Source organism: Streptosporangium sp. NPDC002607 (genome assembly GCF_053592655.1).
Genome location: NZ_JBSFWD010000020.1, coordinates 111,278 through 160,359, shown reverse-complemented (window position 1 = coordinate 160,359; position 49,082 = coordinate 111,278). Strand labels below are relative to the sequence as shown.

Sequence of the window (49,082 nt, the reverse complement as noted above, 5' to 3'; positions counted from 1 at the left end):
GGGACCCAGAGCACCGGGGTGTTGCCGACCACGTGCTCGGGGGCGTGGCAGGTGGCTCCGGTGATCAACTGGCTGAGCGAGGTGCTGGCGATCTGTGGCGAACTCGCAGTGATCTGCGGTGAACTAAGTGTATATATCATGATCCGTTTCCCCTGAATGCGATGTGATCGGCTCGCTTTTGGGCGTGCGCGAACGACGGCTCATACCGCTCAGCGGGAGCGTGGAGTCGTTGGCGGCCCGAGGGGCGGGCTATATCCGGGAAACGGATTTGAGTAGAAGTAGCGCGACCCCGGGCGGCGGACGGACCGGTTGCGCGCGCCGCCGCGCGGGCGGCGGTGGAGGTGTGGCGGACTCCTCGGCCACCACCGGGTCACCGACGACAGGCCCGGCCGGCACCAGGACGCGCGTGCCGGTGATCTGCGCTCCGGCCGCCGCGCCGCAGAGGTGGTGATCTTCATCGACGGGCGGCGCCGGGCACGGTAGGTGCTCCGCCGGCGTCCCCGCGCCGATCAGGGTGAGAAGCCCGGTGGTGGCGCCGGTATCCTCGGCGGCGCTCACCCCGACGGTCGCCGTGGCCGGCGGCCACGGGCCGGGGGCACGATGATGGCCCCGGTGGGCGGGGGCCACCACGCACAGCGTCAGGTGCATCAACACGACGGCACCGAGCACGGCCAGCCCTAGCGCGAAGGCGACGCCTCCGTGCCGTACGACCCGCCGCATCGATGCGATCATGACCACAAACGTACATTACCGTCTGCTGTCAGTTGACTTCGGGGGGTTACTTTATGCTCTTAAAGGCTCCTATGAGCGCTGGAAACCATGCCGGCATTGGCCGCTCCGACGTTGAGTACTCCACGCTGCGACCGGCCATGAGAGCCGCGCCGTGCGGGCCGTATCCAGCGCTACGTCGGTGCGAGGCCGGCACGCACGCCGGCCGGACGTGCGAAGGTGCGCCCGCGGAGCGGCGTGTCTAGTGCCTGAGGCCACAGGGGCAGGGCGGACCGGCCGGTTCGGGGGGATCGGCCCAGTGCAGGGCGATGAACGGCTCGGCACGGCAGGGATGGTGCACCCGTTCGCGGGTGATGCGGTAGCGGGCGACGCCCTCGGGCTCTTCGGGTGAGCGGCGCGGGACGGGCACGGTGAGGGTGCCGATGTCCTGGTCGATGTGGGTGAGCATGCCGTGGCAGGGGCCGCCCAGGCAGATGGCGTTACGGGGCTGGTCGCCGCTCATGCCGTACCCCCTGCCGTACCTCCTGACGGGCGGCCGGACGGGCGGCCGGACGGGCCGGGGCGGCGCTGTGCGCCGTTCCGGCCCGCCGGGGTCGCGGATCGCGTCATCGCGGGTCAGGGGGCTTGGAAGCCGGCCTTGGTCAGCACGTCCTTGCCCTGCTGCGACAGCACCAGATCGACGAACTGCTTGGCCGCCTCGGGGGCGGGCGCCTTGGACAGGGTGGCGATCGGGTAGTCGTTGATCGCCTTCTCCGCCTCGGGGAAGTCGATGCCCTGGACCTTGCCGCCGGAGGAGATGACGTCCGTCTTGTAGACCAGGGCGGCGTCGACCTCGCCGAGCTCGACCTTGGTGAGGGTGGCCTTGACGTCCTGTTCCAGGGTGACCGGTGTGACCTTCAGACCGGCCGCGTCCAGCGCCTTGACCGCTGCCGCGCCGCACGGCACCTGCTCGGCGCAGAGGGCGACCTTGACCTTCGGATCGGTCAGGTCGCTCAGGTCGTCGACCTTGGCGGGATTGTCGGCGGGTACGGCGATCTGGAGGGTGTTGCGCACGAAGGTGGCCGGGGTGCCGGCCAGGGAGGCGTCGGTGACGGTCTTCATCGTGGCCGGGCTGGCGGCGGCGAAGACGTCGGCCGGGGCGCCCTCGACGATCTGCTGGGCCAGGGTGGCGCTGGAACCGAAGTTGAACCGCACGGTCGTGCCCGGGTGTGCGGCCTCGAAGGTCTTGCCCAGCTCGGTGAACGTGCCGGTCAGCGACGCGGCGGCGAACACGGTCAACGTCGTGGCCCCGTCTCCGGACGACCCGCCGGAGGAGGCGGAGGTGGCCGGATCGCTGGAACCGCAGCCGGCCAGGCCGGCGGCCAATGTGAGGGCGATGGGGATCGTGGCCCACCGGGAAAGACGCCTGAACAACGAGGGCTCCTTACTGGCTCACGTGCCGACCCAGAACGTCGCCACGGACAATCACGATACCTTCGCATATTCGGGCTTCAAGAGGCAGTACCCATGGCAACCAAGAAAGAAGCTGCCCTTATGTCATCGCACCTGCGATAAATGGACCAGGCGTGGTCGCAGCCCACCCGTCTCTCGTGGGTCCGCCCCCGTCTCCGGCCACCCCAATGTTCGCCTGGGACGGGGCGCGAGGCGACGTCCAGTGCCGAGCCGGGGCGGGATCTGGGCGGGGGTGTCGGGGAAGGCGGCAGAGGGCTCGCTTGGGCGGCGGTGTCGGTATCGCGGGCTCGGCGGCCAGGGTCTGTTCAGGAAGCCGTGGGGTAGGTGGTGTCGGGATCACCTCGGCCGGGTCCTGCTCGACAGACCGCTGAGCAGGTATGAACGCGATCACCTCAGCCGGGGTCGCGAAGGCGAGTGAGATGCCCGGCTCACCGCCCACGGGCGCTATGCGTAATCCCACCCTTGCCACGCCAACTGAGAGAGAAAGTCACTCAGTAACGCAGAAAGCCGTTCCTGATTTCTCAAGAACGGCCTTCTACCTCGGGACATTCAACGTCGGGGTGACAGGATTTGAACCTGCGGCCTCTTCGTCCCGAACGAAGCGCGCTACCAAGCTGCGCCACACCCCGGTCACACGTCCGGTCTTGCTCGTGCTTGGGAAAGTCTAGCGGACTTCGTGGGTGCTTGCGTCGCCGCGCCGACGGGGCACCAGGGTCAGCAGGCTGGCCTCGGGGTAGCAGGCGAAGCGGGCCGGAGCGTAGGGGCTGGTGCCGAGGCCGGCGGAGACGTGGAGGTAGGCGGAGTCGTGGCGGCTCATGCCCTTGACCCGGGGCCGGTCGATGCCGCAGTTGGTGACCAGGGCGCCGTAGAAGGGGACGCAGAGCTGGCCGCCATGGGTGTGACCGGCGAGCAGCAGCTGGTAGCCGTCGGCAGCGAAGCGGGTCATGTTACGGGGCTCCGGCGAGTGCATCACCCCCAGCCGCAGGTCGGCCTCGGCAGGGGCGGGGCCGGCGATCAGGTCGTAGCGGTCGCGGTTGATGTGGGAGTCGTGGATGCCGCCCACCGCCATGTCAAGATCGCCGACCTTGACCCGGGCGGTGGTGTTGTTCATGTCGAGCCAGCCCTCGGCGGCCATGGCGGTGCCCAGTTCCTCCCAGGGAAGCGTGGGGATCTTCTGGCCGTAGTCGGCCTTGGAGGTGCGCCAGAGATAGCGCAGCGGGTTCTTCGGCTTCGGCTCGTACATGTCGTTGGAGCCGTAGACGAACAGTCCCGGACGCGACAGCAGGGGCTCCAGGGCATGCATCAGGGGCGTGATCGCGTCGGGGTGCGCGATGGAGTCGCCGGTGTTGACCACCAGGTCGGGGTGGAGGGCTCCGAGCGAGCGGACCCAGTCGATGAGCATCCGCCTGCCGGGGGTGAGGTGCAGGTCGGACAGATGCAGGACGCGCACCGGACGCTGCCCCGGCTCCAGCACGGGCACGTCGAAGCGGCGCAGCCGGAACGCGTTGCGCTCGATGACCGAGGCGTACGCGAGGCCGGCCAGGCCGACGCCGAACAGGGACAGGGGCACCGCGGCTGCTTTCCTCACCCTCTCATCATGCCCGAGATCGGCCCTCCGGACGGAAACTCTGGATACAGCGGGGCTGGTGAGGCGGCAAGATGGACCGCATGAGCGCATTGAAGGACAAGCTGAAGGCCGATCTCACGGCCTCCATGAAGAGCAGGGACGAGATCCGCACCCGCACGATTCGCATGGCCCTCGCGGCCGTGAACGTCGAGGAGGTCTCGGGTAAGGCGGCGCGCGAGCTCACCGACGACGAGATCGTCAAGGTGCTGGCCAAGGAGGCCAAGAAGCGCCGCGAGGCGGCCGAGGCGTTCAGCGGTGCCGGCCGGGCGGAGCAGGCGCAGGCGGAGGTCGACGAGCAGGCCGTGCTGGAGGCGTACCTGCCCGCCCAGCTCTCCGACGAGGAGCTCGCCGCCCTCGTGGACGAGGCCGTCGCCGAGAGCGGTGCCTCCGGGCCGCAGGCCATGGGCCAGGTCATGAAGATCGTGAACCCGAAGGTCGCCGGGCGCGCCGAGGGCGGTCGCGTCGCACAGGCCGTACGGGCGCGCCTCGCGTCCTCCTGACCCGAGGCCGTGGCGGCACGCACGATACCTCTCCGGGTAAGGCCGGAGCCCTCCGCGCCGGACCTTCGAAGGGTCGGGCGAGGAGGGCTCCGATGTCCTGAGGGACGGGCCTAGGGGATGACCGGGGGGATCGTGATGCCGCCGTTGATCTCCCGGTCGCCGCCGCCCGAGGGCGGACCGTCACCGCCGCCGCGACCGCGACCGTCACCGCGACCGCCACGGTCGCCACGGTCACCGCCGTCACCCCGGTCGGACTTCGGCGGCGGCTTGGGCGCGCACCGGTTGCCGGTGCAGCCGCCGAAGCGCTCCATGTTCACCGGGGTGAACGAGGTCGCCTCGACGTCCCTGAGCGCGCTGAGCATCGAGTTCTTCCAGATCGGGCCGGCGATCGAGGCGCCGTACACGTAGCTGTAGTAGCGTCCGCCGATGGTCACGCCGATCAGGTCGTGCCCGAAGGCGCCGCGCGGGTCACCGACGCTCACCGCGGAGGCGAGGTCGGGAGTGAACCCGGCGAACCAGGCGGCGGTGTAGGCGTCGGTGGTGCCGGTCTTGCCCGCCGCGTCGCGGCCGATGCCGCCGACCTGGCTCATCGTGCCCTTGGTGAAGACCCCGGACATGATGTGGGTGGCCGCGTCGGCGACCTCCTCGTCCAGGACCTGCTTGCACTTGGGCTTGTACGACGTCTTCTTGCCCTCGCGGTCGGTGCTCTCAGTGATCACCATCGGCCTGCAGTAGGTGCCGCGGGCGGCGATCGTCGCGTAGGCGGCGGAGACGGTCACCGGGTCCATCTCGTTGATGCCGAGCGTGAAGGTCTCGAACTCCTTCAGCGGGGCACCGTCGGCGCGCTGGATGCCCAGGCTCTTGGCCATCTTCACCGTCTCGCAGAGGCCGACCTCCTGCTCCAGGCGCATGAAGAAGGTGTTCACCGAGCCCAGGGTGCCGGTGGTCAGGGTGTTGAAACCGCCGGGGCCCTCACTGGAGTTGGTGACGGTGTGGCTGGGCTCGCCGACCGCGTTGCCCTTGCAGTCGCGGAACGCGCTGTGGCTGGGGGCCTGGTAGCCGGTGCCGGTGTTGAAACCGTCGTTCAGCTTCATGCCCTTGTCGAGGGCCGTCAGCAGGGTGAAGGGCTTGAACGTGGAGCCGGCCTGGAAGCCCGCTCCGCCACCGTGCAGCCGGTCGCCGACGAGGTTGTAGCTGATCTCGTTCTTCTTCGGGTTCCCGCCGAACTTCCGGCTGGCGGCCATCGCCTTGATGGCGCCGGTGCCGGGGACGACCATCGCCTGCGAGGCGACAGGCTTGTCGCTGGCGTGGACGAACTGCCGGATCGCCTTCTCCGAGGCCTTCTGCGCCTTCGGGTCGAGCGTCGTCTTGATCGTCAGGCCGCCTCGCTGGAGCAGCCTCTCACGCTGCTTGCGGGTCTTGCCGAAGTCCTCGTTGGAGGCGATCTCCTGCTGTACGTAGAGGCAGAAGTAGGGGTAGTCGCTCACCTCGCAGCCGCCGGGAGCCGAGATGTTCTTGAAACCGAGCTTCTTCTTCTTGGCCTCTTCGGCTTCCTGCGTTGTGATCTTGCCGAGCTCGGCCATCCGGCTCAGCACGATGTTGCGCCGCTCAAGCAGCCGCGCGCGGGCGGCCTTTCCCGCCCCCGGGTCGGTCCGGCTCGGGTTCTGCACGGCTCCGGCCAGGGTGGCCGCCTCCCACAGGGTCAGCTTGGAGGCGGGCTTGTCGAAGAAGCGCCTGGACGCGGCCTGGATGCCGTAGGCTCCCGCGCCGTAGTAGGAGATGTTCAGGTAGCGCTCAAGGATCTCCGACTTGGTGTACTTCTCCTCGACCGCCAGCGCGTAGCGCAGCTCGTTGAGCTTGCGGGAGAACGTCGCCTCGATGGCGGCGTCCTGCTCCTCCTTGGTCTCCGCCGCGTTGAGCAGCACGAGCTTGACGTACTGCTGCGTGATGGAGGAGCCACCCTGGACGACCCCGCCGCCTGAGACGTTCCGCACCGCCGCGCGGAAGGTGCCTTCCAGGTCGATCGCCCCGTGCTCGTAGAACCTGGTGTCCTCGATCGCCACGATCGCCGTCTTCATGACGTCGGCGACCTGGTCGAGCTTCACCGACTCGCGGTTCTCGAAGTAGAACTGGGCGAACTGCTTGCCGTCCGCATCGAGCAGGGTGGTCTTCTCCGCGAGGGGAGGTTCCTTGAGCTCCTCGGGGAGAAGACGCAGCTCGTTCGTCGCCGCGTTCACGGTCATCCCCGCGCCACCCACCGCCGGAAGCGCCACCGCGGCGACGAGCACACCTGTGACAGCCGCCGCGCCGAGCAGCTTCAGCACATTGCCGACCGCCGACCCCTGATCTTTGCCTTGAGCTTGCACGAGTCCCAGGGTACGTCGGACGGATAACCCAAACGGTAACGGAACCCTGTTTTGCCATGACTTCGTGCCGTATCGCAGGTGGGTGACTAGTCATTCCCGGCCAGATGGCCGTGGATGACCATGTGAGAATTTGGTCCCGCCGGGGTCTGTCGGCCTGAACGTCTGGTTGCGTACGGTCTCTTTCTGCAGCAATTGAATACCGAGGCCCGACGCCCGCGCCCGTCGGCCCAAGTCACGACTGACCACCTAAGGGGAGTGGGGTCGAATGTGGATCACGGATTGGACCTCCCGTGCGGCCTGTAAGGGTGCGGATCCTGACGCTTTGTTCGTTCAGGGTGCTGCCCAGAACCGAGCAAAGCTGATCTGCCGAGGATGCCCGGTCCGGACCGAGTGCCTCGCCGATGCGCTGGACAATCGCATCGAGTTCGGGGTGTGGGGCGGGATGACCGAGCGCGAACGCCGAGCGCTGTTGCGTCGGCGACCGGATGTCGACTCCTGGCGGGACCTGCTGGAGTTGGCCAAAGAAGAATATGAGCGGACGAATGAGCTGATCGCCGGCTGAGTTCGCGCCGATCCCGTACGGCTGGCGCCGGGCGCCAGCCGTACACGCATGTCACGGGTCGGCGAACGCGCGCTGCACGGCTCGCCAGGCCGCCGTGGCGGCTACTGGGCGGCCAGCAGGTCGCCCACCTCGCGCAGCCCTTCCAGGTCGTGCACGTCCTGCGACATGGCGGGGACCCGCGCGACGGGCACCGTGGGATGGGCGGAGATGAAGTGCTCCTGCTCACGTTGCTCGCGGGCGGCCAGCTGCATCCGGTCCGCGTGCAGCCGCAGTACGGCGGAGGTGAGCTCGTGCTCGCCGCGCGCCTCCAGGTCTTCGGCGGCGGCGGTGCTCCGCGCCCCGGACAGCACGGCCGCGGGCGAGCGGTGCACCCGGTTGACCACGAGACCCGCCAGGGGCATGCGCTCCTCGGCCAGCCTCTCCACGAAGTAGGACGCCTCGCGTATCGCGTCGCGCTCGGGCGAGGCCACGACGAGGAACGCCGTTCCGGGGGCCTGCAGGAGCCGGTAGGTCTGGTCGGCCCGCGCCCTGAAACCGCCGAAGACGGCGTCCAGTGCGGACACGAACGTCTGCAGGTCCTTGAGTACCTGCGCGCCCAGCAGCTTGGTCAGCGCTCCGGCGACGATGCCGAAACCCGCGTTGAGCAGCTTGAACGCGCTCCGCCCGCCGGCCTTGGCGGGGGCCATGAGCAGCCGGATGAGCCGGCCGTCAAGGAAGCGGCCGAGCCGCTCGGGGGCGTCCAGGAAGTCGAGCGCGGAGCGGGACGGAGGGGTGTCGACGATGATCAGATCCCAGTCGTCCGACCGCCGGAGCTGGCCCAGCTTCTCCATGGCCATGTATTCCTGCGTGCCGGCGAAGCTGGACGAGAGGGACTGGTAGAAGGGGTTCGTCAGGATCTGGCGAGCTCGCTCGGGGTCGGCGTGCGCCTCGATGATCTCGTCGAAGGTCCGCTTCATGTCGAGCATCATGGCGTGCAGCCGCCCCTCGCCCTCGACGCCCACGACGAGCCTGGGGGTGTTGTCGAGTTCGGTGAGTCCCATCGACTGCGCCAGCCGCCGCGCGGGGTCGACCGTGAGCACCACGGCGGAACGGCCGCGCTCGGCCGCGCGCAGTCCCAGGGCCGCGGCGGTGGTGGTCTTCCCGACGCCGCCGGAACCGCAGCAGACGATGATCCGCGTGTGCGGGTCGTCGATGATCGCGTCAAGGTCGAGGACCGGAGGGGTCTTCACGCTGCTCCTTGGGTGCGGATCGATTCCGCCAGCTCGTACAGTCCGGACAGATCCACCCCGTCGGCCAGCAACGGCAGCTCGTAGCGGGGGCGTGCGGCCTCCTCCAGCGCCAGCCTCTCGTCCCGCTCCAGCTCGGTGCGGCGGGCATGCTCGGCGATCTCCTCGGCCAGGGCATCGGCCACCGTGACCGCGGCGGAGCCGCCGTCGGTGAGTCCCGCGGCCTTGAGGCCGAGCACCAGCTCCGCCGGGTCGAACCGGTTCTCGGCGGCGGCCTCCAGGACGGAGTCGGGCAGCAGCGACTCGCGGACCATGTTGATGAAGATCCCCCCGGGCGGGAGCCCGGCGGTGCGGAGCTCGCTCAGGCCGTCCAGGGTCTCCTGGACCGGCATCTCCTCCAGGAGCGTGACGAAGTGCACGGCGGTCTCCGGAGAGGAGACGACGCCGTTCACCAGGTCGGCATGGTTCTTGATCGGGCCGACCCTGGCCAGCCCCGCGACCTCGTTGGTGACGTTGAGGAAGCGCACGATCCTGCCGGTCGGCGGCGCGTCCAGCACGACCGCGTCGTAGACCCTCTTGCCGTCCTTGCCCTTGCGTCGGACGGCCTCGCTCGTCTTGCCGGTGACCAGGACGTCGCGGAAGCCGGGGGCGATGGTGGTGGCGAAGTCGACGATGCCGATCTTGCTGAGTGCCCTGCCGGCCCTGCGCATGCCGTAGAACATCTCAAGGTACTCGAGCATCGCCTCTTCGGGGTCGATGGCCAGCGCGTAGACGTCCCCGCCGTCGGGTGCGACGGCGATCTTGCGCTCCTCGTAGGGCAGCGGCGGCAGGTCGAAGACCTGGGAGATCCCCTGGCGGCCCTCGACCTCGACCAGCAGGACCTTGTCGCCGCCCGCCGCGAGGGCGAGCGCGAGTGCGGCGGCCACCGTCGTCTTACCGGTGCCACCCTTGCCGGTGACGACGTGAAGGCGTACGCCGTCCCAATCGGTGTCGCGAGCTCTCACCTTTCGAAGGCTACCCAACGGTTACTTGACAACTCTCCGGTGCCTTCCCCGGTAGCCCTCAAACGGCATCGTTGCCCGGCGGGCCCGAGCCGGGAGCGGGCGCCTGCCCTGAGGGCGGCCGGGGAGCCTCTTTCGCCGATCACGCTGGTCAGTAAGGCGGTGTGGGCCGGACGGCCCGAAGCCGAACCCGTCCGAAGCCGGAGGCGCGGCCCGGGGAGCCGTGCGTGGCCCTCTCGCTAATCGATCGGATGCGGAAAGTAAATATGTAGATTCTCACAGCGGACCGCCCTGATCATCTGCCTGCCTCCGGCGGTACCGGGTGGCGGGCATGAGCCATGCCGGGCGCTCGCGGACCCGTAGTGGGCCGCTCACCGGGAGCCGTCTCGCTAATGTGTCCCGCATGACGAAATGGGAGTACTCGACAGTGCCGCTGCTGGTACATGCGACGAAGCAGATTCTCGACAACTGGGGCCAGGACGGCTGGGAGCTCGTCCAGGTCGTGCCGGGGCCCAACCCCGAGCAGCTGGTCGCCTACCTGAAGCGGCCCAAGCAGTGACGGCCGAGGAGAGGCTGGCGGAGCTGGGCCTGACCCTGCCGGAGGTGGTGCCGCCGCTGGCGGCGTACGTCCCGGCGGTGCGTTCCGGTGACCACGTCTACACCTCGGGGCAGCTTCCGGTGGTGGACGGCAAGCTGAAGGCCAGCGGGAAGGTCGGCGCCGAGGTGGGCGTCGAGGACGCCTACGAGCTCGCGAGGATCTGCGCGCTCAACGCCCTCGCCGCGGTCGCGTCGGAGGCCGGAGGACTGTCGAACATCGTGCGGATCGTCAAGGTGGTCGGGTTCGTGGCCAGCGCCCCGGGCTTCACCGGCCAGCCGCAGGTCGTCAACGGCGCCAGCGAGCTGCTCACCGCGGTGCTCGGTGACGCGGGCAGGCACGCCAGGAGCGCGGTCGGTGTCGCCGTTCTCCCGCTGGACGCGCCGGTCGAGGTCGAGGTGATCGCCGAGGTCCGCTGAGGTCGGGTGGACACCCCGGCGTCAGCGAGGCCCTGACGGCCGCGAGGGCACACCGACGGTCGAAGGGCGGCGAGAGCTCGCCGAGGGCCGTGGAGGTGCCGTGGGGCCCGCCGGGGGCCGGCCTCCCGGCGCCCCACCCGCCGGGGCGGCGTGCCGGGAGGCGGGCGCCGGGAGGGACCCCGCGATTGTCCGGGGCGGTGCCGTGCCACATGATGGACCCGGCAACCGAGTGATGTTCTGGCGGAGGGTCTCAAATGGGCGGTATCCCGCTTCCCGGCGAGTTCGGTGAGCGTGCACGCGACATTCTGGCCGGGCGGATCGCGCCGGTCCCCGCGCGAGATGCCGCCACCGTGGTCATCCTCCGCGAGGACGCCGGTCAGGTGGAGGTCTACCTGCTGAGGCGCAAGGCGAGCATGGCCTTCGCCGCCGGGGCCTACGTCTTCCCCGGCGGGTCGGTCGACCCGCGCGACACCGACCAGGAGATCACCTGGGCCGGTCCTTCGCCCGCGGCCTGGGGTGAGATCTTCCGCGCGGACGAGCAGACCGCGCGGGGCCTGGTGTGCGCCGCCGTGCGGGAGACGTTCGAGGAGTCGGGGGTACTGCTGGCCGGGCCGTCCGCGGAGTCCGTCGTGGCCGACACCACCGGTGACGACTGGGAGGCCGACCGGCTCGCCCTGATCGACAGGACCCTGTCCTTCGCCGACTTCCTCGGCAGGCGCGGCCTGGTCCTCCGCTCCGACCTGCTCCGCCCCTGGGCCCACTGGATCACTCCCGAGGTGGAGAACAAGCGCTTCGACACCCGCTTCTTCGTCGCGGCGCTCCCGCCGGGCCAGCTCACCCGCGACGTCGGCGGTGAGGCCGACCAGGTGGTCTGGGTCCGGCCCGCCGACGCGCTCGGCCAGGGGAGGGCGGGCCAGATCTTCCTGATGCCCCCGACCCATCGCACGCTCACCGAGCTGTGCGCCTACGACAAGGTCTCCGAGACGCTCGCGGCCGAGCGTGAGATCGTGACCTTCATGCCCAAGATCGCCGAAGTGGACGGTGAGATGCGCATCGTGCTCGACGACGACTACGAGTTCGGCGGTTCGCGGTGAGCGGGCTGCGGATCCCCCTGGAGGGGCCCGACGGTGCGGGGACGGAGCACGCGCTCAACCTGCTCGCCCCCAACCCCTCCGAGATGACCCTGGACGGTACCAACACGTGGGTGATCGGCCTCGGTGAGGAGGTGCTGGTCGTCGACCCCGGCCCCGATGACGAGGAGCACCTGGCGCGGGTCGCCGGCCATCTGAAGGGCCGTCGGGTCGCCACGATCCTGCTGACCCACGGGCACCACGACCACAGCGGCGGTGCCGCGAGGTTCGCCGGGCTGGTCGGCGCGCCCGTCAGGGCGCTGGACCCCGCGCACCGGCTGGGTGAGGAGGGGCTGGGCGACGGCGACGTGCTCACCGTCGGGGACCTGGAACTGCACGTGGTGGGCACGCCGGGCCACTCGTTCGACTCGCTCTGCTTCTGGTTGCCGCGGGACAGGGCGATCCTCACCGGCGACACCGTGCTCGGCCGCGGCACCACCGTGATCGCCTCGGACGGTGACCTGGCCGACTACCTGCGCTCCCTCGACCTGCTCAGAGCGAAGGCCGAGCAGGTCGGGGCGGAGGCGCTGCTGCCCGGTCACGGTCCGGTGCTCCCCGACCCGATCGGCACGCTCGACGGCTACGTCGCGCACCGGCGGCGGCGGTTGGACCAGATCCGGGAGGCCAGGGAACGGGGGGCGAGGACGCCCCGCGAGATCGTCGAGATCGTCTACGCGGAGGTGGACAGGTCCCTCTGGTTCGCCGCCGAGATGTCGGTTCGCGCGCAGCTCGCCTATCTGGACGGCTAGGCCCGCCTCTGGCGGACCCCGCCGTGCTGAGGGCCGGCCGGACAGGGCGTCGTGAACTGGAGGGGGTGGCCGCGGCGAGGTCCCGCCGGGCAGCGGGGGACGGGGCCCGTCAGCGCGAGCGGTTGTGCAGCCGCTCCAGGTCCATGATGACCACGGCCTTGGCCTCGATGCGCAGCCAGCCGCGCTGGGCGAAGTCGGCCAGCGCCTTGTTCACGGTCTCACGGGAGGCGCCGACCAGCTGGGCCAGCTCCTCCTGGGTGAGGTCGTGGTGGACCCGCACGCCGTCGTCGACCCGCTGGCCGAAGCGGTCGGCCAGGTCCAGCAGGGCCTTGGCCACCCGTCCTGGAACGTCGGTGAAGACCAGGTCGGCCAGCACGTCGTTGGTACGGCGGAGGCGCTGGGCCAGGGCGCGCAGCAGGTGCAGGGCGACCTCGGGACGACCGGTCAGCCAGGGGCGCAGGTCGTCGTGTCCGAGCCCGGCCAGCAGGACGTCGGTCAGCGCTGTGGCGGACGCCGTACGGGGACGGGGGTCGAACAGGGAAAGCTCGCCGAACATCTCACTCGGACCGAGCACGCTGAGCAGGTTCTCCCGGCCGTCGGGTGCGGTGCGGGAGAGCTTGATCTTGCCTTCGAGCACCACGTAGAGGCGATCCCCGGTCTCGTTCTCGCTGAAAAGGGTCTGCCCTTTGGCGAGGCGTACCTCGGAGATGCTCGTACGCAGCGCGGCGGCGCTCTCACGGTCGAGCGCGGCGAACAGCGGGGCCTTGCCCAGCACGTCGTCGGAGTTCACAGTGCCTCCCGTTTCACGGCTCACGCAGTCATTGTGACCCATCCCACCGAGCGACTCTGCGGGGGGCCTTGAGCGTAGGCTGTCGGAGTGCTCCGCAAAGTCAGCCCCGGTGGTGAATCCCGGCTCGCTCTGGTCCGTCGAGCTCGGCGAATGGACCGAATCCTGGCGGAGGCCTATCCCGACGCCCATTGCGAGCTCGACTTTCGCGACCCTCTCGAGCTGTTGGTCGCGACCATCCTGTCCGCGCAGTGCACGGACAAAAGGGTCAATACGGTCACTCCTGCTCTTTTTGTGAAATATCCCACAGCAGAAGACTACGCCGGTGCGGACCGGGCCGAGTTGGAGGGGATCATCCGGCCCACCGGGTTCTTCCGGGCCAAGGCCAACAGCATCATCGGCATGGCCCAGGCCCTGTGCGAGCGTTTCGGCGGCGAGGTCCCCGGGAGGCTCAATGACCTGGTGACCCTGCCGGGGGTCGGCCGCAAGACCGCCAACGTGGTGCTCGGCAACGCCTTCGGGGTGCCCGGCATCACCGTGGACACCCACTTCCAGCGGCTCGTCCACCGCTTCCACTGGACCTCGGAGACCGACCCGGTGAAGATCGAGCGGGTCGTCGCCGAGCTCATCCCGAAGCGCGACTGGACGATGATGTCCCACCGCCTGATCTGGCACGGTCGCCGCGTCTGCCACGCCCGCACGCCGGCCTGCGGAGTCTGCCCGCTCGCCGCGCTCTGCCCCTCGTACGGCATCGGCCCCACGGATCCCGTCGAGGCCGCCAAGCTGGTGCGCCCCGGCCCCTTCTCGTGATCTTTTCCGCACCGCTGTGGTAAGACCGCCTCGGGGTCCTGGCGGATCCGCTGACATCCCGCCGGTACCGGGAAGCGCGGGGCGGGACGCCGTGTTGCAGAGGACCGGAGGTGTGCCCGTGGAAGAGGTTCCCGGATGGTTGGAAACGCTGGCGGAGCGGGTCGCGGGAACGCCGGTGCCCCCGATGCTGCGCCCGCCGGCGTCCGGCGGGCGGTCGGCTGCGGTGCTGCTGCTCTTTGGTGAGGGGCCACTCGGTCCGGACGTGCTGCTCATCCAGCGGAGCTCGAACGGGCGCACACACGCCGGTCAGCCCGCGTTCCCGGGCGGCGGGGTGGACCCGGAGGACGACGGCCCGATCGCCGCGGCGCTGCGCGAGGCCGCTGAGGAGACCGGTCTCGATCCGACGGGCGTCCGGGTGATCGGGACCATGCCCGAGCTGTACGTGAGCCGCAGTGACAACCGGGTGACCCCGGTGCTGGCCTGGTGGCACACGCCCTGCGTGGTCCACGCGGCCTCGCCGGACGAGGTGGAGTCGGTGGAGCGGATCCCGATCCGCGAGCTCGTCGATCCGGCCAACCGGATCAGGCTGCGCCATCCGAGCGGTTACTCGGGGCCGGCGTTCCGGGTGCGCGGGCTGCTGGTGTGGGGGTTCACCGCGGGAGTGCTCGACACCGTGCTCGGCCGTTCGGGTTTCGAGCTTCCCTGGGATCATTCACGGATCGAGGACATCCCGCCCGACGTCCTCAACCTCGCGTCCCGTTGACAGGGCCAGGCCGAGGCGAGCCCAGTCGGCCACGTCCCCGTCGGGATCGAGGGTCAGCCGTCTCAGCGCGGCCAGGCCCGTCGGGTCGGGTGGGCTGCCCATGATGTTCGGCAGCGCGTAGGCGGCCCCGTACCTGATCCGGGGGTCGGCGTGTTCGGAGAGGGCGATCACCGACGGCAGCGCGCGGCGGTCCCTGAGGTGGCCGAAGGCGATCAACACCGAGTAGAGCACCAGGCAGTCGTCCTCGCCGACGGACAGGGCGCGGAGCACCGGCAGCGTCCGGTCGACGAAGCCGAGTCGTCCCAGGATGTCGACCCCGAGCATCCGCTCGGCCGCGGTCTTTCCCGAGCAGAGTCTCCGTGCCGCGGTGAAGGTCTCCAGATCGCCCCGTTCCTGCAACCGGGTGATCGCGCGCCAGCGGGCCGCGCCCTCCTGATCTCGCTCCCGTAGCGCGGTCTCGATGAGAGACGCCACGGTCGCCGCTCCTTCGATCATCGCCATCCGGCCACGATAACCGCAGAGACCTCGCAGAAGGTGTGCACGCGCGGGGCAGGGGCTGGATACCGTAAGGGAGTGAGCGGTGATCTCCTCGACCTCATCCTGATCGCCCTGATGGTGGCCTTCGCGGTGTCGGGATACCGCCAGGGGTTCATCATCGGGGCCCTGAGCTTTGTCGGTTTTGTCGGTGGTGGCCTGCTGGGCATGTTCATCGCCCCGCCCATCGCCGGAGCGGTGGTCGACGGTGAGACCGAGCGGGCGCTGCTGGCGATCGTCATCGTCTTCCTCGCCGCCACGATCGGTCAGTTCGCGTCGTCGACGATCGGCGCGGTGGTCCGCAGCCATGTCACCTGGGAGCCCGCCAAGGTCGTCGACGCGGTCGGCGGCACCTTCGCGAGCGCCTTCTCGGTGCTGATCATCGCGTGGCTGATCGGCTCGCTGATCACCTCCTCGCAGTTCACGCTGCTCGGGGAGCAGGTCAGCAAGTCCCTGTTGATCAAAACGGTCGACCAGACGATGCCGAAGCTGGCCAGGGACCTGCAGAAGCCCTTCAGGGACTTCATCGACACCTCCGGCTTTCCCAGGGTGTTCGACGGCATAGCGGGTGGCCAGTTCGTCGAGGTCGCGCCACCCGACCGGAGCGTGACGAAGAGCGCGGCGCTCACCCGGGCCCGCCGGGGCATCGTCAAGGTCCAGGGCGTGGCCTCCAGCTGCCGCAAGCACATCGAGGGCACCGGGTTCGTCTACGCCCAGGACAGGATCATGACGAACGCGCACGTGGTCGCCGGGGTCGACCAGGACCTTCAGGTCATCGACCATCTCAACAACGTCCACTCGGCCCAGGTCGTGCTCTACAACCCCGACAGGGACATCGCGATCCTGCGCGTCCCCGATCTGGACCTGCCGATCCTGCGCTTCGACGGCACGGCCAAGAAGGACGACGACGCCATCGTCGCGGGCTTCCCGCACGGCCAGGGTTACACCATGGAGTCGGCCCGGATCAGGGACCGGCAGAAGGCTCAGGGCCCCAACATCTACGAGCACAAGACCGTCAACCGGGATGTCTACTGGATCCGCGGCCTGGTCCGGCAGGGCAACTCCGGCGGGCCGCTGCTCACCCCCGACGGCAGGGTCTACGGCGTCGTCTTCGCGGCGGCCACCGACAGGGCGGAGACCGGCTTCGTGCTGACCGCCGCCGAAGTGGCGCCGGACGCCGAAGACGGCTCCAAGCTGTCCAACCGGGTGAACACCCAGGAGTGCACCCGGAGCTGATCAGGCCGCGGACGTCCCATCCGGTGCGGCCCCCGGATCCGCCCCCTTGGGGGGAACCCGGTGCCGGATCAGGTCTCTGATCACCGCGATGGCCGCTTCGGCGTCCAGGTCGTCCAGCTTTCCGACCGCCACGGCCATCTCCTCGTACGGCGTGCCGTACCGGCTGATCCGGTCGGCGCCCCGGGCGAACAGCGTCGCGGCTCCGCCGCGGTTGCCCCGCTGCAGGTGGGTGAGGCCCACGCAGATCTGCGCCAGCCCCTGCCACAGCTCGCGCTCCTGGGCGGGGGAGTTCTTCCAGCGGCCTTCCAGCACCTCGTGGGCGTGGAACGGGCGTCCCTCGCCGAGCAGCCTGTGAGCCTCGGAGACGGCCTCCTCCGCGCTTGGCGCGTAGTCGTCCGGGATGCGTTCCACGCCCTCCGCGCCGTACGGAAGCGGCCTCCCGAACGCGTCGCGAGGACGCCGGTTGCGCGGTCTCCCGTCGGCGTCCCGGTCCCGCCCGTTCACCGGTCGGGCTCCGGATCGGACAGCCAGGCGACGAGCTCGGCGTCGAACTCCTCCGGGCACTCCTCGTGCGGGAAGTGCCCGGCGCCCTCGATCAGCCGCCACCGGTAGGGGGCGGCCACGTAGCGGCCCGAGCCCTGGGCGGTGCGGGGCAGGACGTGCCGGTCGAACGCGCCGTGCACCTGCAGAGTCGGTACGTTGATCTGGGCGCGCATGGCCCTGGCGTAGCGCCACCCGTCCGGGCGGAGCTGGGAGCGGCCGAACCAGCGGTGGTACTCCAGCGCGCAGTGCGAGACGTTGGGGATGCGGAACGCGTCGCGGTAGGTCTTCGCCACCTCCTCCTGCGGCCAGCCGGGAGCCGACCACTTCTCCAGCAACTGCCCCACCATGGCGCCGGAGTCGGCGGTCAGGCGTCGCTCGGGAAGCAGCGGCAGCTGGAATCCCAGCGCGTAGCGAGCCGCCCTGAACTGGCCGAACGGCTCGGTGAACAGCGCGGCGCGGAGCCGGCGGGGGTGCGGCGCGGAGACGGTGACCAGCCGCAGGACCGCCTTCGGGTCCTTCACGGCCATGGTCCAGGCGAGCAGCCCGCCCCAGTCGTGGCCGACGACGATCGCGGAGCTCTCGCCCAGCGCCCTGACCAGCCCGGCCGCGTCGGCGGCCAGGGTGTACAGGTCATAGCCACGGGGCGGCTTGTCACTGGCGCCGTAGCCACGCAGATCGACGGCGACGGCGCGGTAGCCCGCTGCCGGAAGCGAGACAAGTTGGTTGCGCCAGCTCCACCAGAACTGCGGGAATCCGTGGAGCAGTAGTACGAGGGGGCCCGTACCGGCCTCCACGACGTGGAAGCGGGTGCCTCCGGCATGGACCGAGTGGTGGGTCCACGGACCCTCCAGCCTGACCATGGACTCGTCGGGTCTGCTCACTGGCCCGGTCTCACCGGATCGCGATGGCCGCCCACCTGACCGGCCGTGACCGGAGCGGCGGGAACGGCGTCGACCTCGGCTCCGCTCTTGATGGTCTTGAGTGAGTGCAGGGTCCGCCGCATTCCGGTCAGGCCCTTGAGCCGCCGGATGCCGACGAAGACCAGCAGCCCGGCCACGATCAGATAGAACACGGTGACGATCAGGAAGGCGAGCCAGGTCCACAGGCCCGCGGCGACCAGGCCGTAGGCGATCGCGAACGAGGCGAGGATCAGGCACAGGTGGGCCATGAACGCCGCGGCGCCGAAGAGACCCGCCGCCACGCCGACCCGCTTGGCATCGAACCTGAGCTCTGCCTTGGCCAACTCGATCTCGGCGCGGACCAGTGTGGATATGTGGTCACTGGCCGCGGCGACCAGTGCGCCCAGCGACTCCTCCTGTGGCTCCGCGGGCGGAATATGTGTCATGGACGGTCTCCTATCGAGGGCCTCTGTCAAACATCATGCTGCGCCCTGAGGCGGTCGTGCACGCACACCCGCGGCGGGATCGTCACCGGAGCCGGTGTCGCGAGCACCACTGTGGTTATCGCGCATGTGTCATCGAATATCTGCGTCGTCAAGACATCAGACTTTAGTCCGGCCGTACCGGGTTGGTGAGGTCCCGGCCGTCCGGTGGCGGGAATCCGCACCACCGGGCGTGCCTTCGGGCCGGCCGGACGTGGAGGCCGGGTAGGATCGCCGGCTGGTTCTCCGCCCGCCGTCCTTGATCAGGGCGGCGGCGGGCTGTTTCGGTTCCGGCGCCGGACGACGACACCGGTGGGGAGGTTGTCACGGCCGGGGGCTACCCCGGCGGTGGGTCGGCGAACATCGCGGCGGCGATGGGGGAGCCGGCCCCGGGTGGGCCAGGGGTCCTGGTCCACCCGGGGCCTCCGGTTCGCTCAGTCCTCGCCCTTGGCGCTGGGCAGCTTCTCCGAGATGAGGTTCATCACCGTGCTGTCGGCCAGGGTGGTGACGTCGCCGATGCTGCGGTTCTCCGCCACGTCGCGCAGTAGACGCCGCATGATCTTGCCGGAGCGGGTCTTGGGCAACTCGGGCACCACCAGGATCTGGCGGGGCTTCGCGATCGGGCCCAGTGTCTTGGACACGTGGGCGCGGAGTTCGGCGGCGATGTCCGCACCTTCCACGGCATCGCCGCGCAGGATCACGAACGACACGATGGCCTGCCCGGTCACCGGGTCGGTCGCCCCGACCACGGCCGCCTCCGCGACCTTCGGGTGGGAGACCAGCGCCGACTCGACCTCGGTGGTGGAGATGTTGTGCCCGGAGACGAGCATGACGTCGTCCACCCGGCCGAGCAGCCAGATGTCGCCGTCCTGGTCCCTCTTGGCGCCGTCGCCCGCGAAGTACATGCCCTCGAAGCGGGACCAGTAGGTGTCGATGTAGCGCTGGTCGTCGCCCCAGATCGTGCGGAGCATCGACGGCCACGGGTCGCGGATCGCGAGGTAGCCGCCACCGCCGTTGCCGACGCTTCGGCCCTGGTCGTCGACCACGTCGGCGGTGATGCCCGGCAGCGGGCGCATGGCCGCGCCGGGCTTGCCCTCGGTGACGCCGGGCAGCGGGCTGATCATGATGGCGCCGGTCTCGGTCTGCCACCAGGTGTCGACGACCGGGGTACGGTTGCCGCCGATGTGCTCGCGGTACCAGACGTACGCCTCGGGGTTGATCGGCTCGCCGACGCTGCCCAGGATCCGCAGAGACGACATGTCGTACTTGGCGGGGATGTCGTCGCCCCACTTCATGAACGTGCGGATGGCGGTCGGGGCGGTGTAGAGCAGCGTGACCCCGTACTTCTGCACGATCTCCCAGAACCGGCCGCGGTGCGGGGTGTCCGGAGTGCCCTCGTAGATGACGCTGGTCGCGCCGTTGGCCAGCGGGCCGTACACGATGTAGGAGTGGCCGGTCACCCAGCCGATGTCGGCGGTGCACCAGTAGACGTCGGTGTCGGGCTTGAGGTCGAAGACCGCGTCGTGGGTGTACGCGGCCTGGGTGAGGTAGCCGCCGGTGGTGTGCAGGATGCCCTTGGGCTTACCGGTCGTGCCGCTGGTGTAGAGGATGTAGAGCGGATCCTCGGCATCGTTCGGCAGCGCCTCGTGGACGTCGGACTGCCGGTCCACCACGTCGTGCCACCAGACGTCCTTGTCGGTCTGGCCGACCTCCTGGCCGGTCCGCCTCACGACCAGGACGTGCTCGATGCCGGGGCACTCCGCGACCGCCTCGTCCACGGTCGGCTTGAGCGCGCTGGGCGCGCCGCGACGGTAGCCGCCGTCGGCGGTGACCACGATCTTGGCGTCCGCGTCCTTGATCCGGCCGCTGAGCGCGCTGGAGGAGAACCCGCCGAACACGACCGAGTGGATCGCTCCGATCCGGGCGCAGGCCAGCATCGTGATCGGCAGTTCGGGGATCATCGGCATGTAGATCGCGACCCGGTCACCCTTGCCGACGCCCAGCTCCTGGAGCGCGTTGGCGGCCTTGGAGACCTCGCGCCGCAGGTCGGCGTAGGTGAGTGTGCGGCTGTCGCCCTCGGGCTCACCCTCCCAGTAGTAGGCGACCTTGTCGCCGTGACCGGCCTCCACATGGCGGTCGACGCAGTTGTAGGCGATGTTGAGCTCGCCGCCGACGAACCACTTGGCGAAAGGCGGGTTCCACTCAAGGACACTGTCCCAGCGCTTTGACCAGGTCAGGCGGTCGGCCTGCTTCTCCCAGAAGGCGAGGCGATCCTGCTCGGCCTCCGCATAGGCGTCGGCGGTCACGTTCGCGGCCGCGGCCAGGCCTGCGGGAGGTGCGAACCGCCGGGTCTCGTTCAGCAGGTTCGACAGCGTCTCCTGGGTCTCACGAGACTCGGAACCAGGGGTCTCCGGGGCCACTACGCACTCCTCACGTACTGCTATCGACTGGTCGTGTCCCACTTCACCAGGCCACCGGTGCTCGCCACAAGAGGTCTAGACAGGTCTGTACCAATCGGTGACAAGGCCTCATAGGCCTTCAAAACGCTTGATTTTGCGGAAACGGCCACTCTGGAAATGTTGTGTTTTCGACACCGTAGGAATGTAGACGGCGTTATTCAATGCGTATTGACACGGTGATGCGCCGGACGGTGTCATGCGCTCGGCGAACGGTTCCGCAGCGGTTTTCCCGAGCCGCCGGGGGTGACCCCGCGGCCTGGTCGAGGTCTCGCCGAGCGGCCCCGATAGGGTCGGGCAGCGTGAGCGACCCATTGGCTGTCATCGCAGGAATGCCCGGAGTGTCCGAGGCGGTCACCGACGCGCGCAAGGCCGTCGACCGGCTTTACGGGCACCGCGTACTGCGGCGTAAGAGCCCGGAGGTGTCGGCCAGGTCCGCCCTGCGCGGTGCTCGTGCGTCAGCCGCACTGGAGGGCGTGGACATCCCGCTCGATGTCATCCCCGAGGCCACCGACCCGGTGGTGCAGGGCGCGCTGCGCGTCTCGGCCGAGCTGGGGCGGCTCGGCTCGACCTGGCGCACGGCGCCCCGCCAGGTGCTGGCCAGGCTGCACACGCTCGCCGCCTCCGGGCTCACCAAGGACCTCGGCCGCCCCAGGGCCACGGCCGAGGCGCCCGATCCGCTCGGTCTTGGTGCCGCGCCCGAACCACAGGAGGCGGTGGCGCGGGTGGACGGTCTCGTCCAGCTGGTGACGGCCTCCTCGAAGGCGCCGGCGCTGGTGCTCGCCGCCGTCGTGCACGCGGAGCTGGCGGTGCTGCGCCCGTTCGGGTCGGCGGACGGGCTGGTCGCGCGGGCGGCGGAGCGGCTGACGCTGGTGGAGTTCGGCCTGGACCCGAAATCGCTGGTGGCCGTCGAGGTGGGTCATCTCGAACTCGGCCCGGCCTACGGGGAGGGACTGCGGTCGTACCTGAGCGGTACCCCCGAGGGCGTCGCGGCCTGGGTGCGACACTGCGCGGCGGCGGTCACCCTGGGCGTGCGCGAGGCCACGGCGATCTGCGAGGCCATGCAGCGGGGCTAATCCCGATCCCGGCGGGGACGGCCGGGTGGCTTGGGACGCCGCCCGCGCATACTCGATCACCCGCGGTCATCGATTACGGACACCTGTCCACACGAGCCGACGGCGCCCCTGATAGGGGGCGCCGTCGTCGGCACGTTCCTACCGGGTTACCAAGCGTGCACCTGATAATCGTTGAAACGGGACAAGCCCGCTTCAACGCGCCTCCCGCGGCTGACGGCGCGTGGGTACCCAGCGGTCGTGCCCGGACACATGGTCCGTGCAACCTTTGTACGTCCGATTCGCGCTGATGGGAACCCCTAGGGGCAAAACCTTTGCGGATCGAGGAACATTAATCAGCAGACCCACCCGTGTGCCGTCTTGCGTCGCGCGAGGCCGACCGACGCCGTCCGTGCGGGCGGGGTCGTGCTCCGATGGTGATCACTTAACGTAGTCGCGGTTCGCCCGTGCCGTGAGTGTGCCCGGGTCGGGTGGTATCCGGAGACTGGATCGTTACATTAAAAAAACTACTGGAAAATGAGGATTACTCCTCGACGAAACTTGAGTTGATCGGGCAGCATGAGTTTGTATCTCCCCAAACCGGAGTAACTGCGTACAGGTTGCCACCGCAATCCTTTGCCATGCTCTGGTTGGCCGTTGAAGCTTTCTTCTGAAACGGGACCGGCTCTACCCCCCCAGAGCCGGACCGGTCGGCGACCCCCGTCCTCCCCCCGGCGGGGGTCGCCTCTTTTCCCGGCCGCCACTCCCGCCTCGGCGGCACCGTCCTTCCGGCCCTCTCCGCGGTGGAGGGCTCCTGCCCGGTACGAGGTCCTCTTCGGTGCGGGCTCTCGGTGTGGCGCGTCGGCGCGTGAACGTGTGAGCAGGCCCGTTGAGGTGTTCGTCTTTGCCCGCCTGTCCGAGGTCTTCCGTGCTCGTACGGCTCCTTTCGGGGGCGACCTCCTGGCCGCTGGTTTTCCACAGGCAGGGCCACCCTGGAGCCGGCTGTCCACAGTATGGCGTTCGGTACCTCGGGGATGGGGAGCCTTCGCGGAGGGTGGGGTCCCCGCATCCCAGGAGGCATCAGTGGACCGCCCGCTGGTCATCACCGAAGACCATGATCTGCTCGACGACCTGCTCCGCATCGCCGCCGCGGCCGGAGCCGAGCTTGACGTCGCCCACGCGCCCGCGCACGCCCGACCCTACTGGAACCGTGCTCCGCTGGTCGTCGTCGGTGACGACATGGCAGGCGCGCTGGCCTCGACCGGACCGCCACCTCGTCACCGTGTTCTCCTGGTCACCCGCACCTGCGACGACCCCGACACATGGCGCAGGTGCGTCGCGGTCGGTGCCCAGGCCGTGCTGGAGCTGCCCGCCGCGGAGCGCCGGCTGGTCGACGAGTTCGCAGACGTCGTCGAGCCACCCGCCAAGCCGGGGTTCGTGGTCTGCGTCGCGGGCGGGCGCGGCGGAGCCGGGGCCAGCGTGCTGGCGGGCTCGCTGGCGCTGGCCGCGTCCCGCCGGCGCATCCGCACCCTCCTGATCGACGCCGACCCGCTTGGCGGAGGTCTGGATCTCCTCCTTGGCCAGGAGGAGTCCGACGGAGCGCGCTGGTCGGACCTGGTCGCTCGCGAGGGCAGGGTCAGTTGCACAGCGCTCCAGGCGGCCCTGCCGACCTTCGCGGGGCTGACGCTGCTCTCCTTCAGCCGGGGCGAGGTCGAGCCGATCCCGGCCGAGGCGATGCGCTCGGTCCTCGAAGCGGGGCGCAGGGGCTTCGAGCTGGTGGTCGTCGACCTGCCGCGCCACCTCGACCAGGCCGCGGTGGAGGCGCTCGGCCGTGCCGGTACCACCCTCCTGGTCGTCACCGCCGACGTGCGCGGCGTGCTCGCCGCGGCACAGGTGCTGGCCTCCTTGCGCGAGCACACCGGTGAGGTGCGGGCCGTTGTGCGCAGCGGGGTCCTGAACGACGACGTGGTGACGGGCTCGCTCGGCGTCCCGCACGGCGGTAGCCTCCCCGACCAGCCTCGCCTCGCCGCCGCGCTTGATCGGGGGGACGTTCCCCCACTCGGCCGTCGCACCTCTCTCGGGCGGTTCTGCGCCGCTTTCCTGCACGAGCAGCTCGGGGCGGACAGGTGAAACGGGCCGAGAGCGCGGTGACGGTCTCGCCGGAGCTGGTGGAGGCGGTCCGGGTACGGCTGGCCAGGACGGGAGTCGAGCCCAGTGCCGCGCACGTCGCGGTAGCGCTGCGGGCCGAGCGGGCGATGCTCGGCGACGCGGAGATTCTGGCGGTGGCCCGGGTCCTGTGCGCCGATCTCATCGGAGCGGGTCCACTGGAGCCGTTGCTGGCCGAGGCCCAGGTCACCGACGTGCTGGTGAACGGCCCGCGCGAGGTGTGGGTCGACGACGGGCACGGGCTGCGCCTGACCTCGGTCGTCTTCCCCGGCGAAGACGCGCTCCGGCGGCTCGCGCAGCGGCTCGCCTCCGCCGCGGGCAGACGCCTCGACGACGCCTGCCCCTATGTCGACGCCCGCCTGGCGGGAGGTGTCCGGCTGCACGCCGTCCTGCCGCCCGTGGCGCCCAACGGCACCTGCCTGTCCTTACGACTCCCGCCCCGGCGCACCCTCACCCTTCACGATCTGGTCGAGGCGGGCGCGATCGGGGCGGAAAGCGTCGCCGTTCTCACCGCGGTGATCGAGTCGAGGCTCGCCTTCCTGATCACCGGTGGTACCGGGACCGGCAAGACGACCATGCTGTCGGCCCTGCTCTCCCTGGCGGATCCCGGTGAAAGGCTGCTGCTGGTCGAGGACTCCGCCGAGCTGAGACCACTACATCCCCATGTCGTCCGCCTGGAGGCGCGTCCGGCCAACCTTGAGGGCGCCGGTGGCGTCGGTCTGCGTGACCTCGTCCGTCAGGCCCTGCGAATGCGCCCCGACCGTCTCGTCGTCGGTGAGGTGAGGGGTTCCGAGGTCGTGGACCTCCTGAGTGCGCTGAACACCGGTCATGAGGGAGGCTGCGGCACCCTGCACGCCAACACCGCGACCGATGTGCCACCCCGCCTGGAGGCGCTGGCATGCGCGGCGGGTCTCAGCAGGGAGGCGGTCCACAGCCAGCTCGCCGCGGCCCTGGACGTCGTCATCCACCTCGCCCGCGACCATGCCGACGGGCGCCGCCGGGTCGCCGAGATCTGCATGATGGTCCGCCGCCCCTCGGGACTTGTGGAGGCCGAACCGGCCCTCACCTTCGCCCCGGACGGCCGGATGACTCCCGGCCCCGGCCTGCCCGCCCTCGCGGCCCGAGCACCCGGCATCCCCGCCTCGCCGGCTCCCCGCCGCAGGCCCTACCTGTCACCCCGCCCGCCGCAGTCGTACGGGCCGTCTGAGGCCCCCCAGAGCATGAGCCCTGCACCGGTCACCTCCTACCGGGACACCGCGGCCTCCGAGGCTCTCGGCGGCTCGGGTCCGGACATCCGGGTTCCCGCGCTTCCACGAGAGGCCTCTCCCGACGCCTCGGGTTCCCCAAGCCTTTCGAGCCCGTGTTCCGGTGTCCCCACATCCCCGTCTCGCCGGAAGACGCACCTGGACGTCGCCGGCCGCCCGAGTCCCGGTGAGCCGACGTCCCGAACGGCCCCAAGAACGATGTCACGGCCGGCGTCATGACGGCAGCCGCCCTGGTTCTCGTCACCCTGGCGGCATGGCTGTGGACGGGTGCGGATGCCGGCACCGCCCGCCTGGGCCGCCTGCGCCGTCGCGGCCCGGTCGCCTCGCCCTCTTTGCGGGAGAGGTTCGCCGCTCACTCGCGGCCCTCCCGGCGCGCGGCGGCCTGGCGGATCGCGTCGATCGAGCTCTGTCAGGGCCTCGCCGCCGAACTGGCGGCGGGACGGGCCGCCGGTGACGCGCTGGCGCGGGCCGTGCGGGCGGCGGGGTTTCCCGACCCCGAGGCGCTGCGCCCGCTGGTCGCGGCCGCGAGGGACGGTGGTGACGTACCCGCCGCTTTACTGGCCGTGGCGCCGGAACAGGGAGGCGAGGCCTTCCGAGCCCTGGCCGCCTGCTGGAAGGTGAGCGTGACGGCGGGGGCGGGCCTGGCCGCCCTTGTCGATCGTGTCGCCGCCTCCCTGCGAGAGGCCCAGAGCCATCGCCAGGACGTCGCCGCCCAACTCGCGGGCCCCCGCGCCACGGCCCGCCTGCTGGCAGGTCTGCCCATCCTCGGCCTGCTGATGGCGGCCGGCCTCGGCATGCGCCCGCTGCACTTCCTGTTCGGCGGTCCGGCGGGCGTCGGCTGTCTGGTCGCCGGCCTCGCACTCGACGCCTGTGGCCTGTGGTGGACCCGTTGCCTGGTCGCCCGGGCCCAGCGGGGCTGACGTCCCCGCGGTCCGGTTCGCGAGAAGGAGAGAAAGTGATCGCTCTGCTTGCCGTGGTGCTCGCCGGAATCGCCGTCCGGCTGTGGATCGCCCGGCGTGAACCCGCCGACCGGCTCCGCCGCGCACGGCGCTCAGCACACCTGGCCGGGTTTCCGAAGGTACGGCCAGAGGCCGAAGCACCCACGGTTCTTCCGGCCACGGGGACGGTTCGAGACCCGTTCGCGGGAGCGGCTCGGGACTCGTTTGCGTGGACAGGCCGGGGTCTGTCCACGGGGACGGCTCGGGGTCCGGCCGCGGGAGCGGCCCGTGGCCCGTTCGCCGGGATGGTTCATGATCCGGAGGGAAAGCGGCGGCCGAGCCGGGGTGAGATCACGGCGGCCCTCGCCGTGGGGCTGGCGGCGTTCCTGGCCGTGGGAGGTCTGCCGGGAGCGGTCGTCGGGGCGACAGGTTCCGGGATCGCGCTGGCGGTGCTGCGGCGGCGAGAGTCACCCGAACTGCGCGAGGAACGCAGACGGTTGACGGCGGATCTGCCGCTGGCGGCCGATCTCATGGTCGCCTGCCTGCGCGCGGGCCAGCCGATCACCGGAGCCGTCGACGTCACGGCGGAGGCGATCGCGGGACCACTGGGCGAGAGACTGGCCTGGGTGAGCGGCCAGCTGAGACTGGGAGCCGCACCGGAGAGCGCCTGGCAGGCCCTGGCCTCCGAGCGCTCGCTCGCCCCGCTGGCCCGTGCCATGAGCCGGGCCGCGTCGAGTGGCGCACCGGTGGCCGATGTCCTCACCAGGCTCTCCGACGACTTCCGCCGTGCCGTCCGCGTCGCATCGTCGGCGGCCGCCCAACGGGTCGGCGTCCAGGCAGTCGCTCCCCTGGGGCTCTGTTTCCTGCCCGCGTTCGTCTTCCTGGGCATCATCCCCGTCGTGGCCGGCCTCGCCGGCGAGGTGCTCCTTCCCTGACGACCGTCACCAAGGTCACGGCCATCACGGCGTTATGGTTCTTTCGCACCTCGATGCCGGGTCTTGCTCGATGTAGTGCCCTGGGCCGTGAAGTGTGGCCTCGGTGAGTCGTTCGGCGATCAGCGGGTGGAGCCGGATGGCTGCACGATGTGCGGTGACGGCGCAACCGTACGACCCCTCTGTCGAGGTCATTTCCGGGTGGCGGTGATCAGGTTGCGGGCGCCTTGGTGCAGTAGGTCGGCGGCGACGCGAGCGCCGAGGGTGGCCGGATCGGAGTGGTCGCCCCAGGCGTGTGAGCGCGCGAACTCCGAGCCGTCGCGGTTGAACACCATGCCGAACAGGGCTGTCTTCCCGTCCGGAGTGGTGGAGGCGTGTCCGGCGATCGGGCTGTTGCAGTGGCCGAACAGCATGTGCAGCATGGTCCGCTCGGCAAGGATGTGCCGTGCGGTGGGGACGTGGTTGAGTTCGTCCAGGAGCCGCATGACGGGAGCGTCCGCTTGGCGGGCTTGGATGCCGACGACGCCGGCGCCCACGGGCGGAACCATGGACACGCCTTCGCGGGCGGTGTGGAACTCCAGGGGCAGCACTTCGTGGTGGCGGTCCAGAATGCCGAGGGGGTCGCTGGCGACGCGTGTACCTTGCTCGATCTTCCGAAGCAGGCTGAGGGAGATATGGGCTGCCAGGGCGAGGTCTTCTTGGGTCATGCGGCGTGCGCTGCGGATCGCGGCTATGCGACCTCCGGAGCCTTCGCCAGAGGCTTTGCGGGGCATCTCGGCTCCGTTCATCCAGACAGGGCAGCTGGCAGTTCCGTGATGCTGTCGATCTGCCAATCCACTGCGCTCAGCACAGCCGTGTCGGCGCCCCACAGGTGTCCCCAGGGGCCACGCCGGATCATGCACGTGCGCAGACCGAGAGCTTTCGCGGGGATGATGTCGTTCGCAGGGTGGTCGCCTACGTAGACCGTTTCGTGGGCAGGAGCCTCGGCAAGCCGAACGACCTGGTCGAAGAATCCAGGATCGGGTTTCGCGACGCCCCATTCCTCTGATGTGGCGATCACGTCGGCGGGGATCGACAGCCCTCGCAGAAGATCACCGGCCCTGGCTGTCTGGTTTCCGGCGACGCAGACGCGCAGCCCCATGTCACGCAGGACCTGCAACCCGGGCCGTACGTCGGGGTACAGGTCGCTCTCGTCGAGGTATTCGCCCCGGCCTGCCTCTTCGCGAGCCCGGCGCACCGCGTGCAGGTCGATGCCCGGTCGGAGGAGGCGGACCGCTTCCGCGTTGTCCATGCTCAGCGCTGTCACCGCACCGACCAAGGCGGACAGGGTGTGGCGGGGGACGTTCAGCCAATCCGCAAGAGATCCCCAGTAGCGATCATCGCGGACCAGCGTCTCGCCTATGTCGAACACCACAGTCATGACCACACTTCGGAGGGTAGGCCAGTTCGCTGTCGTGCATCACGTAGCGCGACGGCACTCGCCCGGGAAGCGGACCAAGGATCCTGTGGGCCGTACGGGTTTGCCATCGCGGCTCCTGGGGCTGGGGGTGTGAGAGACGTCCCGAGCATTCGCCTGGATGACATGACCTGTGATTCTTCGCCCGTTTGTGAATGCCGCCAGGTCGAGCGGTCACGTCGGCTGCTTCCTTGGGTTATCCACAGGTTTTTCGTCAAATCTCCGGGTTATCCACAGAAGATTGGTGGGGCCTGTGGACAGTCATCCTGAAATCTCACCATCTAGGGCCTGAAGTGGCCTCCTTCGGTTGGGGGTGTTTCGCGCTTTGGCGTTGTGCCATGTTTTCCCTGGCTGTGGGGAGTCCGACGTTCCTCGCGGAAGGGCGGCGGGCCATCACCGACGAAGGGGGACGGATCATCTTCGCGTTCGTGCGGGGTCATGCCGACCCGCGCGCACTGCCCGGCGCCTGGGCGCGGTATCCCCAATCGAGGGGTTGGCCTACGGAGTTATCCACAGAATGGCGTTCGGGTCTACGGGACCGCAGGCGCATGGAGAACCCTGGCGTGACCGATGCCGGGCGGTGGGTCCGGCGGGGATCTCCAGGAGGAGCAGATGGCTCGAACGAGCGCGCTTCGTGTGCGGCGTGATCGGTTGCGGTGGCTGCGTGCCCGGTGGGCGCTGCTGACCACCGGCGCGCGCTGTGACCGTGGCATGTCCACCGCGGAGTACGCGGTCGGAACGATCGCCGCCTGTGCCTTCGCCGCCCTTCTCTTCAAGGTGGTGACGAGTCCCGACGTCCAACAGATGATCACAACTCTGATCAACCGAGCGCTGACCGTGGCGGGATGACCCTCCCCGTGGCAGCGATCTTCTCCCGTCGGACCAGGGGGTCGGTGACCGCGGAGACGGCCGCGGTGCTGCCCGCCCTCCTGGTCGTGCTGGGAGCCGGGCTGTGGGCGGTGTCAGCGGTCGAGGCGCAGCTGGAGTGCGTGGACGCGGCCCGGGCCGGGGCTCGGGCCGCCTCGCGCGGTGAATCGCTGGAGCGGGTCCGAGGCAGCGTCCTGTCCGTGGCTCCTGCGGGCGCGACCGTCGTGGTGACCCGAAGCGCGGAGATGGCACGGGTGGAGGTGTCGGTGAACGTCAGGCCGCGCTGGGGCGCCTCGCTCCCGGGCGTCACCGTGCACGCGAGTGCCGCCTCCGTCACCGAGCCCGGACTGGAGTGGTAGGCCCGTGACTCCTTCGCTTCCTGGGGAGAGCGGCTTCTCGTCAAGCCGCTCTCGCAGCCTCACGAAGGGCAGATCCTGCCCGCAGGATATGGATGACGGTAGGGCTGAGCGGGGGTCGGCCACCATCTGGACGGTCGGGCTCATGGCTTTGCTCTTCGCGGTCGCGGCGGCGGTCATGGTCGCGGGCACGGCTCGGGTCGCGCGCCACCGAGCGCAGAGTGCCGCCGACCTGAGCGCGCTCACCGCCGCTCGGCTGGCTTTCGCGGACCCGGACCGGAGTTGCGCAAGGGCCTCCCTGCTCGCTGTGGACAACGGGGTCAGGGTCATCCGCTGTTCCGTGGGAAATGACGGCATCGCGGAGATCGAGGTGACCATGGACGTCTCGCTTCCCCTGAAGGGAGAGGTGGCGATCAACGCCAGGGCACGTGCCGGCCCTGTCCACATTGCTGATTCAGGCCGGTGAAGGAAAGCACGTCAGGAATCCGATGGGAGCCGACCGGAAAGCAGTTGAGTACGGCTTCAAAGGGCGGATGCGGCAGGAACAGACATCCGCGCCGGGCACGCGCCGATGAAATGGGAGCCCCCGGCAAGGAAACGCCGCGACGGCAACGCGGCAGAGCACTGCTCCGCACAGACGGACACCGAGAATCGGCGGACGGAAGCCTTCGGGAAACCGGGTGTACGAAGCCTTCGGGAAACAAGGTCGCAATAAAATCACGACTTCTTGGACGGCGTGTCCAAGAGTCCGAAAGCTCACGTAAGGTGCCGCTTACCGGTGATCCGTGCTGTTTCCCGATCGGCCTGGGGAGGGTGAGATGCGAATCGCCAGGTCACACGACATCATCGGGCGGTCTCGCGATCTCGGGGCCGGAGGGCGGAGCCGGTGCGAGCCGGTCGGGAGGGGGGAACGGTCTGGCCGCCGGGTGACCGTACGGGTGGCGGATGGCCGGCTGGCGCGCGGTTCTCGACGAAGGGAAACGTCGTGACAACAGTTCGCAGACTGGTCGCCATGGCGGTGATCGCGCCGATCATATCCATGTTCTTCGTGCTCACCGCCGCGAATCCGGCGCAGGCCGTGGCGCGGCTGAAGGTCCCGTCCCGGGTGACCTCCAACAGCACAGTGATCCTTTCCGGCAGAGTCGATCTTCTGTTCGACGCGGTCCTTTTCGTCAATGGCAGGCAGGTGGCGAAGGGAGATCAAAAGGTCTCCTATGCCTGGAATCCTCGTTATCACCGGAACGGCAGTTACCGGATCAGGCTTGAACAGCGGGGCAAGGTGCTCGGAGCCGAATGGCACCAGACCAGCAGGACCCTGGTCCAGGCCGTTCCTCCGGCGACGCCGAGCGGGGTGAGCGTCCGGTTGTACGGCAAGCAGGTGGTCGTCAGATGGAGCAGGGGTGCCGAGCCCGACCTGCAGGGTTACGTGATCTCCACGAGCCGGACCGGCAGGGTCGGGTCCGTGCGGGTGGGCAGCGCGTGTTCCGGTGGTTCATGCAGGGCGACCCTGGCCGTTCCGGGGAAGGCGGCCGGACAGCGGATCGGGTTCACGGTGCGGGCCCTGCGCGGCAACGGCGGTGGCGGCACGCTCTCCTCAGGTAACTCGGCCGGCGCCTCGGTGAAGGTGCCGGCGGCCACGGTGGCGAAGAGCGGCAGGAAAACCGGTGGCCAGGAGAGTTCCGGCACCCGGAGCGGATCGCACCAGAGCGACACGGGCAGTCGGCAGAACACCGAGAAAAGCGGGAAGAGGAGCGAGAACAAGCAGGCCGGAGTCCACGACCTTCCGCAGTTGCCCGCGAAGAAGCCCACGGCGGCCTCGAATCGGCCGTCGGGAACAGCGGGCGCGCCAACGGAGAAGCCCGGGGTTTCGGAAAAGGCGGAGAACGGCGGCGACGCCACCTTGTCGGTCGCCGAGCCGGCCGAGGAGACGAATGAGGGGACCGGCGGCGATCGGGAGAAGAAGGAAGGCGCGGACAGTGCCCCCGACTCCGGAGCGGCCGGCGAGACCGAGGCGGACTCCGCCCCGAATACGAACACCACAGCAGGGTCATCTGACGTACCGACCGGCGGTATGAGTCAGTACGGCGTGTTCATCGCCGGTGCTCTCGTCCTGCTGCTTCTCGGCGCGCACGGTGGCGCCTGGATCCGTCGCAGGCTACTGGCCGCGGGGGACGGTTCCGCCGGCGGAGACAGGCGCCGTGGTGGAGGGAGCGACGGGCAGACCACGCCCTTCATGCCCGAGCCGCTCGGTGGGAGGGACTCGAAGGGGGACGCCAGGACGGCGGGCCGAGGCGGTACGGCGGACAGGAGTGGCACGACCGGCAGCGGCGGCAGGGGTGGTGTGGCGGGCAAGGGCGGCACCGCTGTCACTGTCGATCCACGGCGTCCCGCGGTCATTCTCGCCGTGGTCAAGACCGGCCTGGCCCCGGGGAGCCCGTCGCCCGATTCCCGTGCTTCGGTCCGCCCCCACTCTCCCGGGCAGTCTCCGGATCGGTCTGCCCCGGATCGGCTCGTGCCGGAGCGGAACGTCTCGGCCGAGCCGGCTCCAGCCCGGCGCGTCCCGGCTCAGCGCATCTCGATCAGGGATGTCCCGGTTCAGCCGATCTCGGTTCAGCCGGCTTCGGTTCGGCTGGCCTCGGTTCGGAGAGCCGCTGACCGCGAGACGGAGGCACAGCGGGCGGGGACCCGTCAGGCAGAGGGCGAGCACGCGGAGGGCGAGCACGCGGAGATTGAATACGCGGAGGCCGAGTACGCGGAGACCGGGCAGGCAGGTCACGCTGGACGGCCGGACGCGGGTCCCGCTCCCGGCGCAGTGCCGCTCTCCGAGGCCGGTGATGTCGGCCAGGCCGCGGCCCGGACGGCTGACCGGTGGGACGACTACCTTCCGCCCGCGCCCCGTTCCATGGAGGACAGCGGGTTCTGGGAGCGCCCGCAGCCCGGCGCGACCGATTTCTGGGCCGAGGACCGTAACGACGACGAGCGACGAGATCGCGATGGCCTCTCACCCTCGGGGCATCGCTTCACCCCCGATATGAGCTGATCCGTCACAGTCTCCGGCAGACCGGTGCCCCGGCCCGCTGCCGGTGTGTTCCGCGGCCCTCACATCCGCGGCTCGTCGGAGGAGAGCAGGACGGCCAGCAGGCGGAGGGCTCCGGCCTTGTCGAGGGGTTCGTTGCCGTTGCCGCACTTGGGGGACTGGATACACGAGGGGCAGCCGCGTTCGCACTCGCACGAGGCGATGGCCTCGCGGGTGGCCGTGAGCCAGTCGCGCGCACGGGCGTAACCGCGCTCGGCGAAGCCGGCGCCGCCCTCGTGCCCGTCGTAGACGAAGACGGTGAGCAGCCCCGTGTCGGCGTGGAGTTCGGTGGAGACGCCTCCGATGTCCCAGCGGTCGCAGGTCGCGAAGAGCGGCAGCAGGCCGATGGAGGCGTGTTCGGCCGCGTGCGCGGCGCCGCCGAGGTCCAGGCCGTCCTCGATCAAGGGAATGATCGCCGAGGTGGGCAGCGTCCACCAGACGGCGCGGGTCCGCAGCGTGCGCGGGGGCAGGTCGAGGGGTTCGTCTCCCATGAGCTCGCCGCTCTGGGCCCGGCGCTTGAGATAGGCCACGACCTGGCTGGTCACCTCCACCGAGCCGAAGTGGAGCTCTCCAGGACCGAGGGGGTGCGAGCTGAGGGACTCGATGACCGAGATATCGGTGACATCCCTGGCGAAGGTCGTGTAGTCGGGGGCCCCGGCCTCGACCAGCGCGACCCCCGCCTCCAGGTCGAGTTCGGCCACCAGGAACGTCTCTCCCTGGTGCACGTAGACGGCGCCGGCGTGCACGGTGGAGTGAGCCGAGGGCTCGTCCACGGTGCCGAGCAGCCGTCCGGTGGACATCTCGACGACCTGGACCGGCGCGGCGCCCGACCCGCGGATGTCGGCGAGATCGGTGGCGCGTCCCCTGCTGGTCCAGAACCAGCCCGCGGCGCGTTCTCTGAGTAGCCCGTCACCGACCAGGTCCGCGAGCACCTCCTTGCTGGTGGGGCCGAAGATGTCCAGGTCGTCGTGGGTCAGCGGGATCTCGGCGGCCGCCGCGCACAGGTGGGGGCCCAGCACGTACGGATTGCCGGGATCGAGCACGATCGTCTCCACCGGCCTGCCGAACAGGGCTTCGGGATGGTGGACGAGATAGGTGTCCAGGGGGTCGTCCCTGGCGATCAGCACCGCCAGCGCGTCCTGCCCGTCCCTTCCGGCCCGCCCGGCCTGCTGCCAGAGTGAGGCCCGGGTTCCCGGCCACCCCGCGATGAGCACGGCGTCCAGCCCGGAGACGTCGACGCCGAGTTCCAGGGCGTTGGTCGTCGCCAGGCCGAGCAGCTCGCCCGAACGCAGTGCCTTTTCCAGCCCCCTGCGATCCTCGGCCAGATAGCCCGCCCGGTAGGCCGCCACCTTGTCGGGCAGGTCCGCGGGCACGCTCCCGTCGGCGACGAGGTCGCCGAGCCTGGCCCGCGTGGTGAGGGCCACGGACTCGGCGGCCCGCCGGGAGCGGACGAAGGCCAGGGTCCGCACCTCGGAGACGACGAGGTCGGCCAGGAGGTCCGCGCTCTCGGCGGTCGCGGGGCGGCGGACGGGTGCCCCGCCCTCGCCCCGCAGATCGGTCAGGGGTGGCTCCCACAGTGCGAAGGTGGTCGAGCCTCGGGGAGAGGCGTCCGTGGTCACCTCGGCCATCTGGAGGCCTGTCAGACGTCTCGCGAAGGCCCCGGGCTCGCTGGCCGTCGCCGAGGAGAGCAGGAAGGTCGGGTGTGAGCCGTAGCGCGCGCAGATCCGGCGCAGGCGGCGCAGGATCTGGGCGACGTGGGAGCCGAACACGCCTCGGTAGCCGTGGCACTCGTCCACGACGACCATCCGGAGCCGCCGCCAGAAGGCCGACCACTGGGCGTGACGGGGCAGCAGGCCGCGATGGAGCATGTCCGGGTTGGTGAGGACGTAGTTGGCGTGCCTGCGTACCCAGGTCCGCTCCTCGAAGGAGGTGTCGCCGTCATAGGTGGCGGCACGGAGCTCGGGCGGGTCGAGCTCGCGCAGCGTGCGGAGCTGGTCGGCGGCCAGAGCCTTGCTGGGGGACAGGTAGAGGATCGTGCCGCCGTCGAGCGTCGCGGAAAGCGCCGGGACCAGGTAGGAGAGGGACTTGCCCGAGGCGGTCCCGGTGGAGATGATCACGTTTTGGCCACGGTGGGCCAGCTCGGCGGCCTCGGCCTGATGCGGCCACAGGCCAGAAACGCCGTGGTTCGCCCAGCGCGTAACCAATCGCTGGTCAACCCAGTCCGGCCACCGGGTCTTACCGGCCTGACGTGCGGGAACGTGCTCCACATGGGTGACACGCGCGCGACGTGCGGGAACATCGAGCAGGCGATTGAGGGCGTTACCCGCTCGGAGGGGCGAGGATGAGGGCGGGGTCACTGGTTTCAGTCTCACATCTGTGGGCAGAGTCGCCGGGAATCGTGATTTCGTATAGACACTGAGCGTACGCATGGTTGAATGCCGCGCGTCGGGGCTTGTCGTCCGGGGGTCATCCGGTCCCAGGAGGGCATGCTCGAATCGGTACTTTCGCAGGCAAGGCGCTGGAGGATCTGTGGATCTGAAGTTGGACCACCATTCCGAGGACCGTCTCACCATCGTTGAGGTCGAGGGTGAGATTGATGTCTACACCGCGCCCAGATTGCGTGAGCTCCTGATCGACCTGGTCAACAAGGGGAATTTCCACCTGCTCGTCAACATGGAGAAGGTCGACTTCCTTGACTCCACGGGCCTTGGTGTCCTGGTCGGCGGGCTCAAGCGAGTTAGGGCGCACGATGGCTCACTGGAGCTTGTCTGCACTCAGGAGCGCATCCTGAAGATTTTCCGGATCACCGGGCTGACGAAGGTCTTCGGTATCTACGCCTCGGTTGATGAAGCCAAGGAAGCTCACGGTCGAGACAAGTAGTCGTGGCTACCGTCGAACTGACGTTCAGCGCTCTCCCCGCGCACGTGCGCACGGCGCGTCTGGTCGCCACGGCGATCGCCAGACGCACCGGTGTGCAGGAGTCGTTGCTGGACGAGGTACGGCTCGCTGTCGGTGAGGCGTGCTCGCGGGCCGTGGAGGCGCACCGCCTCCACTGTCCGGGAGAGCCGATCCGTATCGAGCTACGTGATGACTCAGGGCGCTTCGAGGTGACCGTCACCGACTCCGCCCCCAGTGACGAACTGGAGCAGGATCGCGCCCTCCTGGGGTTCGACGATCCGTTCGGGCAACTTCCCGATGATCTGATGTCCGGCCTCGGCATCGCGGTCATCGTGGGACTGGCCGACGATGTTCAGGTCTACCCGAGCCAGAAGGGCATGTGCATCCGCATGAGCTGGCCCGCGGCGACGAACGGCCTGTCTCCGGCCTGACAGAAGACTTCGAACAGCCGGGCGTGTCCATCTGGACACGCCCGGCTGTTCGTCGTGCGGAGCCCAGTTTTAGACAAAACATAACCACGATTTTTCCCACCCGAAATTGGGTGGAAACAGAGGCTGGTGGGGTAGGTGTGACAGGCGAAATGCCGTTATAAGCAGGCCGGTCGGTAAAAGGTGCTGGACTCGGCGTCAATTGTCCGCAGGCAGAGGCTTCATATCCGCGTCCTCGCTGCGTAGACTCCCGGGACCGGCCAAGGTTTATCCTTCGGAGCGGCCCGCACGCGAGCCGTCCTCCGTGGGGGTCTGCAACTGGAAGCGGCACTGCCAACCATCCCGGATGTGCGCCGCTCCGCTCGTCTAACCACTTCGGCAGCGCACTCCGGGCAGGACGTGTTCCCGTCTTGCCAAGGAGAGTCGGATGTCTGTGCTCCATCTCGCCGCTGTCGAAGAGCCAGCGGTATCCCTGAGTGGTTACCACTTCAACATCGTGATCGTGGTCGCCGTCGTGGCACTGCTCGCACTCGCCGTCGCCGGCACACTGGTGCGGGAAGTGCTGGCCGCCGGCCAAGGCACCGAGCGTATGCAAAACATCGCGCGAGCCGTCCAGGAAGGGGCTTCGGCGTATCTTACCCGGCAGTTCCGGACGCTCGCGCTGTTCGTCATCCTGATCCCGTTCCTGCTGTACCTCCTCCCGGCGGAGACGACCGGCGTGCGGATCGGCAGATCGGCTTTCTTCGTCGTCGGCGCGCTGTTCTCCGCGCTGACCGGATTCATCGGCATGTGGCTGGCGGTCCGCGGCAACGTCCGCGTCGCCGCCGCCGCCCGCGAGTCGGGTGAGAAGATCGCGATGCGGATCGCCTTCCGCACCGGCGGCGTGGCCGGAATGATCACCGTTGGCCTCGGCCTTCTCGGCGCGGCCGTGGTGGTGATCACCTACGGGGGCAGCGCCCCGGCCGTGCTGGAGGGCTTCGGCTTCGGTGCCGCGCTGCTCGCGATGTTCATGCGAGTCGGCGGCGGTATCTTCACCAAGGCCGCCGACGTCGGCGCCGACCTGGTCGGCAAGGTCGAGCAGGGCATTCCCGAGGACGATCCGCGCAACGCCGCCACCATCGCCGACAACGTGGGCGACAACGTGGGCGACTGCGCGGGCATGGCCGCCGACCTGTTCGAGTCCTACGCGGTCATGCTCGTCGCCAGCCTGATCCTGGGCAAGGTGGCCTTCGGCGTCGAGGGACTGGTGTTCCCGATGATCGTGCCGATGATCGGTGTGATCACGGCGATCATCGGCATCTTCGTCACCGCCCCGCGCGCCGGCGACCGCAACGCGATGGCCGCGATCAACCGGGGCTTCTTCATCTCGGCGGCCATCTCGGCCGTCCTCGTCGCGGTCGCGGCCTACCTCTACCTGCCGGCCAGCTTCTCCGGGCTGACCGGGGTGAGCCCGGAGATCGCCGCGATCACCTCCGACCCGCGCCTGATCGCGATCGGGGCGGTGCTCATCGGCCTGGTGCTGGCAAGCGCCATCCAGATCCTCACCGGGTACTTCACCGAGACGAACCGCCGTCCGGTGCGGGACATCGGCGAGAGCTCCCGCACCGGTCCCGCCACGGTCATCCTGTCCGGCATCAGCGTCGGCCTGGAGTCGGCCGTCTACTCCGCGCTGGTCATCGGAGCCGCCGTCTACGGCGCGTTCCTGCTGGGCTTCGGCAACGTCACGGTCGCGCTGTTCGCCGTGGCACTGGCGGGCACGGGCCTGCTGACCACGGTCGGCGTGATCGTGTCGATGGACACCTTCGGTCCTGTCTCCGACAACGCCCAGGGCATCGCCGAGATGTCCGGGGACGTCGAGGGCGAGGGCGCCCAGGTCCTCACCTCGCTGGACGCCGTCGGAAACACCACCAAGGCCATCACCAAGGGCATCGCGATCGCCACGGCCGTGCTCGCCGCGACCGCGCTGTTCGGCGCGTTCCGTACGGCGGTCGAGAGCGAGCTGGTCAAGGCGGGCGCGTCCGTCAAGGAGGCGCTGGGCTCCTTCAGCACGTTCAGCCTGAGCGTCGACTCCCCGAACGTGCTGGTCGGCCTGATCATCGGCGCCGCGGTGGTGTTCATGTTCTCCGGCCTCGCGATCATGGCGGTCGGCCGCGCGGCCGGTCGGGTGGTCTTCGAGGTACGCGAGCAGTTCCGCACCAAGCCGGGGATCATGGCCGGCACGGAGTTGCCCGACTACGGCAGGGTCGTGGACATCTGCACCCGCGACTCGCTGCGGGAGCTGGCCACGCCCGGCCTGCTGGCCGTGCTGACCCCGATCGCCGTCGGTTTCGCCCTCGGCTACGCGCCGCTCGGCGCGTTCCTGGCCGGTGCCATCGCGTGCGGCACGCTCATGGCGGTGTTCCTGGCCAACTCCGGCGGAGCCTGGGACAACGCCAAGAAGCTCGTCGAGGACGGTCACCACGGCGGCAAGGGCTCGCAGGCCCACGAGGCCACCATCATCGGTGACACCGTCGGTGACCCGTTCAAGGACACCGCCGGACCGGCGATCAACCCGCTCCTCAAGGTGATGAACCTGGTGGCGCTGCTGATCGCCCCGGCCGTGGTGGCCTACGCGGACAACCCGACGCTGCGCATCGGCATCACGGTGCTCGCGGTGGGCGTCGTCATCGCCGCGGTGGTCATCTCCAAGCGTCGTTCGGCGGGCATCGCCCCGACGGAGGAGAACAACAGCGACCGCGAGCCGGAGCAGGTCTCCAGCTGAGCAATGTTTGACGAAGGGGTGCACGGGCCGCGTGCACCCCTTCTGCATGTGCGGACCGTCTCGGTGGGAAACTGGCCGATATGGAACAGCAGCCCTCCGGAGGCAGAACTCTCATCCTCATCCTGCTGGCGATGGCCGCGGTGTTCGCGGTGATCGTGGGCCTTGCCATGTGGGCTTCGAGATGACGGCGCGCACGCTCGTCGTGCTGCGTCACGCCAAGGCGGTCAGCGCCTCGGGTCTCGCCGATCGCGAGCGTCCCCTCAGCGCCGACGGCGAGCACGACGCCCGCAGGGTCGGTGAGGCCCTCGCCGCGCGGAGCCTCCGCCCCGACCTGGTGATCTGCTCGCCGTCGGTGCGCACCCGGCAGACCGCGAACCTGGCCCTTCCCGGTGCGGACCTCCTTTTCGAACCGGCCGTCTACGAGGCCTACCCCGACGAGCTGCTGACGCTGATCCGGCGGAGTGATCCGCAGGTGCGCACGCTGGTCCTGGTCGGTCACAACCCCGGCGTCCACGAGCTGATCAGGCAGCTCACCGAGGAGGACGACGGCGACGCAGGGTTCCCGCCAGGGGCGTTCGCCGTCATCGAGGTGGACGGCGAGTGGGCGGAGCTCGACGCCGGTCGCGGGATCGCCAGATGGAGTCCCAAGAAGCCCTGAGTGCCAGGGCGTAACGAGGCGTAACGAGGCACGGGGGAGCTCCCGGGATCGGGGGTGGCATGCGCAGGCTCGTCGACATGCTGCGTGCCGACTTCCGGCTCTCCGGGCCTCCCGCCTGGACGTACGGCCTGCTGTGCATGCTGGTCGTCTGCCTCCCGCTGCTGCTCGGCGTTCTCCTCGGCCGTCTCGCGGAGGGCGCCTCGGTGGCTCTGGGCGGCTATCTGACGCTCTTCGGCGACGCCCCCGGGCAGCTGTACGGCGACCGGGTCAGAAGGTTGCTCACCACCACGGCCACCGTCACGCTCGGCTCCGGACTCGGCGCGCTCATCCACCCCCACCCGTGGCCGATCGCGGCCGTGGTGGTCGGCCTGGTCGCGGCGGCGGGCATCTACTGGCGGGCGCTGGGCATACCCGCGATCCTCTCCGTGACCTTGACCTACTTCGGCTCTTCCACCATGGGCGTTCTGTTCCACATGGGGGCCTCGGCCTGCGGTGGCCTGCTGGCCGTGCTGATGGTCATGACGATCTGGCCGTTACGCCGCCGCAGGCCGCTGCGCAGGACCGTGGAGGAGGCGGGTACGGCGCTCGCTGACCTCCTGGCCGGCGGGGGGCGGGCACCGCTCGCGGACGAGAGCTGGGAGTCGCTGCGCCACCGGGCCGCCACCGCGCTCAAGGATCTGGAGGCGGCGCTCTCCCTCTACCGGGTCGCCGGGGAGGACGACGGGTCGTCGGAGCGGCTCCCGGCCACGCTGACCCGCATCTTCCAGCAGACGATCGCGTTGCGCGTGTTGCGCGCGGCGGCCGTGGAGGCGAGGGCCGGGACGGAGTGGACCCGGGAGCTGGACGAGGCGATCGGGGCGCTGGCCCGCGCGCTGCGAGAGGCGGTACTGCTTGGCGGCTCGGCCGAGATGCCGGGGGCGCCGGCCGCCGTCGGGCGGTTCGCCGACAGGGTGGAGGAGATCCGCAGAACCGCTCGTGCGGGGGATGCGCCGCTGCCCGCGGCCGCGCTGCTGGGGCAGGTGACCCGGTGTGTGGACCGGATCGCGATGGCCGTGCGCTCGGTGGAGCGGCAGGTGGCGGAGAGCGTCGAGGTGGGGCCGCGCCTGCCGAAGTTCGTACGGCCGGGAAAACCGGTGATCATGACCGGTTACCACCCGATCAGAGTGGGCCTGGCGGTGACCGCGGCCATGGTGCTGATGATGGTGATCCACGAGCACTACGCCAAGTGGTTCGTGGTGACCGTGGCGGTCAGCCTCCGCCCGACCTATCGCGACACGGTGGATCGGGTGCGGCTGCGGGTGCTGGGCACGGCCGTGGGCGCGGTGGCCGGGGCGGTGGTGCTGGCGGTCGCGCCGGGCCATCTGTATCTGACGCTGTTCATCTCCGTCTGCGCGGCGTTGGGCTTCGCACTGCGCGGGTGCAGCTACGGATACTGGATGATGCTCGCGACACCGCTCTCGCTGATGCTGGCCGACTTCGCCCTGTCGCTCGACTGGGGCGCGGCCGAGGCCAGGGTGGTGCTCACGATCGCCGGAGGCGTGCTGGCGCTGCTCTTCGCCCGGCTGCTGTGGTCCAGGGGGCACCGGGCCACGCTGACCGCCGCCATCGCGGAGATGCTCGATCGGCACGCCGCGCTGGTGCGGTCACTGATCGACCAGGACCCCAAGGAGGTGAACGTCCGGATCTCCTCGGCGTCCGACGCCACCGGTCGGCTCGCCGACTCGCTCGACGGACTGGACAAGGAGCCGGGCGGCGGCGCGCCGCGGCGCCTGCGGGATGCGGTGACGGTGGCCGGGCGGCTGCGGGACAACGCGCTCGCGCTGTTCGCGATACCGCCACCCGGGAACGAGGCCGGGCCCACGGTGACGGTCCTCGACCTCGTCGCCGACCGGTTGGAGAGGGCCGCCGAGGGGGTCAGGACGGACCGGCCGGGAACGCCGCCTGACGATCTGGACCGGGCCCTCGACGAACTCGGCGCGTACGTGGACGAGCTGGCCGCCCGCCGCCTGGACGAACTGGCCGAGGGGGCGGGCGACAGGATGACGGGTCTGCGGCGCAGCATCAGGCACGCCGCCGCCGCGTGGCCCGCCCTGCGGGGTCTCAGCGCCGAAGCCGTACGGTTGGCCTCCCTGACCGCCCCAAGGACCTGTTAGCCGCGATCGTCCGGGGGACGAAGGCGGCCAGGGCCGGTGTGTTCAGCGGTTGGTGATGACGCCGTCCTCGGCGTCGGCGTCCTCCACCTCGGCGCGGGGGATGCCGAGCAGGTAGAGGATCGAGTCGAGGTAGGGCACGTTGACCGCGGTGTCCGCGGCGCGGCGGACCACCGGCTTGGCGTTGAACGCGATGCCGAGGCCGGCCGCCGCGATCATGTCCAGGTCGTTGGCGCCGTCGCCGATGGCGACGGTCTGGCTGATCGGGATGCCCGCCTCGCGGGCGAAGCGCTCCAGCGCCCGCGCCTTGCCAGGCCGGTCGACGATCTCCCCGACGACCCGCCCGGTGAGCACGCCGTCGACGACCTCCAGGGTGTTGGCCGCGGAGTAGTCGATCCCGAGGTCCTCCACGAGGGCATCGGTGAGCTGCGTGAACCCGCCGCTGACGATCGCGAACCGGTAGTCGAGCCGCTTGAGCGTCCGTACCAGCGTGCGGGCGCCGGGGGTCAGCACGAGTTCCTCGCGCACCTTCTCGAAGACCTCTTCTGAGAGGCCCTCCAGCAGTGCGACCCGGCGGCGCAGCGACTCGGCGAAGTCGAGCTCGCCGCGCATCGCCTCCTCGGTGACCCTGGCGACCTCCTCCAGGCAACCGGCGTGCGCCGCCAGCAGCTCGATCACCTCGGCCTGGATGAGCGTCGAGTCGACGTCCATCACGATCAGCCGCTTGGCCCTGCGGTGCAGGCCGGTCCGCTGCACGGCGACGTCCACCTGCTGGGCGTGCGCCTCGACGGCCAGCTCGGCCCGCAGGGTGTCGGGGTCGGCGCCGGACAGGGAGAGCTCGATGCAGGTCACCGGGTAGCTGGACAGGCGCTCGATCCGGTCGATGTTGGCGCCGGCCGCGGCGATCCGCCCCGAGATGCCCGCCATGGCGGCGGGCTGCAGCGGCGCGCCGAGCACGGTGACGTTGAGCCGTCCCCTGCGCCGCTTCTCCTTCGGGTCGGAGCCGGTGGACATCTCCACGTGCAGACCGAGATCTTCGGCGGTCCGCTCGACGGCGGTCCAGAGGGCACCGAGGGTGCCGCCGGTGCCGGTCGGTGTGTCGCCCGCGTAGGAGACGAGGACGCCGAGAGTGAGCCGGCCGCGGATGACGACCTGCTCCACGTCGGCGACGACAACGGGGAATCCGGCCAGAACAGAGAAGAGGCGTGAGGTCACGCCTGGGCGGTCCGGACCGGTCAACGTGATCAGAAGCGTGCGCTGGTTCATCGGGTCCTACGCTACTTGGCTCCGGTTTCGACCGTGAATGTGGTTCGCCATCCGGACACCTGGTGTTCACGGAACGTCAGTGACCAGGGGAATTCTGCTCCCTGCCCAGCTCGGCCGTCACCTCGGCCGCGGTCTGCCGCAGGGCTTCGGCGAGCGGGGAGTGGGTGCCCGCGGGAACCGAGGAGGTCGTGCCGACGATGGCCATCGCGGCCAGCAGAACCGGACCGCGGAACACGGGGGAGGCGATGCTGCGCACGCCGTTGACGGAGGGGGTGTTGGCCGAGATGTTGTCCTCGCGGATCTTCACGAGCTCCTGGCGCAGCTCGGGGGAGGCGGCCAGCTGCGCTTCGAGGCCGGGAACGTCCTCCGGGGGGAGGAAGGCGCAGAAGACCCGGCCCTGGGCGGACTCGGTCCGCGAGAGGCGCGAGCCCATCCGGACGCTGACCCTTATGGTGCGGTCGGTGTTGTCGTCGACGCGGACGACGACGGCGGTGTCGCCGTCCCAGACGCTCAGCACGACGGTCTCGTCGATCTCCCTGACGAGCCGCTGCATGTACGGCCCGGCGATGCCGATCACGGGCATGCCGACGCGGGCGGCGGCGGAGAGAGTGAGGATCTGCGGTCCCAGGGAGTACAGTGCCTCGCGCTCGTCGTAGCGGAGCAGGTTGCTCTCGCGCAGGGCCTTGGTGTACCGGTGCGCGGTGGCTTTGCTGGTGCCCAGGCTGGCGGTGAGCTGGTTGAGCGTCAGGTGCGGGCGGCTCACCGTGAACGCGCTGAGGATCATCGCGGCCCGCTGGACGGTCTGGATCGCCGGGGTTCTGTTCTCGCCCGCGACACCTTTCAGGCTAGGCACTGGGTCGTCACCCATGTTGGTTCCCTCGCGTTATGTATGGAAGCTCGGCGCCGAGAGTATATTTTGCATTGCGAGACAGCATCCTGCCATCCATAACATTCAATGTCGATGGCCCTGTCCCTCGACATCGCCGAGCGCGTGCCTGACGGCGATCCCGGCGTACAGCCGCGCGAAGCGCACCAGCGTCTGCGGATCGAAGACGTCCCGCCGGGGGTCGGCCGGGTCGGATCCGGCCGCCGGGCCGACCCTGGCGGTCGGGACCCCGTGGCCGCGCAGCACGACTCCGTCCGTCGAGCCCTTCCAGCCGGAGATGGCGGGCGGGGGTTCGCCGTGCTCGTCGTGCCAGGCGGCGATCGCGTGGCGGATCACCGGGGCGTCGGGTGAGGTCACCCCGGCGGGATGGACCAGCCGCGCGTCCACGCTCACCCGGCAGCCGTCCAGTGGCCCGCCGGGGATTTCGGCCCGCATCCTGGCGAGTACGGTCCGGGCGATCTCGTCGGGGTCGTCGCCGGGGACGGTGACCAGGTAGAGGTGGAGCTCCACGACGCCCGGCAGCAGGTCGGGCTTCTCCAGGAGCCCTCCCCGTACCGCGCCGATGCCGGCCTCGGCGGCGAGCTGGCGGCCGGCGCCCGCCCTGGCCGCCACGTGCTCGGTGCGCCACGACTCCAGGATCGCGGTGGCGGTGCCAAGGTTGGCGAGGAGCCCGCCGCCCGCGTCCCTGGCCAGCACCGGCCGGTAGGGGCCGCCCAGCCGTACGCGCAGGAAGATCGCTCCAGGCTCCTCGTGCAGGACGCCGCGCGGGCCGCACTTGGCGACCACCGCGGCCGAGGGCAGCGGGTGCGACCGGAGATGCTCGTCGATGCCCGCAGGCCCGGCGGGGGCGAACGGCGACGAGTGCGTGCCGCCCGAGGCCAGGAGCAGGGAGAGGCGGTGTGGCAGGCCGTGGTGTCGCAGGGCCGTGGCCGCGGCCACGTATCCCGCCAGCGCCGCGGCGGCGGGTGCGCGGGCGACGCCGAGGCCGAAACCCGCCAGCAGGCCGGACTCCGGATCCACGGAGAACGGCGCGGGCTCCTCGTCGATCCCGGTGGCCCACCGGTCGTGTTCGACGTCACCGGACAGGGAGGTGTCCAGGTGGGAGTAGAGGAGCAGTTCGGGCCCCGCGCCGCCGGCGGTGGACGTCAGGTTCGCCCCCTCGTCCCCGACCGCCTGGATGTTCCAGGGCAGCTCGGGCCAGCGGCTCCGGGCCCACGCCGCCAGCCGGGTCGCGGTCGCGCGCTCCCGGCCCCGGGGGCTGGGGCCGGCGGCCATCACCCGGATCGCCTCGACGATCGGCCCGCTGGAGATCGCCGCGCCCGTGGCGTGTCGCAGATGTCGCAGGGCATCGCTCTTCATGCTCACATGTTAACTCCATGCAAGACGCCATCTCGTATATTGACAATGCTTGCGGCTGAATCCTACTGTTCCCCCACGTTGCCGACGAGGGAGGACTGATGGTCTACGTCGTGACCGACGCGTGTGTGGACGTGCAGGACAGATCGTGTGTCGAGGAGTGCCCGGTCGACTGCATCTATGAGGGCGACCGGATGATGTACATCCATCCGGATGAGTGCGTCGACTGTGGCCGGTGCGAACCCGCCTGCCCGGTGATGTCGATCTTCCATCAGGAGGACCTCCCGGCGGAGGCGACCAGGTTCGCCGAGATCAACGCCGAGTTCTTCGCCGATCTGGGCTCTCCCGGCGGGGCCAGGAAGGTCGGCCGTACCGGCAGCGACCATCCCGCCGCGGTGCCTCCCGGCGGTGGGGCGTGACGGCGTACGACGTCGATCTGGTGATCGTCGGCGCGGGCCCCTCGGGGCTGTACGGCGCCTACTACGCGGGCTTTCGCGGCATGTCCGTCGCCGTGATCGACTCGCTGCCCGAGCCCGGCGGCCAGATCTCGGCGCTCTACCCGGAGAAGGACATCTTCGACATCGCGGGGTTCCCCGCGGTGAAGGGGCAGCGGCTGGTCGACGAGCTGATGACGCAGGCGGCTCAGGCCGATCCGCTCTTCCTGCTCGGGGAGAGCGCCTGCGAACTGCTGCACGACGAGGAGGGCGTGGAGGTCGTCACCGACGCGGGTACCCGGGTGCGCGCCAAGGCCATGCTCCTCACCGGGGGCATCGGCACCTTCACCCCTCGGGAGCTGCCCGTGGGCGAGGAGTACCTGGGCCGGGGGTTGCGCTACTTCGTCCGCAGGCTGGACGAGGTGGCCGGCCACGACGTCGTGGTGGTCGGCGGCGGAGACTCCGCGGTGGACTGGGCACTCGCCCTGGAACCGCTGGCTCGCTCGGTGACGCTCGTGCACCGCAGGCCCATCTTCCGCGCGCACGAGCGCAGCGTGGCGACGCTGCACGCGTCGTCGGTACGGGTGCTGACGCCGTACGAGGTCGCCGAGATCGGCGGCGACCCCCTTCTCGGTGAGGTCGTCGTCGAGAAGGTCAAGGAGGGCGACCGCGTCACGCTGCCGGCCCAGACCGTGGTGGCGGCGCTCGGTTTCATAGCCGACCTCGGGCCTGTCCAGAAGTGGGGCCTTGAGCTGCGTAAACGGCACGTCCTCGTCGACCGGTCGATGAGGACGAACCTGCCCAGGGTGTTCGCCGCCGGGGACATCAGCGACTATGACGGCAAGGTCCGGCTGATCTCCGTCGGGTTCGGCGAGGCCGCCGCGGCGGTCAACAACCTGGCGCCGCTGGTGAATCCCGCCCTCGGTACCACGCCCGGCCATTCTTCCGATGCGGCCTGAGTTCGACAGTCGGTAGAGTCCGGTCCAACGGATGGTCTGTGCGGAGGAGTCGGCATGGCGGATCAGGCGCACCCCGGCGACGTCGACGTGGCCGACGAGGTGCCCGCCATCCAGACGGTGCGGCGCGCCGCGCTGATCCTGAGTGGTTTCACCATCGAGCGTCCCTGGCTGAGCCTCAATGAGATCACCACGCGCCTGGGGGTCAGCAAGCCCACCGCCCACCGGTACGCCAGGGCGTTGCGGGCGGCCAACCTGCTCCGCTACGACCCGCGTAGCGCGCTGTACTCGCTCGGTCCCCAGCTGCTCGGGCTGGAGGCCGCCGCGCGGGCCGGGCTGCCCATCGCCGCGGCCGCCGCTCCCCACCTCGAACTGCTCATGCGCGAGATCAACCAGACGGTCGTGCTCAGCGTCTGGAACGGTGAGTGCCCGGTGGTGGTCAGCTGCGTGGACAACACCCTCGGCGACATCCGGCTGAGCGTCCGTACCGGCTCGCAGCTTGACGTCACCCGCTCGGCCCAGGGCCGGATCTTCTGCGCCTACCTGCCTGTGGGAGAGGTACCCGGGCTCGCGCGGCGGCTGCGGGCCTCCGCGGAGCTGCGTGAACTCCTCAAGGAGGTCCGGCGGACCGGGCTCGCGATCAACTCTCCGGTGGATCACGGGGTGCGCGTGCTCGCGGCGCCGATCTTCGAGGGTGACCAGGTGGTCGCCTCGATGGCGGTCCTCGGCACGGTGGCCTCCCTCGCGGGCGACCTGGAGACGCAGGCCGCCGCCGTGCTGCTGGGGGTGGCGCGCGAGCTGTCGCGCGAGCTGGGCGGCACCACGTCCGTCTGAGTGTGGGCCAGCGGGCTCGGAAGCGGAAGTCACGGCGCGGCGGCGTGTCCCGTCGGCGTGCGTTCTCGCTGATCAGACATTCTTTCCGGAAATCGCAGGTGATCTCCCGCAGCGTTCAAGCACGCCTGCGATGTGACGCAATGCGAGATGTGATTCCGCATCTTGACACGTGCCAAGCGTTCCTCGTACGTTCATGAAGCCCGGTTGACCTGGCACGGCGGTGGGGAACCCGGCCACTGGCGCGACCGCCCGCCGATGCCCCAAGAAAAACCACCCCCTGAACCCTCGCCGTCTCCCCGGACCGGCGGCGAGAGGAGTAGGAGCAAGCATGGGTATGCGACGCGCAGGGGCCGTCATGGCCTTCGCGACAGTCCTCCTCGCCACCGCCTGCGGCGGCTCGCTCTCCGGGGAGGAGGCATGAACCTGATCGCCACGCCGCGTGGCCTGGCACGTCTCGACGGTGACGGCGCCGTCCTGCTGGACCTGCCCTTCGCCGATGTGGCGGAGCTGCTCGCGGCGGGTGAGGGCTTCGCCCCCGCGCACGCCGCGCGGGAGCGGGGCCGGATCGAGCCGGGGGAGCTCCTGGCCCCGCTGGGCGGCACCGGGGCCATCTGGGGTGTGGGGCTGAACTACCTGTCGAAGGCACGGCTGACCGGGCGGGCCGTCCCCTCGGAACCCATCCTCTTCCTCCGGTCGCCCTCGGCGGTGTCCGCGCCGGGAGCGGAGGTGACGCTGCCGCAGGACCGTTCCAGCCAGGTGGACTACGAGGGCGAGGTCGCCTTCGTGATCGGGCGGCCGATGCACCGCACCCCGCCCGGTGAGGTGTGGAGGCACATCGCCGGCATCACGGCGGCCAACGACATGACCGCGCGTGACGTCATGGTCGCCACCGCGACCCCCACCCTGGCCAAGAGCTTCCCCGGCTTCGGCGCGCTCGGTGCCTCGGTGCTCGAACTCTCGGCGGTCGACGACCCCGAGAAGATCACTGTCAGGACCAGCGTGAACGGAACGGTCCGGCAGGACTCCAGCACGGCGGAACTGATCTTCGCCGTGCCCGAGCTGATCTCCAGGATCTCCCACTTCGCCGCGCTGCGACCCGGCGACGTCGTGCTGACCGGCACCCCGGCGGGCACGGGCCAGGACCGCGGGGTCTTCCTGCGTCCCGGTGACGAGGTGGAGGTGTCCGTCGCCGGCGTGCTGCCGCTGCGCACCCGGTACCGCTGAGTTCCCCCCTTCCCAGAGCCTTCGCAGTTCCCTGAGATGAGAGATATGAGATGACCGAGATTTCGTTCGACCTTGTTCTGTCCGGCGGCACCGTCTTCGACCCCGTGGCGGGCACTCACTCGGTCACCGACGTGGCCGTGACCGACGGCCGCGTCGCGCGCATCGCGCCCTCGCTCGCCGCGCAGGCCGGGGAGGTCGTCGACTGCGCGGGCAAGTGGGTCATGCCGGGCCTGGTCGAGGGGCACACCCATGTCTTC

The 49,082-nt window shown here is 70.0% G+C and carries 46 protein-coding genes, 1 tRNA gene and 1 pseudogene (1 of these 48 cut by a window edge); 28 read left to right on the top strand and 20 right to left on the bottom strand.

The window, feature by feature from the left end; translation table 11 throughout:
* Positions 1-249: 249 nt before the first annotated feature.
* The 5 genes from ACWD3H_RS23410 to ACWD3H_RS23390 all read right to left on the bottom strand — a co-directional run bounded on the left by ACWD3H_RS23410 (position 250) and on the right by ACWD3H_RS23390 (position 3,769).
* Positions 250-732, bottom strand: a complete 483-nt coding sequence (locus ACWD3H_RS23410; protein ID WP_451956447.1) for a hypothetical protein — start codon at positions 730-732, stop codon at positions 250-252.
* Between the two features lie 238 nt (positions 733-970).
* Positions 971-1,231 (bottom strand): hypothetical protein, encoded by a 261-nt coding sequence (locus ACWD3H_RS23405; protein WP_355565811.1) that lies wholly within the window; start codon positions 1,229-1,231, stop codon positions 971-973.
* Between the two features lie 113 nt (positions 1,232-1,344).
* Positions 1,345-2,142, bottom strand: coding sequence for a molybdate ABC transporter substrate-binding protein (gene modA, locus ACWD3H_RS23400; RefSeq protein ID WP_350966166.1), 798 nt, complete (start codon positions 2,140-2,142; stop codon positions 1,345-1,347).
* A 594-nt stretch (positions 2,143-2,736) separates the two neighbouring features.
* A tRNA-Pro gene (locus tag ACWD3H_RS23395) sits at positions 2,737-2,810 on the bottom strand.
* A gap of 35 nt (positions 2,811-2,845) precedes the next feature.
* Entirely contained in the window at positions 2,846-3,769 is a 924-nt protein-coding gene (locus tag ACWD3H_RS23390) for a metallophosphoesterase (protein ID WP_350966165.1), read from the bottom strand.
* Between the two features lie 80 nt (positions 3,770-3,849).
* Here ACWD3H_RS23390 and ACWD3H_RS23385 point away from each other — a divergent pair, with 80 nt between their 5' ends.
* On the top strand, positions 3,850-4,308 hold the full coding sequence (locus ACWD3H_RS23385) for a GatB/YqeY domain-containing protein (protein WP_355565818.1): 459 nt from the start codon (positions 3,850-3,852) through the stop codon (positions 4,306-4,308).
* Positions 4,309-4,418: 110 nt separating this feature from the next.
* Here the strand turns inward: ACWD3H_RS23385 and ACWD3H_RS23380 are convergent, their stop codons facing one another.
* Positions 4,419-6,674 (bottom strand): transglycosylase domain-containing protein, encoded by a 2,256-nt coding sequence (locus tag ACWD3H_RS23380; RefSeq protein ID WP_451956446.1) that lies wholly within the window; start codon positions 6,672-6,674, stop codon positions 4,419-4,421.
* A 265-nt stretch (positions 6,675-6,939) separates the two neighbouring features.
* On the opposite strand from ACWD3H_RS23380, the gene ACWD3H_RS23375 reads away from it, so the two are divergent.
* Positions 6,940-7,236 (top strand): WhiB family transcriptional regulator, encoded by a 297-nt coding sequence (locus ACWD3H_RS23375; protein ID WP_012887233.1) that lies wholly within the window; start codon positions 6,940-6,942, stop codon positions 7,234-7,236.
* 101 nt (positions 7,237-7,337) lie between these two features.
* Here ACWD3H_RS23375 and ACWD3H_RS23370 read toward each other — a convergent pair whose 3' ends face one another.
* Together ACWD3H_RS23370 and ACWD3H_RS23365 are read right to left on the bottom strand one after the other, a co-directional pair.
* The gene (locus ACWD3H_RS23370) at positions 7,338-8,465 is read right to left on the bottom strand and encodes an ArsA family ATPase (RefSeq protein ID WP_030924170.1); all 1,128 of its coding nucleotides are present in this window, start codon (positions 8,463-8,465) and stop codon (positions 7,338-7,340) included.
* Positions 8,462-9,466 (bottom strand): ArsA-related P-loop ATPase, encoded by a 1,005-nt coding sequence (locus tag ACWD3H_RS23365; RefSeq protein ID WP_355565825.1) that lies wholly within the window; start codon positions 9,464-9,466, stop codon positions 8,462-8,464. The genes ACWD3H_RS23370 and ACWD3H_RS23365 overlap by 4 nt, the downstream gene beginning before the upstream one ends.
* A 400-nt stretch (positions 9,467-9,866) precedes the next feature.
* On the opposite strand from ACWD3H_RS23365, the gene ACWD3H_RS23360 reads away from it, so the two are divergent.
* The 4 genes from ACWD3H_RS23360 (at position 9,867) to ACWD3H_RS23345 (ending at position 12,356) form a co-directional block, all read left to right on the top strand.
* A complete protein-coding gene (locus ACWD3H_RS23360; protein WP_012887236.1) occupies positions 9,867-10,022 on the top strand; it encodes a DUF4177 domain-containing protein in 156 nt (51 codons plus the stop codon).
* On the top strand, positions 10,019-10,477 hold the full coding sequence (locus tag ACWD3H_RS23355) for a RidA family protein (protein ID WP_030924176.1): 459 nt from the start codon (positions 10,019-10,021) through the stop codon (positions 10,475-10,477). The genes ACWD3H_RS23360 and ACWD3H_RS23355 overlap by 4 nt, the downstream gene beginning before the upstream one ends.
* Positions 10,478-10,731: 254 nt before the next feature.
* Positions 10,732-11,571, top strand: a complete 840-nt coding sequence (locus ACWD3H_RS23350; RefSeq protein ID WP_451956445.1) for an NUDIX hydrolase — start codon at positions 10,732-10,734, stop codon at positions 11,569-11,571.
* The gene (locus ACWD3H_RS23345) at positions 11,568-12,356 is read left to right on the top strand and encodes an MBL fold metallo-hydrolase (protein ID WP_451956444.1); all 789 of its coding nucleotides are present in this window, start codon (positions 11,568-11,570) and stop codon (positions 12,354-12,356) included. Before ACWD3H_RS23350 ends, ACWD3H_RS23345 begins: the two co-directional genes overlap by 4 nt.
* 109 nt (positions 12,357-12,465) lie before the next feature.
* Here the strand turns inward: ACWD3H_RS23345 and ACWD3H_RS23340 are convergent, their stop codons facing one another.
* The gene (locus ACWD3H_RS23340; protein ID WP_326646545.1) at positions 12,466-13,146 is read right to left on the bottom strand and encodes a Crp/Fnr family transcriptional regulator; all 681 of its coding nucleotides are present in this window, start codon (positions 13,144-13,146) and stop codon (positions 12,466-12,468) included.
* Between the two features lie 87 nt (positions 13,147-13,233).
* Between ACWD3H_RS23340 and nth the strand changes: the two genes are divergently transcribed.
* Both nth and ACWD3H_RS23330 read left to right on the top strand, forming a co-directional pair.
* Positions 13,234-13,953 (top strand): endonuclease III, encoded by a 720-nt coding sequence (gene nth, locus ACWD3H_RS23335; protein WP_451956443.1) that lies wholly within the window; start codon positions 13,234-13,236, stop codon positions 13,951-13,953.
* 118 nt (positions 13,954-14,071) lie between these two features.
* Positions 14,072-14,716: an NUDIX hydrolase gene (locus ACWD3H_RS23330; RefSeq protein ID WP_451956442.1), complete on the top strand. Its 645-nt coding sequence runs from the start codon at positions 14,072-14,074 to the stop codon at positions 14,714-14,716.
* Here ACWD3H_RS23330 and ACWD3H_RS23325 read toward each other — a convergent pair.
* Positions 14,666-15,217, bottom strand: coding sequence for a HEAT repeat domain-containing protein (locus ACWD3H_RS23325; RefSeq protein WP_350958926.1), 552 nt, complete (start codon positions 15,215-15,217; stop codon positions 14,666-14,668). The genes ACWD3H_RS23330 and ACWD3H_RS23325 overlap by 51 nt on opposite strands.
* Before the next feature lie 72 nt (positions 15,218-15,289).
* Here ACWD3H_RS23325 and ACWD3H_RS23320 point away from each other — a divergent pair, with 72 nt between their 5' ends.
* A complete protein-coding gene (locus ACWD3H_RS23320; protein ID WP_355565842.1) occupies positions 15,290-16,486 on the top strand; it encodes a MarP family serine protease in 1,197 nt (398 codons plus the stop codon).
* Here the strand turns inward: ACWD3H_RS23320 and ACWD3H_RS23315 are convergent, their stop codons facing one another.
* The 4 genes from ACWD3H_RS23315 to acs form a co-directional block, all read right to left on the bottom strand.
* A complete protein-coding gene (locus tag ACWD3H_RS23315) occupies positions 16,487-16,897 on the bottom strand; it encodes a DUF309 domain-containing protein (RefSeq protein WP_451956441.1) in 411 nt (136 codons plus the stop codon). It lies immediately after the preceding gene.
* A gap of 89 nt (positions 16,898-16,986) precedes the next feature.
* Entirely contained in the window at positions 16,987-17,910 is a 924-nt protein-coding gene (locus ACWD3H_RS23310; protein WP_451956440.1) for an alpha/beta fold hydrolase, read from the bottom strand.
* Complete coding sequence (locus ACWD3H_RS23305) at positions 17,907-18,374, bottom strand: phage holin family protein (protein WP_350930157.1); 468 nt, start codon at positions 18,372-18,374, stop codon at positions 17,907-17,909. The genes ACWD3H_RS23310 and ACWD3H_RS23305 overlap by 4 nt, the downstream gene beginning before the upstream one ends.
* 470 nt (positions 18,375-18,844) lie before the next feature.
* Entirely contained in the window at positions 18,845-20,830 is a 1,986-nt protein-coding gene (acs, locus tag ACWD3H_RS23300; RefSeq protein WP_451956439.1) for an acetate--CoA ligase, read from the bottom strand.
* A 338-nt stretch (positions 20,831-21,168) separates the two neighbouring features.
* Between acs and ACWD3H_RS23295 the strand changes: the two genes are divergently transcribed.
* From ACWD3H_RS23295 to ACWD3H_RS23275, 5 genes and pseudogenes are all read left to right on the top strand, one after another.
* A complete protein-coding gene (locus tag ACWD3H_RS23295) occupies positions 21,169-21,942 on the top strand; it encodes an oxidoreductase (RefSeq protein WP_451956438.1) in 774 nt (257 codons plus the stop codon).
* Positions 21,943-23,001: 1,059 nt separating this feature from the next.
* A complete protein-coding gene (gene ssd, locus ACWD3H_RS23290; RefSeq protein WP_355550673.1) occupies positions 23,002-24,048 on the top strand; it encodes a septum site-determining protein Ssd in 1,047 nt (348 codons plus the stop codon).
* Positions 24,045-25,208, top strand: a pseudogene (locus ACWD3H_RS23285) (TadA family conjugal transfer-associated ATPase); the annotation flags it as partial. The gene ssd and the pseudogene ACWD3H_RS23285, both read left to right, overlap by 4 nt.
* A gap of 356 nt (positions 25,209-25,564) precedes the next feature.
* Positions 25,565-26,269 carry a type II secretion system F family protein gene (locus tag ACWD3H_RS23280; RefSeq protein WP_451956437.1) on the top strand — a complete coding sequence of 235 codons (705 nt, stop codon included), beginning with the start codon at positions 25,565-25,567 and terminating at the stop codon, positions 26,267-26,269.
* 35 nt (positions 26,270-26,304) lie between these two features.
* Positions 26,305-27,222 (top strand): type II secretion system F family protein, encoded by a 918-nt coding sequence (locus tag ACWD3H_RS23275; RefSeq protein WP_451956436.1) that lies wholly within the window; start codon positions 26,305-26,307, stop codon positions 27,220-27,222.
* Positions 27,223-27,410: 188 nt separating this feature from the next.
* Here the strand turns inward: ACWD3H_RS23275 and ACWD3H_RS23270 are convergent, their stop codons facing one another.
* Together ACWD3H_RS23270 and ACWD3H_RS23265 are read right to left on the bottom strand one after the other, a co-directional pair.
* Positions 27,411-28,007, bottom strand: coding sequence for a hypothetical protein (locus tag ACWD3H_RS23270; RefSeq protein ID WP_451956435.1), 597 nt, complete (start codon positions 28,005-28,007; stop codon positions 27,411-27,413).
* On the bottom strand, positions 28,004-28,639 hold the full coding sequence (locus ACWD3H_RS23265; protein ID WP_451956454.1) for an HAD family hydrolase: 636 nt from the start codon (positions 28,637-28,639) through the stop codon (positions 28,004-28,006). The genes ACWD3H_RS23270 and ACWD3H_RS23265 overlap by 4 nt, the downstream gene beginning before the upstream one ends.
* 648 nt (positions 28,640-29,287) lie before the next feature.
* Between ACWD3H_RS23265 and ACWD3H_RS23260 the strand changes: the two genes are divergently transcribed.
* From ACWD3H_RS23260 to ACWD3H_RS23245, 4 genes are all read left to right on the top strand, one after another.
* The gene (locus tag ACWD3H_RS23260) at positions 29,288-29,524 is read left to right on the top strand and encodes a DUF4244 domain-containing protein (protein WP_350958971.1); all 237 of its coding nucleotides are present in this window, start codon (positions 29,288-29,290) and stop codon (positions 29,522-29,524) included.
* Complete coding sequence (locus ACWD3H_RS23255; protein WP_350930264.1) at positions 29,521-29,901, top strand: TadE family type IV pilus minor pilin; 381 nt, start codon at positions 29,521-29,523, stop codon at positions 29,899-29,901. Before ACWD3H_RS23260 ends, ACWD3H_RS23255 begins: the two co-directional genes overlap by 4 nt.
* A gap of 88 nt (positions 29,902-29,989) precedes the next feature.
* A complete protein-coding gene (locus ACWD3H_RS23250) occupies positions 29,990-30,364 on the top strand; it encodes an Rv3654c family TadE-like protein (RefSeq protein ID WP_451956434.1) in 375 nt (124 codons plus the stop codon).
* A gap of 519 nt (positions 30,365-30,883) precedes the next feature.
* Positions 30,884-32,938 (top strand): hypothetical protein, encoded by a 2,055-nt coding sequence (locus ACWD3H_RS23245; protein WP_451956433.1) that lies wholly within the window; start codon positions 30,884-30,886, stop codon positions 32,936-32,938.
* Positions 32,939-32,997: 59 nt separating this feature from the next.
* On the opposite strand, the gene ACWD3H_RS23240 is transcribed toward ACWD3H_RS23245, so the two are convergent.
* Positions 32,998-35,280 carry a DEAD/DEAH box helicase gene (locus tag ACWD3H_RS23240; protein ID WP_451956453.1) on the bottom strand — a complete coding sequence of 761 codons (2,283 nt, stop codon included), beginning with the start codon at positions 35,278-35,280 and terminating at the stop codon, positions 32,998-33,000.
* A 223-nt stretch (positions 35,281-35,503) separates the two neighbouring features.
* Here ACWD3H_RS23240 and ACWD3H_RS23235 point away from each other — a divergent pair, with 223 nt between their 5' ends.
* From ACWD3H_RS23235 to ACWD3H_RS23215, 5 genes are all read left to right on the top strand, one after another.
* Positions 35,504-35,854 carry an STAS domain-containing protein gene (locus tag ACWD3H_RS23235; protein ID WP_030916965.1) on the top strand — a complete coding sequence of 117 codons (351 nt, stop codon included), beginning with the start codon at positions 35,504-35,506 and terminating at the stop codon, positions 35,852-35,854.
* A 2-nt stretch (positions 35,855-35,856) separates the two neighbouring features.
* Positions 35,857-36,303 (top strand): ATP-binding protein, encoded by a 447-nt coding sequence (locus ACWD3H_RS23230; protein WP_355550635.1) that lies wholly within the window; start codon positions 35,857-35,859, stop codon positions 36,301-36,303.
* Positions 36,304-36,727: 424 nt separating this feature from the next.
* Complete coding sequence (locus ACWD3H_RS23225) at positions 36,728-39,061, top strand: sodium-translocating pyrophosphatase (RefSeq protein ID WP_355550633.1); 2,334 nt, start codon at positions 36,728-36,730, stop codon at positions 39,059-39,061.
* Between the two features lie 181 nt (positions 39,062-39,242).
* Positions 39,243-39,719: a SixA phosphatase family protein gene (locus tag ACWD3H_RS23220; protein ID WP_451956432.1), complete on the top strand. Its 477-nt coding sequence runs from the start codon at positions 39,243-39,245 to the stop codon at positions 39,717-39,719.
* A gap of 59 nt (positions 39,720-39,778) precedes the next feature.
* A complete protein-coding gene (locus ACWD3H_RS23215) occupies positions 39,779-41,872 on the top strand; it encodes an FUSC family protein (RefSeq protein WP_451956431.1) in 2,094 nt (697 codons plus the stop codon).
* A gap of 42 nt (positions 41,873-41,914) precedes the next feature.
* Here the strand turns inward: ACWD3H_RS23215 and serB are convergent, their stop codons facing one another.
* The 3 genes from serB to ACWD3H_RS23200 form a co-directional block, all read right to left on the bottom strand.
* The gene (gene serB / locus ACWD3H_RS23210) at positions 41,915-43,135 is read right to left on the bottom strand and encodes a phosphoserine phosphatase SerB (RefSeq protein WP_350930256.1); all 1,221 of its coding nucleotides are present in this window, start codon (positions 43,133-43,135) and stop codon (positions 41,915-41,917) included.
* A 76-nt stretch (positions 43,136-43,211) separates the two neighbouring features.
* Complete coding sequence (locus ACWD3H_RS23205; protein ID WP_350958991.1) at positions 43,212-44,003, bottom strand: IclR family transcriptional regulator; 792 nt, start codon at positions 44,001-44,003, stop codon at positions 43,212-43,214.
* Between the two features lie 84 nt (positions 44,004-44,087).
* Positions 44,088-45,380, bottom strand: a complete 1,293-nt coding sequence (locus ACWD3H_RS23200; RefSeq protein ID WP_451956430.1) for a hypothetical protein — start codon at positions 45,378-45,380, stop codon at positions 44,088-44,090.
* Between the two features lie 98 nt (positions 45,381-45,478).
* Here ACWD3H_RS23200 and fdxA point away from each other — a divergent pair, with 98 nt between their 5' ends.
* The 5 genes from fdxA to ACWD3H_RS23175 form a co-directional block, all read left to right on the top strand.
* Positions 45,479-45,796, top strand: a complete 318-nt coding sequence (gene fdxA / locus ACWD3H_RS23195; RefSeq protein WP_350930253.1) for a ferredoxin — start codon at positions 45,479-45,481, stop codon at positions 45,794-45,796.
* Positions 45,793-46,770, top strand: a complete 978-nt coding sequence (locus ACWD3H_RS23190; protein WP_355621462.1) for an NAD(P)/FAD-dependent oxidoreductase — start codon at positions 45,793-45,795, stop codon at positions 46,768-46,770. The genes fdxA and ACWD3H_RS23190 overlap by 4 nt, the downstream gene beginning before the upstream one ends.
* Positions 46,771-46,824: 54 nt before the next feature.
* Positions 46,825-47,601: an IclR family transcriptional regulator gene (locus ACWD3H_RS23185; RefSeq protein ID WP_451956429.1), complete on the top strand. Its 777-nt coding sequence runs from the start codon at positions 46,825-46,827 to the stop codon at positions 47,599-47,601.
* 417 nt (positions 47,602-48,018) lie between these two features.
* On the top strand, positions 48,019-48,825 hold the full coding sequence (locus ACWD3H_RS23180) for a fumarylacetoacetate hydrolase family protein (RefSeq protein WP_355550618.1): 807 nt from the start codon (positions 48,019-48,021) through the stop codon (positions 48,823-48,825).
* Between the two features lie 50 nt (positions 48,826-48,875).
* On the top strand, positions 48,876-49,082 hold the 5' portion of the coding sequence (locus ACWD3H_RS23175) for a hypothetical protein (RefSeq protein WP_451956428.1). Its footprint extends 951 nt past the window's final position; only the first 207 of its 1,158 coding nucleotides appear in the window; the start codon lies at positions 48,876-48,878; the stop codon falls past the right edge of the window.

Excerpts from the sequence above, each read along its gene's own strand:
- fdxA (WP_350930253.1), top strand. The coding sequence starts at position 45,479 with ATGGTCTACGTCGTGACCGACGCGTGTGTGGACGTGCAGGACAGATCG.
- ACWD3H_RS23220 (WP_451956432.1), top strand. The coding sequence starts at position 39,243 with ATGACGGCGCGCACGCTCGTCGTGCTGCGTCACGCCAAGGCGGTCAGC.
- ACWD3H_RS23410 (WP_451956447.1), bottom strand. The coding sequence starts at position 732 with ATGATCGCATCGATGCGGCGGGTCGTACGGCACGGAGGCGTCGCCTTC.
- ACWD3H_RS23360 (WP_012887236.1), top strand. The coding sequence starts at position 9,867 with ATGACGAAATGGGAGTACTCGACAGTGCCGCTGCTGGTACATGCGACG.
- ACWD3H_RS23255 (WP_350930264.1), top strand. The coding sequence starts at position 29,521 with ATGACCCTCCCCGTGGCAGCGATCTTCTCCCGTCGGACCAGGGGGTCG.
- ACWD3H_RS23325 (WP_350958926.1), bottom strand. The coding sequence starts at position 15,217 with ATGGCGATGATCGAAGGAGCGGCGACCGTGGCGTCTCTCATCGAGACC.
- ACWD3H_RS23305 (WP_350930157.1), bottom strand. The coding sequence starts at position 18,374 with ATGACACATATTCCGCCCGCGGAGCCACAGGAGGAGTCGCTGGGCGCA.
- ACWD3H_RS23270 (WP_451956435.1), bottom strand. The coding sequence starts at position 28,007 with ATGAACGGAGCCGAGATGCCCCGCAAAGCCTCTGGCGAAGGCTCCGGA.
- ACWD3H_RS23375 (WP_012887233.1), top strand. The coding sequence starts at position 6,940 with ATGTGGATCACGGATTGGACCTCCCGTGCGGCCTGTAAGGGTGCGGAT.
- ACWD3H_RS23405 (WP_355565811.1), bottom strand. The coding sequence starts at position 1,231 with ATGAGCGGCGACCAGCCCCGTAACGCCATCTGCCTGGGCGGCCCCTGC.
- ACWD3H_RS23205 (WP_350958991.1), bottom strand. The coding sequence starts at position 44,003 with ATGGGTGACGACCCAGTGCCTAGCCTGAAAGGTGTCGCGGGCGAGAAC.
- ACWD3H_RS23250 (WP_451956434.1), top strand. The coding sequence starts at position 29,990 with ATGGATGACGGTAGGGCTGAGCGGGGGTCGGCCACCATCTGGACGGTC.
- ACWD3H_RS23350 (WP_451956445.1), top strand. The coding sequence starts at position 10,732 with ATGGGCGGTATCCCGCTTCCCGGCGAGTTCGGTGAGCGTGCACGCGAC.
- ACWD3H_RS23200 (WP_451956430.1), bottom strand. The coding sequence starts at position 45,380 with ATGAAGAGCGATGCCCTGCGACATCTGCGACACGCCACGGGCGCGGCG.
- ACWD3H_RS23225 (WP_355550633.1), top strand. The coding sequence starts at position 36,728 with ATGTCTGTGCTCCATCTCGCCGCTGTCGAAGAGCCAGCGGTATCCCTG.
- ACWD3H_RS23280 (WP_451956437.1), top strand. The coding sequence starts at position 25,565 with ATGACGGCAGCCGCCCTGGTTCTCGTCACCCTGGCGGCATGGCTGTGG.
- ACWD3H_RS23185 (WP_451956429.1), top strand. The coding sequence starts at position 46,825 with ATGGCGGATCAGGCGCACCCCGGCGACGTCGACGTGGCCGACGAGGTG.
- ACWD3H_RS23260 (WP_350958971.1), top strand. The coding sequence starts at position 29,288 with ATGGCTCGAACGAGCGCGCTTCGTGTGCGGCGTGATCGGTTGCGGTGG.
- ACWD3H_RS23180 (WP_355550618.1), top strand. The coding sequence starts at position 48,019 with ATGAACCTGATCGCCACGCCGCGTGGCCTGGCACGTCTCGACGGTGAC.
- ACWD3H_RS23215 (WP_451956431.1), top strand. The coding sequence starts at position 39,779 with ATGCGCAGGCTCGTCGACATGCTGCGTGCCGACTTCCGGCTCTCCGGG.
- ACWD3H_RS23385 (WP_355565818.1), top strand. The coding sequence starts at position 3,850 with ATGAGCGCATTGAAGGACAAGCTGAAGGCCGATCTCACGGCCTCCATG.
- ACWD3H_RS23265 (WP_451956454.1), bottom strand. The coding sequence starts at position 28,639 with ATGACTGTGGTGTTCGACATAGGCGAGACGCTGGTCCGCGATGATCGC.
- serB (WP_350930256.1), bottom strand. The coding sequence starts at position 43,135 with ATGAACCAGCGCACGCTTCTGATCACGTTGACCGGTCCGGACCGCCCA.